At 61.2% G+C, this 57671-nt stretch carries 45 protein-coding genes and 1 pseudogene (1 of these 46 running past the window's edge); 17 read left to right on the top strand and 29 right to left on the bottom strand.

From position 1 onward, the window contains the following. Nucleotides 1–1241: the 3' portion of an allantoate amidohydrolase gene (locus RTQ46_RS20020; RefSeq protein ID WP_312439342.1), read on the top strand. Its footprint begins 520 nt before the window's first position; 1241 of the gene's 1761 nt are visible here — the last part of the coding sequence; its start codon lies off the left edge, out of view; the stop codon is at nucleotides 1239–1241. Between the two features lie 59 nt (nucleotides 1242–1300). On the opposite strand, the gene RTQ46_RS20015 is transcribed toward RTQ46_RS20020, so the two are convergent. Genes RTQ46_RS20015 through RTQ46_RS20005 form a run of 3 tightly spaced genes read right to left on the bottom strand, consistent with a single transcriptional unit; the run spans nucleotide 1301 to nucleotide 4461 of the window. Further along, nucleotides 1301–2725, bottom strand: coding sequence for a class I SAM-dependent methyltransferase (locus tag RTQ46_RS20015; RefSeq protein ID WP_312439341.1), 1425 nt, complete (start codon nucleotides 2723–2725; stop codon nucleotides 1301–1303). After that, nucleotides 2709–4262 (bottom strand): sulfatase-like hydrolase/transferase, encoded by a 1554-nt coding sequence (locus tag RTQ46_RS20010; protein ID WP_312439340.1) that lies wholly within the window; start codon nucleotides 4260–4262, stop codon nucleotides 2709–2711. Before RTQ46_RS20010 ends, RTQ46_RS20015 begins: the two co-directional genes overlap by 17 nt. Continuing rightward, a complete protein-coding gene (locus tag RTQ46_RS20005) occupies nucleotides 4246–4461 on the bottom strand; it encodes a hypothetical protein (RefSeq protein WP_312439339.1) in 216 nt (71 codons plus the stop codon). The genes RTQ46_RS20010 and RTQ46_RS20005 overlap by 17 nt, the downstream gene beginning before the upstream one ends. 1169 nt (nucleotides 4462–5630) lie before the next feature. On the opposite strand from RTQ46_RS20005, the gene RTQ46_RS20000 reads away from it, so the two are divergent. Continuing rightward, a complete protein-coding gene (locus RTQ46_RS20000) occupies nucleotides 5631–6218 on the top strand; it encodes a hypothetical protein (protein ID WP_312439338.1) in 588 nt (195 codons plus the stop codon). On the opposite strand, the gene RTQ46_RS19995 is transcribed toward RTQ46_RS20000, so the two are convergent. From RTQ46_RS19995 to RTQ46_RS19960, 8 genes are all read right to left on the bottom strand, one after another. Then, nucleotides 6196–7593 carry a glycosyltransferase family 9 protein gene (locus RTQ46_RS19995; RefSeq protein ID WP_312439337.1) on the bottom strand — a complete coding sequence of 466 codons (1398 nt, stop codon included), beginning with the start codon at nucleotides 7591–7593 and terminating at the stop codon, nucleotides 6196–6198. The genes RTQ46_RS20000 and RTQ46_RS19995 overlap by 23 nt on opposite strands. Nucleotides 7594–7617: 24 nt before the next feature. Beyond that, a complete protein-coding gene (locus RTQ46_RS19990; RefSeq protein ID WP_312439336.1) occupies nucleotides 7618–8853 on the bottom strand; it encodes a Zn-dependent hydrolase in 1236 nt (411 codons plus the stop codon). Nucleotides 8854–8867: 14 nt separating this feature from the next. Beyond that, complete coding sequence (gene hydA / locus RTQ46_RS19985; protein WP_312439335.1) at nucleotides 8868–10259, bottom strand: dihydropyrimidinase; 1392 nt, start codon at nucleotides 10257–10259, stop codon at nucleotides 8868–8870. A gap of 25 nt (nucleotides 10260–10284) precedes the next feature. Continuing rightward, complete coding sequence (locus RTQ46_RS19980) at nucleotides 10285–11769, bottom strand: NCS1 family nucleobase:cation symporter-1 (protein WP_312439334.1); 1485 nt, start codon at nucleotides 11767–11769, stop codon at nucleotides 10285–10287. 132 nt (nucleotides 11770–11901) lie between these two features. After that, on the bottom strand, nucleotides 11902–13182 hold the full coding sequence (gene preA / locus RTQ46_RS19975) for an NAD-dependent dihydropyrimidine dehydrogenase subunit PreA (protein WP_312439333.1): 1281 nt from the start codon (nucleotides 13180–13182) through the stop codon (nucleotides 11902–11904). Continuing rightward, nucleotides 13182–14549 carry an NAD(P)-dependent oxidoreductase gene (locus RTQ46_RS19970; protein ID WP_312439332.1) on the bottom strand — a complete coding sequence of 456 codons (1368 nt, stop codon included), beginning with the start codon at nucleotides 14547–14549 and terminating at the stop codon, nucleotides 13182–13184. Before RTQ46_RS19970 ends, preA begins: the two co-directional genes overlap by 1 nt. Nucleotides 14550–14595: 46 nt before the next feature. Further along, nucleotides 14596–16098 carry a CoA-acylating methylmalonate-semialdehyde dehydrogenase gene (locus tag RTQ46_RS19965; protein WP_312439331.1) on the bottom strand — a complete coding sequence of 501 codons (1503 nt, stop codon included), beginning with the start codon at nucleotides 16096–16098 and terminating at the stop codon, nucleotides 14596–14598. A gap of 99 nt (nucleotides 16099–16197) precedes the next feature. Next, nucleotides 16198–17514 (bottom strand): aspartate aminotransferase family protein, encoded by a 1317-nt coding sequence (locus tag RTQ46_RS19960; protein WP_312439330.1) that lies wholly within the window; start codon nucleotides 17512–17514, stop codon nucleotides 16198–16200. Between the two features lie 206 nt (nucleotides 17515–17720). On the opposite strand from RTQ46_RS19960, the gene RTQ46_RS19955 reads away from it, so the two are divergent. Continuing rightward, the gene (locus tag RTQ46_RS19955; protein ID WP_312439329.1) at nucleotides 17721–19202 is read left to right on the top strand and encodes a PLP-dependent aminotransferase family protein; all 1482 of its coding nucleotides are present in this window, start codon (nucleotides 17721–17723) and stop codon (nucleotides 19200–19202) included. Nucleotides 19203–19212: 10 nt separating this feature from the next. Beyond that, nucleotides 19213–19914, top strand: a complete 702-nt coding sequence (locus RTQ46_RS19950; protein ID WP_312439328.1) for a TetR/AcrR family transcriptional regulator — start codon at nucleotides 19213–19215, stop codon at nucleotides 19912–19914. A gap of 31 nt (nucleotides 19915–19945) precedes the next feature. On the opposite strand, the gene RTQ46_RS19945 is transcribed toward RTQ46_RS19950, so the two are convergent. Further along, nucleotides 19946–20899, bottom strand: a complete 954-nt coding sequence (locus tag RTQ46_RS19945; protein ID WP_312439327.1) for a choice-of-anchor A family protein — start codon at nucleotides 20897–20899, stop codon at nucleotides 19946–19948. 239 nt (nucleotides 20900–21138) lie between these two features. Between RTQ46_RS19945 and RTQ46_RS19940 the strand changes: the two genes are divergently transcribed. The 4 genes from RTQ46_RS19940 (at nucleotide 21139) to RTQ46_RS19925 (ending at nucleotide 23769) form a co-directional block, all read left to right on the top strand. Then, nucleotides 21139–21654, top strand: coding sequence for a hypothetical protein (locus RTQ46_RS19940; RefSeq protein WP_409518356.1), 516 nt, complete (start codon nucleotides 21139–21141; stop codon nucleotides 21652–21654). 115 nt (nucleotides 21655–21769) lie between these two features. Next, nucleotides 21770–22036, top strand: a complete 267-nt coding sequence (locus RTQ46_RS19935) for a hypothetical protein (RefSeq protein ID WP_312439326.1) — start codon at nucleotides 21770–21772, stop codon at nucleotides 22034–22036. A gap of 138 nt (nucleotides 22037–22174) precedes the next feature. Then, the gene (locus tag RTQ46_RS19930) at nucleotides 22175–22597 is read left to right on the top strand and encodes a VOC family protein (protein ID WP_312439325.1); all 423 of its coding nucleotides are present in this window, start codon (nucleotides 22175–22177) and stop codon (nucleotides 22595–22597) included. 11 nt (nucleotides 22598–22608) lie between these two features. Further along, entirely contained in the window at nucleotides 22609–23769 is a 1161-nt protein-coding gene (locus tag RTQ46_RS19925) for a membrane dipeptidase (protein ID WP_312439324.1), read from the top strand. A 44-nt stretch (nucleotides 23770–23813) separates the two neighbouring features. On the opposite strand, the gene RTQ46_RS19920 is transcribed toward RTQ46_RS19925, so the two are convergent. The 6 genes from RTQ46_RS19920 to xapA all read right to left on the bottom strand — a co-directional run bounded on the left by RTQ46_RS19920 (nucleotide 23814) and on the right by xapA (nucleotide 29700). Then, nucleotides 23814–24260 carry a hypothetical protein gene (locus RTQ46_RS19920; RefSeq protein ID WP_312439323.1) on the bottom strand — a complete coding sequence of 149 codons (447 nt, stop codon included), beginning with the start codon at nucleotides 24258–24260 and terminating at the stop codon, nucleotides 23814–23816. A 105-nt stretch (nucleotides 24261–24365) separates the two neighbouring features. Next, nucleotides 24366–25577: a nucleoside deaminase gene (locus tag RTQ46_RS19915; RefSeq protein WP_312439322.1), complete on the bottom strand. Its 1212-nt coding sequence runs from the start codon at nucleotides 25575–25577 to the stop codon at nucleotides 24366–24368. Between the two features lie 9 nt (nucleotides 25578–25586). After that, nucleotides 25587–25994 (bottom strand): cytidine deaminase, encoded by a 408-nt coding sequence (locus tag RTQ46_RS19910; protein WP_312439321.1) that lies wholly within the window; start codon nucleotides 25992–25994, stop codon nucleotides 25587–25589. 95 nt (nucleotides 25995–26089) lie between these two features. Beyond that, nucleotides 26090–27412 carry a thymidine phosphorylase gene (gene deoA / locus RTQ46_RS19905; protein WP_312439320.1) on the bottom strand — a complete coding sequence of 441 codons (1323 nt, stop codon included), beginning with the start codon at nucleotides 27410–27412 and terminating at the stop codon, nucleotides 26090–26092. Nucleotides 27413–27561: 149 nt separating this feature from the next. After that, nucleotides 27562–28755 carry a phosphopentomutase gene (locus RTQ46_RS19900; RefSeq protein WP_312439319.1) on the bottom strand — a complete coding sequence of 398 codons (1194 nt, stop codon included), beginning with the start codon at nucleotides 28753–28755 and terminating at the stop codon, nucleotides 27562–27564. Between the two features lie 105 nt (nucleotides 28756–28860). Beyond that, nucleotides 28861–29700 carry a xanthosine phosphorylase gene (xapA, locus tag RTQ46_RS19895; RefSeq protein ID WP_312439318.1) on the bottom strand — a complete coding sequence of 280 codons (840 nt, stop codon included), beginning with the start codon at nucleotides 29698–29700 and terminating at the stop codon, nucleotides 28861–28863. Nucleotides 29701–30026: 326 nt separating this feature from the next. Here xapA and RTQ46_RS19890 point away from each other — a divergent pair, with 326 nt between their 5' ends. The 7 genes from RTQ46_RS19890 (at nucleotide 30027) to RTQ46_RS19860 (ending at nucleotide 38046) form a co-directional block, all read left to right on the top strand. Next, a complete protein-coding gene (locus tag RTQ46_RS19890) occupies nucleotides 30027–31181 on the top strand; it encodes a carbohydrate kinase (protein ID WP_312439317.1) in 1155 nt (384 codons plus the stop codon). A 13-nt stretch (nucleotides 31182–31194) separates the two neighbouring features. Next, a complete protein-coding gene (locus RTQ46_RS19885; protein ID WP_312439351.1) occupies nucleotides 31195–32115 on the top strand; it encodes a pseudouridine-5'-phosphate glycosidase in 921 nt (306 codons plus the stop codon). 81 nt (nucleotides 32116–32196) lie between these two features. Beyond that, nucleotides 32197–33099: a LysR family transcriptional regulator gene (locus tag RTQ46_RS19880; RefSeq protein WP_312439316.1), complete on the top strand. Its 903-nt coding sequence runs from the start codon at nucleotides 32197–32199 to the stop codon at nucleotides 33097–33099. Nucleotides 33100–33389: 290 nt separating this feature from the next. Next, nucleotides 33390–34385, top strand: a complete 996-nt coding sequence (locus RTQ46_RS19875) for a BMP family ABC transporter substrate-binding protein (protein ID WP_312439315.1) — start codon at nucleotides 33390–33392, stop codon at nucleotides 34383–34385. 79 nt (nucleotides 34386–34464) lie between these two features. After that, nucleotides 34465–35994 (top strand): ABC transporter ATP-binding protein, encoded by a 1530-nt coding sequence (locus tag RTQ46_RS19870; RefSeq protein ID WP_312439314.1) that lies wholly within the window; start codon nucleotides 34465–34467, stop codon nucleotides 35992–35994. Next, the gene (locus RTQ46_RS19865) at nucleotides 35991–37070 is read left to right on the top strand and encodes an ABC transporter permease (RefSeq protein ID WP_312439313.1); all 1080 of its coding nucleotides are present in this window, start codon (nucleotides 35991–35993) and stop codon (nucleotides 37068–37070) included. The genes RTQ46_RS19870 and RTQ46_RS19865 overlap by 4 nt, the downstream gene beginning before the upstream one ends. A gap of 4 nt (nucleotides 37071–37074) precedes the next feature. Continuing rightward, a complete protein-coding gene (locus tag RTQ46_RS19860) occupies nucleotides 37075–38046 on the top strand; it encodes an ABC transporter permease (RefSeq protein ID WP_312439312.1) in 972 nt (323 codons plus the stop codon). Between the two features lie 420 nt (nucleotides 38047–38466). Here RTQ46_RS19860 and RTQ46_RS19855 read toward each other — a convergent pair. Continuing rightward, a pseudogene (locus tag RTQ46_RS19855) lies at nucleotides 38467–39036 on the bottom strand (NUDIX domain-containing protein); the annotation flags it as partial. 73 nt (nucleotides 39037–39109) lie between these two features. Here RTQ46_RS19855 and RTQ46_RS19850 point away from each other — a divergent pair. After that, on the top strand, nucleotides 39110–39874 hold the full coding sequence (locus RTQ46_RS19850) for a DeoR/GlpR family DNA-binding transcription regulator (RefSeq protein ID WP_312439311.1): 765 nt from the start codon (nucleotides 39110–39112) through the stop codon (nucleotides 39872–39874). A gap of 81 nt (nucleotides 39875–39955) precedes the next feature. Here RTQ46_RS19850 and RTQ46_RS19845 read toward each other — a convergent pair whose 3' ends face one another. The 10 genes from RTQ46_RS19845 to puuE form a co-directional block, all read right to left on the bottom strand. Then, nucleotides 39956–41035: a S1/P1 nuclease gene (locus RTQ46_RS19845; RefSeq protein WP_312439310.1), complete on the bottom strand. Its 1080-nt coding sequence runs from the start codon at nucleotides 41033–41035 to the stop codon at nucleotides 39956–39958. Continuing rightward, nucleotides 41035–42255: a phospholipase D-like domain-containing protein gene (locus RTQ46_RS19840; RefSeq protein ID WP_312439309.1), complete on the bottom strand. Its 1221-nt coding sequence runs from the start codon at nucleotides 42253–42255 to the stop codon at nucleotides 41035–41037. The genes RTQ46_RS19845 and RTQ46_RS19840 overlap by 1 nt, the downstream gene beginning before the upstream one ends. A gap of 19 nt (nucleotides 42256–42274) precedes the next feature. Beyond that, entirely contained in the window at nucleotides 42275–43975 is a 1701-nt protein-coding gene (locus RTQ46_RS19835; RefSeq protein ID WP_312439308.1) for a bifunctional metallophosphatase/5'-nucleotidase, read from the bottom strand. A 115-nt stretch (nucleotides 43976–44090) separates the two neighbouring features. Beyond that, nucleotides 44091–47507, bottom strand: coding sequence for a TonB-dependent receptor (locus RTQ46_RS19830; RefSeq protein ID WP_312439307.1), 3417 nt, complete (start codon nucleotides 47505–47507; stop codon nucleotides 44091–44093). A gap of 775 nt (nucleotides 47508–48282) precedes the next feature. Then, on the bottom strand, nucleotides 48283–49779 hold the full coding sequence (locus RTQ46_RS19825; protein WP_312439306.1) for an adenosine deaminase: 1497 nt from the start codon (nucleotides 49777–49779) through the stop codon (nucleotides 48283–48285). A 39-nt stretch (nucleotides 49780–49818) separates the two neighbouring features. Next, complete coding sequence (gene guaD, locus RTQ46_RS19820) at nucleotides 49819–51135, bottom strand: guanine deaminase (RefSeq protein ID WP_312439305.1); 1317 nt, start codon at nucleotides 51133–51135, stop codon at nucleotides 49819–49821. Nucleotides 51136–51144: 9 nt separating this feature from the next. Beyond that, on the bottom strand, nucleotides 51145–52212 hold the full coding sequence (xdhC, locus tag RTQ46_RS19815) for a xanthine dehydrogenase accessory protein XdhC (RefSeq protein ID WP_312439304.1): 1068 nt from the start codon (nucleotides 52210–52212) through the stop codon (nucleotides 51145–51147). A gap of 10 nt (nucleotides 52213–52222) precedes the next feature. Continuing rightward, nucleotides 52223–54571, bottom strand: coding sequence for a xanthine dehydrogenase molybdopterin binding subunit (gene xdhB / locus RTQ46_RS19810; protein WP_312439303.1), 2349 nt, complete (start codon nucleotides 54569–54571; stop codon nucleotides 52223–52225). A 10-nt stretch (nucleotides 54572–54581) separates the two neighbouring features. Beyond that, nucleotides 54582–56048, bottom strand: a complete 1467-nt coding sequence (gene xdhA / locus RTQ46_RS19805) for a xanthine dehydrogenase small subunit (RefSeq protein WP_312439302.1) — start codon at nucleotides 56046–56048, stop codon at nucleotides 54582–54584. A 99-nt stretch (nucleotides 56049–56147) separates the two neighbouring features. Further along, a complete protein-coding gene (gene puuE, locus RTQ46_RS19800; RefSeq protein WP_312439301.1) occupies nucleotides 56148–57101 on the bottom strand; it encodes an allantoinase PuuE in 954 nt (317 codons plus the stop codon). A gap of 113 nt (nucleotides 57102–57214) precedes the next feature. Between puuE and uraH the strand changes: the two genes are divergently transcribed. Beyond that, nucleotides 57215–57568 carry a hydroxyisourate hydrolase gene (uraH, locus tag RTQ46_RS19795; protein WP_312439300.1) on the top strand — a complete coding sequence of 118 codons (354 nt, stop codon included), beginning with the start codon at nucleotides 57215–57217 and terminating at the stop codon, nucleotides 57566–57568. Nucleotides 57569–57671: the final 103 nt, after the last annotated feature.

Here is a 57671-nt window from a genome sequence, read left to right as displayed (position 1 = left end):
TACGCCTGGCGTTCGGCCCGTCCATCATGCAGCAGTGCGAAACGCTGGCCGGCTGGAGCGACAGCAGCTACAACCTGACCTGCGCCTACATGACGCCGGCGCACCAGAAAACCGCCGAACAGCTGGCCGCGTGGATGCGTGGCGCCGGCATGGAGGTCGCCATCGACGCGGTCGGCAATGTCACGGGGCGCTACGTCTCCGGCGTGCCCGGTGCGAAAACCCTGATGACGGGCTCGCACTACGACACCGTGCGCAATGGCGGCAAGTACGACGGGCGGCTCGGCATCGTGCTGCCGATCGCCGTGGTGCGCCACCTGCATGAACGCGGCGAGAAGCTGCCATTTCATTTTGAAATCGTCGGCTTTGCCGAAGAAGAAGGCGTGCGTTTCAAAAGCACTTTTCTCGGCAGCACGGCGGTGACGGGCAAGTTCGACCTGCGCCTGCTGGAACAGCTCGACACCGATGGCGTCAGCATGCGCGACGCGCTGGCCAAAGCCGGCCACGATGCCACGGCGATTGCCGCCATCGCGCGCGACCCCGGCGAACTGCTCGGCTATGTGGAAGTGCATATCGAACAGGGGCCGGTGCTGCTCGAGCGCGACCTGCCGCTGGGCGTGGTGACGGCGATTGCCGGCAGCTCGCGCTACCTGGTCAAGCTGGGCGGCATGGCCAGCCATGCGGGCACCACGCCGATGACCATGCGGCGCGACGCGGCCAGCGCCGCCGCCGAAATCATCCTGCTGGTCGAACAGCGCTGCAGCCAGGGCGAGTCGCTGGTCGGCACCGTTGGCCAGCTCGCTGTGCCCAATGGCTCCGTCAATGTGATCGCCGGCGCCTGCCAGCTGTCGCTCGATATCCGCGCTGCCAGCGACAGCGTGCGTCAACAGGCCGTCGACGACATTTTGGATGGCATCGCCGCCATCTGCGCGCGGCGCCAGATCGACGTCGAACTCGAACTGCTGCTGTCGGCCAGCGCGGCGCCGTGCGCGCCATGGCTGATGGCGCAGCTGGACGCGGCCGTCGCCTCGGTCGATATCGCGCCGTATGCGCTGTTGTCCGGCGCCGGCCACGACGCCATGGCGATGGCCGCCATCACCGACGTGGCGATGCTGTTTACGCGCTGCGGCAATGGCGGCATCAGCCACAATCCGCTGGAAACCATGACGGCGGACGACGCCGATATCGCGGCGCAGGCGCTGCTGCATTTCCTGCGCAATTTCCAAGAGGTCGAACGAAATTAATTGAAGGCAGGCCGCACTTGGTTGACCTTGTTCAACGTTACTCCAAGGGCGGCTTGCGGTTAATCTTTCCGTTCAAGAAGATACAGCGTACGGTTACCAGCGACGAGCGGCTGTTTTTTCTCAATGGTGTATTTTTCGGAAAATATACTTTCAAAACTGTCGATCGACATCGACGAATACAGTGCTTCATTGATGCCGGCGATTTCGGCAAAACGGCGGTCTTGCGGTTCTATCCATTCCAATACCAGAAAGCGCGGCGCCAGCGACAGGAAAAATTCCAAGATCATCGGCAAGCTGGCGCGTTCGGAAACGAGCAAGTGATGCACCAGTCCTAATGCCATAATGCAATCGAACTTGCCTGCGGCGCGCACCATGAAACTGTCCACCTCCTGATTCATCCAGCCTACCGCCGGGGTGGGGCGTCCGATGTCGAGCAGGATCGGGGAAATCGGCAGTGCCGCGTCGCGCAATTGCTGGTACAGCCGCGACAACGCGCCATGATCGTAATCGGCCGCCACCACCTTTTTCCCGGCTTTGGCGGCGACCTTGCTGAACTCGCCAGCATTGCAGCCGAGATCAAGCACTGTGACGATATCCGGCCGCTCCACCGCAGCACGCACGAAAGCGGTCTTGACCAGTACATCGGGGGTACTGTAATGATCCCGGTCTGCTTCGTAATTTTCCCATTTGGTCGGTTTCGCCGACGAAGCAGGTTTGAGCTTATCGAGATGTTTTTCAAGCCGTTTGAAAGTGCGCATCAAAAGAAATTTGACCAGCTCAGGCGGTCTTGCTTTAGGTGTATGCTTGGCTCCGCTGGTTCGAAGTTGTCGCATTGAACCGAAAAACGCCGGCAAAGTCACTACTTCCAGCACGGGCTGCATATAAGCACGCCAGCCGCTTATGATGCGTCTGGCCTGCTCTGGCTGAACACCATCACGATATTGGACAAACAGAGCCGATGTCTGCATGCCAGCGTTACGATACAACAGCAAGGGAGTCAAAAAATGCCGACAAAATTGCGCATACGCAACCCATATACCAGATGCATCAATACGCTCAAAAGAAAGTATGTCGCAAAATACCGGATTGCCGTGCTCGAACAGGATGTTCCATGCCGAAGCATCCTTGATGATCCAGCCATGCTCCAATGCCGTGCGGGCTATCAGCAGCGTCATTTTTGCAGCGTCATATAACTGCAAAGCGGTAATTTCATGTGGATAGCATGGAAAATCAATGGCGCGGTGCTCTAGCCAGCGAAATTCGGCAGAATCGGAGACCGAGTCTTCCCGCCCCTCCAGCCATTCTGATGCGGGAAACCAGCCATCAGCAACCCCCTTGCAATACCACGGCGCATTGAACAAAGCCTGTATATCGGCTATTTTATGGGTGCTGACGGCGCGAAAAATCCGGCCATTTTTTTTTGCAACGAAGCCAGCTGGATCACGCCAAGAAACTTTTTGTACTGCTTTAATATTTATAGCCATCTGGCGCACTCCAAGTTTCATAATAATTGGTACGCCGCAAGGCATCGGCCAATTCCAGCTGTGTATTCAAATTTCCTGACAAGAAATCCAGCGCGATTTGCTTGCTATGCACTGTACTGATACGTCCCGGCAAGGAAATAGGAGCATTTTCACCAACCCTCCAGATAATAAACGGAATCGGAGCAGGCTCCTTTGAATGCGTTCTCAGCCAATGATCAGAAGAAACAATTAGCAGGATGTCTTGTTTGGGAGTTATTTTTTTCAAATCTTTAACGATATTCCCAAGTACCATATCGGCACCGGACAAGTTTTGCCGATAGGCATCCCTGTCATTAGTTACCGACTGATTCAACAGCCGTTGTGCATATATATTGGGCAAATGAGGCATGTTCACATGAATGAAATCGAGAGAACTATGCTGATTGGCAATCGTTTTATCGAGTTGCGATAGTATATCCTTGGATATTCGATACATGAGATCAAAATTATAAAGCACAAATTCCGGCGCTAATTGCGCTGCCCACTTGATGTTCCTTAAAACTGAAATTAATGTAGTGCTGAAAAAAGTTAAACTATCAAACCATCGACCCGCATTACCCATATATGTACTATTGCATTTTTGCAATGTTTGGAAAATTTTGCAATATGGATGATAAAAACCGAGCACCGTGGCTGATTGGGCACCTCCTGGCAGTTTTCCAAATATGGCTGTCTCAGTGGCGAAACGGACTTTTTCTTGTCGCTGATCGATCAAATCAAGTTTATTTTGAAAATCTATCGAAACACCAGACAAAGGTGTACCTGTCAATAGCGCTGGAATAGAGTATGTTGTGTCCCGGCCTGGTGAAAACGCGTGACTCGCAGTAACGGCATGCTCGGCTAGCGCGGAGAAATTAGGCATTGCGGTAGACAGGCCAGAGTCTTGCCCCAAGCTTAAACCATAATCCATTTCATCGAAAATAACCCATACAACGCGCCGCGCGACTTCAGGCGAGACATTATAAGAATTATCCGAAACTGGCGCCTTGGCTGGCTCAAAAATCAGATCAAATGCTATGCATCGATATATAGCAAGAAAAACAAAAGCGTAACCTAAAACGGAAAGCCAATGAACCCACTTTTTCAAATTTTTCCGAAAAATGAAAAGAAATCCAAAAATCGCAAAATAAAGTGCGCTAGCAGAAAAATATTTTACAAATCTGAAGCTGTCAGAAAATTCAATATCCGAACCCATTACCAATGGAAAAATTTTGACCCACGGATAATTTGCTGCATCAAAAATACTTTTTATGGCTACAATAGTCAGAAAACCACTTCCGAAAAATATCAAGCTGCGCTTGAGAGTCGGATTCAATAGCGTTCCACTTACCAGAAAAAAAATCGGCGTCAGAATTAAAACAGTGACCAGCGAAGGAAATACTATATACCTGAAAAAAGATGGAACAAAATATAATGAGCTCGGATTTAAAAAAAACAAATAATATGCAGACGCATAAAGAAGCGCTAACCCTCCTGCCATACTAAGACGATTCATCATTTTTCTTTTTTCTTGCAAAAAAATCTTTAATCAACCTGAACAAATAAGCAGGCTTGGAAATGTAGAATATTACCGCGCCAAATATCGTAACCAATAACTGCAAAAGATAAGCCCCGGTTCCAGGATCGACATAAGCCATTGCAACGCCAGGAAAAAAAAGCAGGCTTACACCTAAAAAAAGTATTTTTTTATTATTCATAAAAATCAATCAAATTGGCCAACATTAAAAATAAATTACCTATTCGAAATTATAATTCAATATTAGCAATAAAAATTTTGAATCAAGTATCACTCCCGACTTGTTCCATGTTTGCGTATTATATATGCAATAAGCGCCGCCGTATCAATACAAAATATACTGGCTTTAAGCACACCACTTCCCTTTCAAACTTCATCAAAATACTTGACAAAACCGAATAATAGCGAAAAATTAGCAATATCATCACTTTTTACCAAGTCGAGAAATCATCCCTGCTCTCCACCTACGCCGCGCTACGCTGCGGCAGCGGCAGTTATCAGAGATGCCGATTGGACAGCGCCGAATTGCCGAAACAACCATGTTCGCGGATACGATGTCGTATCCATACACCCGCTCAGCCAGCGCAGGCCGCCATTTTAACTTGGCGATAATATATGCTGCATAGTTTGCCCAGCGCGTTGGCCAGATGGGCCGCCGCCCGGCCGGCACTGATGACCAGATACAGTTTGCGATCCGCCCCCCGCCCTACCGCCAAAGTTACCTAATAACGCCGATCAAAACCTACTGCGCGTCGGTATTTGCGGCTTGCGATGCTCACTGTACCTTCGTACGGCTTCGCTTCTCGACCACAGATCCCTTCCGCTCGCTACGGTTTTGCCAGGCGTTTTTAAGGCAGCACCACGTGCGAAAAATTCCAGCGTTCGATATGTCGGCTTCCCGCAGTTTTTGCAGGCTGACAAATTGCACACTAGCACCGTAACCAACAGCTCCAGCGTCCTTATCGATGGCAGCAACCGGTCGGCGTCATTTTCAAAAACCGGAATTGCCTCTCCAAACAAGACTGACTCTCATCACGTCAGCGCAAAGTCGCGAAGCCCGATATTCCCCCGCTCGGATCGACGGCCCAGTACGAAATCGCCTTCGCCATTTTGTCTAGGTGCGTCTCGTGCAGGCCAGGCAAACCAAGAGCGGATACCTGTACTCCACATTCGGCACTGAAATTACGTTGCCATGTCGATGCGCGCAACAGCCGCTTTACAACTTGAGCGTGCTGCTGGTGCCTTCCAATGACGGCGTGAACATCCGGATGGCAGTACTGTTCGCGACGGTATGCATGGCGGCGATTTTTAAGCTATCGTGAGCGACAATCAACCGATATGGAGTTCGTCTTGAATACACGTTTCATGCAGTATGTGGTCGCGCTGGCCGGTTTGCTGGCCGGCGGCGCCGCCATCGCCGCAGATGGTTTCAGTCCGGTCGTCAGCGCGGGTGTCAGCTACAGCGGCGACGACTGGCAGGTCGCCACCACGCCAGCCGGCAATCCCGTCACGTTTCGCGGCGGCGGCCGCTACAAGGTAGGCGGCGGCGTCTCGTGGCAGTCCAGCCAGTATCCGGTACAGGCCACGGCGCTGGTCAACTACCATTACGACCCGCGCGCCGGCTCGAATGGCAGCGCGAAGTTTTCGCGGATTCCCGTCGAAGGCATGATCTACTACACGGGCCTGGAAACCATACGTTTCGGCGTGGGCGTCAGTTACGTGGTGTCGCCGAAGGTCAAGACCGACCTCGACGGCGATCAGCAGAGCATCCGCTTCAAGAACGCCGTCGGCGGTGCTTTCGAGATCGGCTATGCATTGACGCCAAGGCTATGGAGCACCCTGCGCCTGAGCTCCGAGAAATACAAGCCGAAGCACGCCGGCGTGGCGCAGGACGCCGACGTCTCGGCGCTGTCGCTCAACCTGGCCTATCAGTTCTGACGGCTTTTTCGGCCGCCTCGCGCGCCAGTGCATCGGCGACCTGGCCGATCAGCGGCTGCCAGCCGCCGATGGACGGCTGGCGGAACAGGCGCATGGCCGGGTACCACGGGCTGTCGAGGCGGCCCGCCAGCCAGCGCCAGTCCGGCAGGTAGTCGGGCAGCAGCAGCCAGCAGGGCTTGCCGAGCGCGCCGGCCAGGTGCGCCACGGCCGTGTCGACGCTGATCACCAGGTCGAGGTTGGCGATCAGCGCCGCCGTATCGGCCATATCGGCCAGCGCCGCGCCGCCGGCCACCAGCGGCAATGCGGCGCAGGTCTCGTCTTCCCCGGCCCCTTTCTGCAGGCTGACAAACTGCGCGCCTTCCACCGCGCCCAAAGGCGCCAGCGCATCGAGCGCGGCCAGCGAACGCGCATCGTCGTTTTCAAATTGCGCATTGCCTTTCCAAGCCAGTCCCACGCGCAGCCTGGCTGGCGGAAGGCGTGCGGCCCAGTCCTGCACCGCCGGCGTCTGCGCGCGCAGATACGCGGTGGAGCACGGGATGGTTTCCAGCGTGGTGCCAGACAAGCCAGGCAGGCTCAGTACCGGCACCCAGCAATCCCAGCCATCGTCCGGCACGGCTTCGCCAATCGCGATCACGCCGTCGATATCGCGCAGAGTCTGCAGCAAGGTCTTGAGCGGCGCATGGCACAGGATGGACACGCGGCTGGCGCCCCGCTGGCGCAGCACGGACGCATAGCGGCACAAAAGCAGCATGTCGCCCATGCCGGCTTCGGGACAGATCAAGACGGATTTGCCAGCCAGCGATTCGCCCTGCCAGCGGGGAAAGCGGAAATAGGCGCCAAAGGCAGTCGGCTGCGGGCGCGCTTCGAGCATCCGCCAGCCTTCAGGGAAGCGGCCCTGGCGCAGCAGCAGGTAGGACAGATTGTAGCGGGCGTTCAGGTAGCTGTCATCGAGCGCAATCGCATGGCGGTAACAGCGTTCGGCCTGGGTTTCGCGCTGCAGCGCGGCCAGCAGCGCACCGAGATTGGACCAGGCGGAAGGCAGGTCGGGCGCCAGCGCCAGCACGCGCCGGTCGATGCGCTCGGCCTCCACGGGGCGGCGCAGTTGCATCAGCAGCGCGCCCAGGTTCTGCAGCAGGTGCACATCGTCGGGCGACTGCGCCAGCGCGCGCAGGTAGTACGACTCGGCCGCCTCCGGCAAGCCTTCCCGCTCGCGCATCCAGGCCAGGTTAGCCAGCGCGAACACGTGATCGGGGTCCGACTGCAAGGCCAGCTGGAAGGCCGCTTCCGCCCCTGGCGCGTCGCCGGCAGCCAGCAGCTCGCCGCCGCGCCGGGCGTGCGCGGCAGCGGACTGCGAGTTGGCGTCAATGGAAATCATGGCGCCAGCATAGCACCGCCAAGGTTAGAGTGCGACCGCCCGCTCCAGCATGGCCAGCAACAGCACATTGCAGCCGGCAGTCAGGTGCTCGGGCTTGGCGTCCTCGATTTCATTGTGGCTGATGCCGTCCTTGCACGGCACGAAAATCATGCCGGCCGGCGCCAGGCGCGCCGCATAGATGGCGTCATGGCCGGCGCCGGACACCACGTCCATCACCGAGTAGCCGAGTTTTTCGGTGGCGTTGCGCACGGCGCCCACGCAGTCCGGGTGGAACGGCGTCGGCGCGAAATACGACACCTGTTCCAGCATGATGCCAAGGCCGGTGGCCGCCTGCGTGCGCCCGATAAAGGCGCGGATGTCCGCGTCCATGGTATCGAGCAGTTCGTCATTCACATTGCGCAGGTCGATGCTGAATTTCACTTCGCCGGGAATCACGTTGCGGCTGTTCGGGAACACCTGCACCATGCCGACCGTGCCGCGGCCGTAGGGCGGATAGCGGTGGGCAATGGCCACGACTTCCTGCATGATGGTGGTCGCCACCTGCAGCGCATCCTTGCGCAAGGCCATCGGCGTGGGACCCGCATGCGCTTCCATGCCGTTCACCGTGCAGTCGTACCAGCGCAAGCCCATCACGGCCGGCACCACGCCGATAACGATGTCGGCGTCTTCCAGCACGGGGCCCTGCTCGATATGCGTTTCGAAATAGGCGCCGATCGGATGGTCACCCGGCACCTGCGGGCCTTTGTAGCCGATACGCTCGAGTTCCTCGCCGACCGTCCTGCCTTCCGTGTCTTTCGCCGCATACGCCGTTTCGAGCGAAAACGCGCCGCAGAACACGCCCGAGCCCATCATCACGGGCACGAAGCGCGAACCTTCTTCATTGGTCCAGAACGCGACCTCGATCGGCGCCTGCGTCCTGAGCTGCAGGTCGTTCAGGGTGCGCACCACTTCCAGGCCGGCCAGCACGCCGTAGTTGCCATCGAACTTGCCGCCCGTGGGCTGGGTGTCGATATGGCTGCCCGTCATCACCGGCGGCAGCGTATTGTCAACGCCGTCGCGGCGCATGAAGACATTGCCGATCTGGTCGATGGTGATGCTCATGCCGGCTTCGCGGCCCCAGCGCACCACCAGGTCGCGTCCTTCCTTATCGAGGTCCGTCAGCGCCAGGCGCTTGACGCCGCCCTTGGCCGTGGCGCCGATCTGCGCCAGCTCCATCAGGGAGTCCCACAGGCGTTCGCCATTGATACGCGGTTCAGTCATCAATCACTCCTTCGTTATACGGTGGCAGCGGAAAAAGCCGGGCGTTCGATATAGCGCCCCGCGCCCTCGACTGCCATCAGTTCGCCCTGGTGGAACACCACTTTGCCGGCGGCAATCGTGGTGACGGGAATGCCGCGCACGGTGCGCCCTTCGAAGACATTGAAGCCGCCTTTGGCAAACTGGGTGGCGGCCGAAATCGTGCGCGAGGCCTGCGGGTCCCACAGCACGATATCGGCGTCGCTGCCGGCCGCGATCACGCCCTTGCGCGGATAGATATTGAAGATCTGCGCCGCATTGGTCGAGGAGACCTTGACGAATTCGGACGGCGTGAGGGTGCCGGAATTGACGCCCGCATCCCACACCACGGCCATGCGTTCCTCGACGCCGCCGCAGCCGTTCGGGATGCGCGTGAAGTCGTCCTTGCCGGCTGCCTTCTGTTCGGCGCAAAACGTGCAGTGGTCGGTGGCGGTGGTATGCAGGTTGCCGCTTTGCAGGCCATGCCACAGCGCAGTTTGATGGTGCTTGCCGCGAAACGGCGGGCTCATGACGTGGCCGGCCACGTAGTCGAAATCGTCGCTCTGGTAGACGCTGTCGTCGATCACCAGGTGGCCGGCCAGCGCCTCGCCATACACGCGCTGGCCATTGGCGCGCGCGCGGGTGATGGCGTCCAGCGATTCGGCGCACGACACGTGCACGATATATACGGGCGTGTTAAGCACATTGGCGATCGCGATGGCGCGGTTGGCCGCTTCCGCTTCCACCGCCGGCGGGCGCGACAGCGGATGGGCCTGCGGCCCCGTGATGCCCCTTTTCAGCAGGTCCTGCTGCAGCTGGTAGACCAGTTCGCCGTTTTCCGCATGCACGGTGGGCAGCGCGCCCAGTTCCAGCGAGCGGGTAAAGCTCTTGATGAGGGTTTCATCGTCAGCCATGATGGCGTTCTTGTAGGCCATGAAGTGCTTGAAACTGTTTACGCCATGCTCGCGCACCAGCGTGCCCATCTCCTCATGTACCTGCTCGCTCCACCAGGTGATTGCCACGTGAAACGTGTAGTCGCCGGCTGCCTTCGACGACCATTCGCGCCACTGGTGATAGGCCTCGATCAGCGACTGCTTCGGCGCCGGAATCACGAAGTCCATGATGGTGGTGGTGCCGCCGGCCAGGCCTGCCGCCGTGCCCGTGAAAAAGTCGTCGGACGTGACCGTGCCCATGAACGGCAGATTCATGTGCGTATGCGTGTCGATCCCGCCCGGCATTACGTACAGGCCATCCGCGTCGATCACGGTGGAGCCAGGGGGGACAGCAAGATGCTCGCCGACGGCGGCGATCAGATCGCCCTCGATCAGCACATCGGCGCGGAAGGCGCGGTCGGCATTGACGACGGTGCCGCCACGGATAAGAGTGCTCATAATGCTGTCTCCTCTTTTAAATGAATTACGCCAGCGGCGCCTGCGACAGGCGCGCCGGCGCCTTGCCCTTCATCATGGCGCCGTAGACCACGGCGGCAATCGCCACGCCGACAAACCAGGCGTAGGTATAGATGGTTTTGAATCCTTCGCCCACGCCGGGGAAGGCGGTGGGGAAAGCGGCGTTCAGGAAGCCCGGAATATTCGGCAGCACGGCGATGACGAACGCCACCAGCGCGGCCATGTTCCAGCCATTGCCGTACGAGTACACGCCATCGTCGCGGTACAGCTGCTTCACATCGAGCTCGGTCTTGCGCACAAAGTAGTAGTCGACGATCAGGATGCCGGCGATAGGGCCCAGCAGCGCCGAGTAGCCGATCAGCCAGGTGAAGATATAGCCCTGCGTCGATTCGAGCACCTTCCACGGCATCATCACAATCGCGATAAAGGCCGTGATATAGCCGCCCATCTTGTACGAAATCTGTTTGGGCGCCAGCGAGGAAAAGTCATACGCAGGCCCCACCAGGTTGGCCGCCAGGTTGACGCTGACGGTATCGATCAGCAGGATGATCAGCGCGATCAGCACGGCGGCGCCCGTCATGCGGCTGGCCAGATCGACCGGGTCCCAGATGGCCTTGCCGTACATGACGACCGAGCCGGCGGTCACGATCACGGCCAGCATCGCCAAGAGGCCCATCGGCACCGGCAGGCCGACCGACTGGCCGATGATCTGGTCGCGCTGGGTTTTGGCAAAGCGCGTGAAGTCGGGGATATTCAGCGCCAGCGTGGCCCAGAAGCCCACCATGGCGGTCAGCGAGGGCCAGAACACGACCCAGAACTGGCCGGCCTTCTTGCCGCCTTCAATGAATTGCGATGGCTGGTCGAGCAGGCTGCCCACGCCGCCGGCCTTGCTGTGCACCCAGTACAGCAGCACGAAGCAGATCAGGATTTTCAAGGGCGCGGTATATGTTTCGAGCTTGCGGATCGCTTCCATGCCGTGCAGGATGTAGTAGAACTGGATGGCCCAGAAGGCGAGAAAACACAGCAGCTGGCTGCCGTTGATGCCCAGGCCCGCGATCTTCTCGCCGCCCAGCTCATGGCCCAGCAGCACGCCCATCAGCGTGTAGATCATCTGGCCGCCGAACCAGGTCTGGATGCCATACCAGCCGCAGGCAACGATCGCCCGCATCAGCGCCGGCAGCCGCGCCCCCGTGGTGCCGAACGAGGAACGGGCCAGCACCGCATACGGGATGCCGTACTTGGTGCCCGCATGGCCGATCAGCAGCATCGGCAGCAGCACGATGGCGTTGGCCAGGAACACCGTCAGCACGGCCTGGTAGCCGGACATGCCGCTGTCGATCAGGCTGGCCGATAGCGTATAGGCGGGAATGCACATCACCATGCCGACCCACAGCGCGGCGAAGTGATACCAGCGCCAGGTACGCTGAGCCGCCGTGGTGGGCGCCAGGTCTTCGTTCCAGAGCTGCGTGTTGCCTGAATAGTCGTGGTTCACAGGGTATTCTCCATCGGTTGGGCCGCTTGCGCCGGGCAGGCGCAAGGGATACGGCAAAGTGGAAACAGCGGCGTTCTAGCTTACCGCAAAGGCGGCCGAATGTTTATAAAATAAACACGCAAGAAGCATGCCCTACGCTGTTTCCAACACCGCCCGCGGATTACGTGGATCCTGGGTCCAGTTCATGTACGGCTTGCCCGTGGCCTGCGGCACCATCGTGATGCAGCCCTGCACCGGACAGGTGATTTCGCACAGGTTGCAGCCCACGCATTCCTCCCTGATTACTTCATAGGTGCGCGTGCCGGCCGCGTCGATCAGCTGCGCGATCGACTGGTGCGAGGTGTCTTCGCAGGCCACGTAGCACTTGCCGCATTTGATGCAGGCGTCCTGGTCGATCTGCGCGATCACCTGGTAGTTCATGTCCAGGTATTTCCAGTCGGTCGTGTTGGCCACGGCCTTGCCGGAAAAGTCGCTGATGCGCTCATAGCCCTTCTCGTCCATCCAGCGCGACAGGCCGTCCTTCATCTCTTCGACGATGCGAAAGCCATGCAGCATGGCGGCCGTGCACACCTGCACGCAGCCGGCGCCCAGTGCCAGGAATTCCGCCGCATCGCGCCAGTTGCCGATGCCGCCGATGCCGGAAATCGGCAGGCCATGCGTGAGCGGATCGCGGGCGATTTCGGCCACCATGTTGAGCGCAATCGGCTTGACGGCCGCGCCACAGTAACCACCGTGGGTGCTGGCGCCGCCGACGATCGGCAAGGCCACCATGCGGTCCAGGTCCAGCGAGGTGATCGAGTTGATGGTGTTGATCAGCGAGACGGCGTCCGCGCCGCCGGCCTTGGCCGCGCGCGCCGGCATGCGCACGTCGGTGATATTGGGCGTGAGCTTGACGATCACCGGCAGCCGGCTGTGCTTCTTGCACCAGGCGGTGACCATCTGCACGTACTCGGGTACCTGGCCGACAGCGGCACCCATGCCGCGCTCCGGCATGCCGTGCGGGCAGCCGAAATTGAGCTCGATGCCGTCCGCGCCGGTCGCTTCGACTTTCGGCAGGATATCGGCCCAGTAGTGCTCTTCGCACGGCAGCATCAGCGAGACGATCATGGCGCGGTCGGGCCAGTCTTTTTTCACCTGCGTGATCTCGCGCAGGTTGATTTCCAGCGAACGGTCGGTAATCAGTTCGATATTGTTGAAGCCCACTACTTCGCGGTTCTTGCCATACAGGGCGGAATAGCGCGACGAGACGTTGACGGCGGCCGGGTCCTCACCGAGCGTCTTCCACACCACGCCGCCCCACCCTGCTTCAAATGCACGCACCACGTTGTAGGCCTTGTCGGTCGGCGGCGCGGAGGCCAGCCAGAAGGGGTTCGGCGATTTGATGCCGCAAAATTCGATGCCGAGATCAGCCATTATGCAGCCTCCACTTTATTCAAGATGTCACGATGGATGGCCAGTGCGGCCAGCTTGCCATGCTGGACGGCTTGCACCGTCAGGTCCTGCCCCGGCGCCACGCAGTCGCCGCCCGCATAGATGCCGGGCAGCACGGTGCGAAAGCCGGCGTCGACGGCAATCTTGTCACCCTCGCGCTGCAGCAATGCCGCCATCGGATCGGCCAGCACTTGCGTGTCGAAGCTCTGGCCGATGGCCTTGAAGATAGCGTCGGCCGCCACGTCGAACGTCTCGCCGGTGCCCATCAAACGCGTGCCTTCCAGCGCGGTTTTTTCGAAGCGCATGCCGGCCACTTTTCCGGCGGCGTCGAGCAGCACCTGCTGCGGCTGGGCCCAGGTCAGCATGCGTACCTGGTTGGCCTTGGCGATCTCCTGCTCATGGTGGGTGGCCGTCATGGCGTCGAAGCCGCGGCGGTACACCAAGGTGACTTCTTCGGCGCCCAGTCGCTGGATCTGCACCGCCATGTCGATCGCCGTGTTGCCGGCGCCGATCACGATGGCGCGCTTCGGCACGGGCAGCGCGGCCAGGTCGTCGGCCTGGCGCAGCGCGCTGATATAGTCGACCGCCGCCAGCAAACCCGGCGCGTCTTCGCCCGTCAGCCCCAGCTTGCGGCTGGCGCCCAGGCCCAGGCCCAGGAACACGGCGTCGTACTGCGCATGCAGCTCGCGCAACTGCAGGTTCTCGCCCAACACCTGGCTACATCGGATGGTGATGCCGCCGATGCCAAGCAAAAATTCCACTTCGCGCTGCGCGAAATCCTGCGTCAGCTTGTATTTGGCGATGCCGTATTCATTCAGGCCGCCCGCCTTGCTTTCCTTTTCAAAGATCACCACGTCATGGCCCAGCATGGCCAGGCGATGCGCGCACGACAGGCCGGCCGGCCCGGCGCCGACGATGGCAATGGTCTTGCCGGTGGCAGGCGCCCGCTTGAACGGGTGGCTGGCAAAGTGCATGTGGTCGGTCGCATAGCGCTGCAGCAGGCCGATCTTCACGGGCTGGCCTTCGGCGTCATGGTTGCGCACGCAGACGTCCTCGCACAGGATCTCGGTGGGACAGACGCGCGCGCAGCTGCCGCCCAGGATATTGCTCTTCAAGATGCCGGCGGCGGCGCCGTTGATGTTCTTGTCGTGGATATTGCGGATAAAGCTGGCCACATCGATTTCGGACGGACAGATGCGGCTGCACGGCGCATCGTAGCAATACAGGCAGCGCGCGCTTTCGATGGCGGCCTGGCGCGCCGTCAGCGGTGGCGCCAGGTCGGTAAAGTGGCCCGCCAGCTCGGCACTGGGCAGGGCCGCATGCGGCAGGTAGTTCAGGGATTCGATCATCACGCTTTCCTCTTCTTCGCTACGGTGAATGGTGGAGTTGACGCCCTTACTTCATCTGGGGAAAAGCAAATTCCACACCAGCGCTGGCGGTATTGGGCCAGCGCTGCATCACGGCCTTGTGGCGCGTGTAGAAACGCACGCCTTCGGGGCCGTAGGCATGATGGTCGCCGAACATGCTGCGCTTCCAGCCGCCGAAACTGTTGAACGCCATCGGTACCGGCAGCGGCACGTTGACGCCTACCATGCCGACCTGGATCTGGCGCACGAATTCGCGCGCCACGCCGCCGTCGCGCGTGTAGATCGCCACGCCATTGCCATACTCGTTGGCGTTGATCAGGTCCACCGCATGCACCACGTCGGGCGCGCGCAGCACGCACAGCACGGGGCCGAAAATTTCTTCCTTGTAGATGCTCATGTCGGGCGTCACATGGTCGAACAAAGTGCCGCCGACGAAGAAGCCGTTTTCGCGCCCGGCCACCACATGGTTGCGGCCATCGACCATCAGCGTGGCGCCCTGCTCCACGCCTTCGCCGATCAGCTTTTCGATGCGCTGCTTGGCAGCGAAAGACACCACCGGCCCCATTTCCGCACCATGCTCCATGCCGTCGCGCACTTTCAGTGCGGCCGTGCGCGTTGCCAGTGCACCGATCAATTTGTCGCCAGCATCGCCCACCGCCACCACCACGGAAATGGCCATGCAGCGCTCGCCGGCCGAACCGTAGGCGGCGCCGATCAGCGCATCGACCGTCATGTCCATGTCGGCGTCGGGCATCACCACCATATGGTTTTTTGCGCCGCCCAGGGCCTGCACGCGCTTGCCGCTGGCGCTGCCGCGCGCATAGATATATTCGGCAATCGGCGTCGATCCGACAAAGCTGATGGCCTGCACCAGCGGATGGTCGAGCAGGGCATCGACCGTGACCTTGTCGCCCTGCACCACGTTGAAGACGCCATCGGGCAGGCCCGCTTCTTTCAGCAGTTTCGCGTGCAGCAAGGAGGCCGACGGATCGCGTTCGGAGGGCTTCAGGACAAACGTATTGCCGCAGGCAATCGCCACCGGAAACATCCACATCGGCACCATCACGGGGAAGTTGAATGGCGTGATGCCGGCCACCACGCCGAGCGCCTGGCGCATCGACCAGGCGTCGATGCCGCGCGAAATCTGGTCCGTGAATTCGCCTTTCAGCAATTGCGGTATGCCGACCGCAAATTCCACCATCTCGATGCCGCGCGCCACCTCGCCCTGCGCGTCGGCAAAGGTCTTGCCGTGTTCGCGCGTGAGCATGGCGGCAAATTCATCGGTGTGCTGCTGGCACAGCTGCAGGTAGCGAAACAGCACGCGCGCACGCGTCAAGGGCGGCGTGGCCGACCACGAAGGAAAGGCAGCGGCGGCGGCCTGCACGGCCATATCGACGTCTTCAACGGTGCCGAGCGCGACGCGGGCGACCGGTTCGCCCAGGGCGGGATTGTAGACGTCGCCGTAGCGGCCGCTGGCCGTGTCGACTTTGGCGCCGTTGATATAGTGGGTGATGGTGTCGAGGTTGGTCATTGTTTATCCATTTTTTAAACCCAGCGGCAAAGACTGGGGTCGGACGGGGACGCCGAGTCCCTCAGGGTCCGGCCCCGGCTTTTGTTTTGGGTTTGCCGTTCAATCGAGATTTTTCAGTACCGTCGCCAGCTTGCCGAACAGCTCGTCGATATGCTGTTTTTCCAGCACCAGTGGCGGCGACAGGGCGATGATGTCGCCGGTAGTGCGGATCAAGACGCCATCGGCAAACGCCTGCTTGAAGGCGGCAAACGCGCGCGTGCCAGGCTTGCCGGCGATCGGTTCGAGCTCGATGCCGGCGATCAGGCCGATGCTGCGCAGGTCGATCACATGCGGCAGCCCTTTCAGGGAATGGACCGCGTCCTGCCAGTAGCCCTGCATGCTTTTCGCGTGGCCGAGGATGTCCTGCTCTTCGAACACCTGCAGCGTGGCCAGCGAGGCGGCGCAGGCCAGCGGGTGGCCGGAATACGTATAGCCGTGGAACAGTTCGATGCCGGGTGGCGCGTCCATGAAGGCGTCATGGATGTATTTTTTGCTGAACACGGCGCCCATCGGCACCATGCCGTTGGTGAGCCCCTTGGCGGTCGTCATCAGGTCCGGCTCGACTTCGAAATAGTCGGCGGCGAATGGCGTCGTCATGCGGCCAAAGCCGGTGATCACTTCGTCGAAAATCAGCAGGATGCCGTGTTTGGTGCACAGTTCGCGCAGCCGTTTCAGATAGCCTTTCGGCGGGATCAGCACGCCGGTGGAGCCGGCCACCGGTTCGACGATCACGGCAGCAATCGTCGACGCGTCATGCAGCGCGACAATTCGTTCGAGTTCCTCGGCCAGGTGGGTGCCGTATTCGGGTTCGCCTACCGTATAGGCGTTCTTTTCCAGGTTGTGCGTGTGCGGCAGATGGTCGACGCCGGGCAACATGGGGCCGAAGGTCTTGCGGTTGCCGGCGATGCCGCCGACGGAAATGCCGCCAAAGCCCACGCCGTGGTAGCCGCGCTCGCGGCCGATCAGGCGCGTGCGCCCGCCCTCGCCACGTGCCTTGTGATAGGCCAGCGCGATTTTCAGGGCCGTGTCGACGGCTTCTGAACCGGAGTTCGTATAGAACACATGGCCGAATTTATGGCCCGTGTAGTCCATCAGTTTTTCGGCCAGTTCGAACGCTGCCGGATGGCCCATCTGGAAGGTGGGCGCAAAATCGAGCTGGCCCACCATCTCGCGGATGGCGCCGACGATCTTCGGCTGCGCATGGCCGCACGGCACGCACCACAGGCCGGCCGTGCCGTCCAGGATGCGGTTGCCGTCGACATCCTTGTAGTGCATGCCTTCGGCCGAGACCAAGAGGCGCGGATTGGCCTTGAAGTCGCGGTTATTGGTAAACGGCATCCAGAATGCCGACATCGATTCCGGCCTGTTTTCGTTCATGAATTTCTCCCGGGAGTGCTGACCAGCCGTTTGTGTGTTTTTGACGGCGCGTAAAATAATTTACCAGTTGGCAAAAAGCTGATGTAATAATAGGCAGGCCATCCCCGATAAGCACAGATACACAAGGGGCACGGCATCCCAACCGTACAGGTCGAAAAACCACTACAGTTTGCGCAGTCAGCCAGGAAGCCAGGCAGGAGCCACCTTTGACGCACAATGTAAAACAGGACGCGCATGAAAACGATGCGCCGGAACAAGGCACAGGCTGGCCGGTGCTGGAAATCGGACGCCACAAGAAGGGCGGCCTGGTCGAGCAGATCGTGATCGCCATCAGCGTGATGGTGGGCAGCCGCGCCCTGCGCATCGGCACCAGGATGCCGTCGGTACGCCAGTTTGCGAAATGCAATGGCGTGTCGACGTTTACCGTGGTCGAATCGTATGACCGGCTGGTCAACCTGGGGCTGCTGTCGTCGCGGCGCGGTTCCGGCTATTTTGTCGCGCGCCACGATGTGACCGCGTTGCCACAGGTATCTGCGCAAACCAGCGCCAGCCCCGTCGCCATCGATGCGCTGGCGCCCGACCTGTATTCGGGCGTGTCCGATGCGCTGCCCGTCGGCGCCGGCTGGCTGCCGCCCGAGATGTATGGCGAGGCGACCATCCTCGACGCCGTGCGCCAGGCCATGCGCATTCCGGCCAGCCGGCTGCGCGGCTATGGCCATCCACTGGGCTTTCCGTCGCTGCGCCAGCACCTGGCCGCGACCCTGTCCGACGAACTGTTCCAGGTCGAGCCGGACCAGGTGCTGCTGACCCATGGCGCCACGCATGCTTTTGATTTGATCCTGCGCAGCCTGACCAAGCCCGGCGACACGGTACTGGTGGAAGACCCCGGCTACAGCAACCTGCAGTCGCTGATCCGCCACCACGGCTGCATCCCGGTGGGCATCGCGCGCGGCGAGGCGGGCCTCGATCTCGATGCGCTCGCCGCTGAAGCGGCGCGCACCCAGCCCAAAATCATGTTCGTCAACACGGTGCTGCAAAACCCGCTCGGCACCTCGCTCAGCCAGGCGCAAACGCACCGCCTGCTGGCGCTGGCCGAGCAGTTCGATTTCTGGCTGGTGGAAGACGATATCTACCGCGAGCTGGCCGCGCGTGGCGCAAGCCATCCATCGCTGGCGGCGATGGACGGCTTGCGCCGCGTGATCCGCGTCGGCAGTTTTTCCAAGACGCTGTCGCCGGTGCTGCGCGTGGGCTCGATCTGCGCCTCGCCGCCGCTGGTGGCCGAACTGGTGCGCGTGAAAATGCTGGCCGGGCTGACCACCTCGGAGATCAACGAGCGCGCCGTCTACCATGCGATTTCGGCGCGCCCCTACAAGCGCATGATCGAGCGCCTGGTGGCGCAGCTTGATGCGGGCCGCGAGCGCAGCATCGACTGCCTGGCGCAGGCCGGCATGGCGCCCGTGGCGCGCCCGCGCGGCGGCATGTTCGTCAGCGCCGGCTGGCCCGATATCCAGACGCCGCAGTGGAACGGCAAGCTGGTGGCCGACATGGCGTTAAAGGCCGGCATTCTGCTGTCGCCGAACGAATTTTTCATGCTGCGCGCGCCGGAAACCGTATGGTTCCGCTTCAATGTCGCTTATACCGATAGCCCCGTGCTGCAGGCATTCCTGCAATCGATACGCCCACGCTAGAGACCCCACCATGGCCAGCGACAAATCCCCTGCCCCCCTGACGAAAAGCGCCAGCGGGCGGCGCCTGCAAAACCGCGACCGCCTGGAGGCCGACATCCTGGCGCAAGCCGTGCGCGTGTTCGCCGAAAGCGGCTACGAAGGGGCGTCGATCGCCACCATTGCCGAACGGGCGGGCCTGTCGAAGCAGAACCTGATGTATTACTTTCCGTCCAAGCAGCAGCTGTACCAGCGCGTGCTCGACGATGTGCTCGACGACTGGCTGGCGCGCATGGACCTGCTGGCCAATGAAGACGACGAGCCGGGCGACGTGCTGCGCGCCTATATCAGCGCCAAGCTGCGTTTTTCGCGCGAGCAGCCGTGGGCCTCGCGCGTGTATGCGCTGGAAGTGATCAATGGCGCGCCGCTGTATGGCGCGCAGATACGCAGCAGAGTGGTGCCGCTGCTGCACAAGGATATCGCCGTGTTCGAGCGCTGGATCGCCGCTGGCAGGATCGCCCCCGTCAACGCCACCCACCTGATGTTTGTCATCTGGGCCATGACGCAGTCGTATGCCGATTTTGCCGCGCAGATGACCTTGGTGCTCGAACGCAAGCAGCTGCTGCGCCGCGATTTCGACGAAGGCGAGCAACTGATCACGCAGATGGTGCTGGCGGCGGTGGCGCTGCCCGCATCGGTATCGGTAACGGCGGCAGGCGAAAAAAAACCGCCGTGAGCGGCGGTTTCGTGTAGCGGCAGCGTCAGGCTTACGCGGCTGCCTTGTTCTTGCGGCGGCGCGCGGCGAAACCGGCCAGGCCCAGGCCGGCCAGCAGCATGGCCCAGGTTTCCGGTTCCGGCACCGGCGAGACGGCAGCGGCAAACCCGGCCACGTCGGTGGCGGCAAACGCCTTGCTATTGCCGAGCGTCAAATTGGCGTTCCAGTCGCCGGCCACCACGGTGCCAAGGATATTGCCATTGCTGCCGCTGATGACGGCGTTGGGCGCCAGCACGCTGCCCAGCACATCGATGCTGTTGAACGTGACGCTGCCGGCATCGGTAAAGTTGAACAGCACGTTGTAGTCATTGAGCACGCCCATGCCCATGTTGCCCCAGTTTGCATTACCGCTCAGGTTGAAAATCACGGTCTTGGTCACGCTGCTGTCGAGCGCGGACTTCAGGTTCGTGATCGACGCAAAATCGCTGGCTTTCATGGTGAATACTTCCACCGATTTGGCGCCGCCGGCGCCGCTCGACAGCGTCACTTCCGGTGCATACCACGGATTGGACGTGACCTTGCCGGTGCTTGCCAGTGTGCCGATGGCGCTCGACGTGGCGCTGACATTGGCCGAGGTAGTGGCAAACGAGATCGCTGGCGCAGCCGATGCCGGCGTCGTCGACAGATTGGTATTCGGGGCGATGGTGGTGGCGCCGGCAGCATAGTAGCCGCCAGCCAGGGTGCCATTCGAATAGCTGAAATTTCCGCCAGCAATCACGGAATAATTGCCGTAAGCACCGCTGCCTATCGCGTAGGAACTGCCGGAAATATCACCGACCGCAGCAATACCGCCGGCAATGCTGTTGTTGCCGACGGCGATATTGCTGAGGGAATACAGGTTCGCCTTGCCTACCAGAGCGGACAGGTCCAGCACGTCAGCCTGGGCAACGCCCGTGGCAAAGACGGTGGACAATAACAGGACAGGTATGTTTGACAGCTTCAGCATATATTTCCAAATTCATCATTAACTTACCTGCAGAATATCATATCCAACGGATTTACTTGTCGCGCAAACATAAAAATTGTAATAAATAAATAATATTTATGTTCCATAAAGCAACTTCCGGAGTTGTGCCTACGTGCCGCTCGCATCGCTGGCATGCGGCAGCCATGAATGAATTTCCCAACGAACAATCTTCCGGTGATAGCATGACGCGCTGCACACTTAACCAACAGAGGACAGGCATGAAACAGTTGTCAGCGGCAAGCCGCTCATCGATGCTGCGCAAGGCAGCTTGCGCGGCAGTACTGGCATCGTCATCGATGGCGCAAGCCCAGACCGTCGGCATGATCGCCAACGAGCCGCTCAGCGAAACCTGGCTGAACGCGGGTTTTTATTCCTATCATTTCCAGCGCGACAAGAACCTGAATGACGGCAACCCGGGCCTGGGCGCCGAATACCGCTTCTCCACGGTCGCCTCCGCCACGGCTGGCCGCTTCTACAACAGCGACCGCGCCTATTCGAATTACCTGGGCGTGTATTACCAGCCTTTCCACGTTGGGCCGGTGCGCGTGGGCGCCGTGATCGGCGGCTTCAACGGTTATCCGAAGATGCGCGACGGCGGCTGGTTTCCGGCGCTGGTTCCCACTGTCAGCTATGAATACAAACGGGTGGGCGTCAATATCGCCATCGTTCCCTCCTACAAGGATCGCCTGTATGGCGCGCTCAGCTTCCAGCTGAAACTGAAGGTCTTCGAGTAACCGTTTGTCCCGTCCTGCCGCCGTTCATTCCGGCCATCCTGCAATTCGTCGCAGCGCCGATGCCAGCCAGTGTGCATCACGCTACAGTGCAATCATTCAATGACAGGAGAACGGCATGAAAGACATCAATTCGGCACCGGGCAATGCGGATTTCAACAGTTTCTGGCAAGGCCTGTGCGGCCTGGCACGCCAGGGCGTACAGGCAGTGGGCGCCATGTCCTGGCCCATGCTGCTGGCCTGCGCCATCGGCCTGGCCCTGTTCATCACCATCCTGCCGCTGGTGCTGACGCTGTTCGTGATTTTCCTGCTGCTGAAATGGGCGAACAACAGCGCCGGTTTCGGCTGGAACAAGAAAACAGCAACCGAGCAGCCGCCACAATAGCAATGCACGGTCAGAGGAATCATTCTTGCCGTGATGGCAAGCCTCGATTATAGTCAGGCAGGCACTGACAGGCTGTGGCGGGAACGCCGCAGGCCATCGATGATCGAAGCTACTCCATCCCCATCACAGGAGTTCCTCATGACCACTACTGCAAAAGCCACCAGGGCCACCACGATACCCTGCCTGCGCTACCACGATGCACCGGCAGCCATCGCCTGGCTGTGCCAGGCACTGGGATTTGAACAACAGCTGGTCGTGCCCGACGATGACGGCGGCATCGCGCATGCCCAGCTCAGCTTCGGCAATGGCATGATCATGCTGGCCTCGGTGATCGACAGCGAATATGGGCGCCTGATGAAGCAGCCTGGCGAACTCCATGGCGCCAACACGCAGAGCTGCTACCTGGTGGTCGACGATGCCGACCGCGTCTACAGGCGCGCGCTCGAAGCCGGTGCCGAGATCGTGCTCGACATCAAGGACGAAGACTACGGCGGACGCGGCTTTACCTGCCGCGATCCGGAAGGCCATATCTGGAGCCTGGGCACTTACGACCCATGGTGAAACGGAGAACCATGATTATCAGCAGCATCGCCGCCGCCAGCCTGGCCCTGATCGGCGGCTTCCTGTCCGCTCCCGGACTGGTCGACAAGAACATCAACCAGGTCTATCCCGCCACATCCGCGCCGCCATCGAGCCAGGCACAGACGCTGCACCGCAGCCTGTGGATCGCCGACCTGCATGCGGACAGCCTGCTGTGGCAGCGCAAGCTGGGCGAGAAAGGCAACGGCCACCTCGACCTGCCGCGCATGGCGCAAGGCAATGTGGCGCTGCAGGCATTTTCGGCGGTGACCAAGACACCGCGCAAGATGAATATCAACCGCAACGATGGCGACAGCGACAACATCACCACGCTGGTGATGGCGCAGGGCCTGCCGCCAGCCACCTGGAACAGCCTGCTGGCGCGCGCCACTTACCAGGCGCAGCAGCTGCACCAGCTGGCCGGCGACAGCCAGGGAACCCTGCGCGTGATCGGCAGCCGCGCCCAGCTGCGCAGCTTTATCGCCGCGCGCGACAAGAACCAGCACTTGATGGCCGGCTGGCTGACCCTGGAAGGCGCGCATGCGCTCGAAGGCAAGCTCGGCAATCTCGATGTGCTGTACCGCGCCGGCTACCGCATGGCCGCGCCCACGCATTTCTTCGATACCGAACTGTCGGGTTCGCAGCATGGCATGCAGAAAGGCGGCCTGACGCCGCTGGGCCGCGACTGGCTGCGCGCCATGGAACAGCGCAAGATGATCGTCGACCTGGCGCATGCGTCCAGCGCCACCATCGACGAGGTGTTGCGCCTTGCCAAACGCCCGGTGATGGTGTCGCACACGGGCGTGCGCGGCACCTGCGCCAACGGCCGCAACCTCGGCGATGCGCAGCTGAAACGGATTGCCGCGCAAGGCGGGCTGGTCGGCATTGGCTTCTGGAATACGGCGGTGTGCGGCAAGGATGTGCAGGCGATTGCGCGCGCGATCAAATACACGGTGGCGCTGATCGGCGTCGAACACGTGGCCTATGGTTCGGACTTCGACGGCGCCGTCACCACCGCCATCGACGTGGCCGGCTTGCCGCGCCTGACGCAGGCACTGCTGGACGCGGGGCTGTCGCCGGCGCAGATACGGCGCATCGCCGGTGAAAACGTGCGCGACTTTTTGCTGAAGAATCTGCCTGATGATGATGCCTGACTGAGCGACGCCCAGGAAAGCGCCGCCATCAAGGCAGCATCGGATCACTGCCCGGAGTTTGGGCGGCGTTTTGAAAAATGCACGTCACCAGCAATAATTTCTACATAATGGTCATTGCTTTGGATGATGTAGTGCTTGTAATCGCTCCTGTCATGCTTTCTCCAGCCAGGAGACGCCAGGTCTCTCTGTTTTATCAGGTTTTCCAGCCAACTTGACTCGGGAACCACCCAGTAAACGGACACAAATTCGTCTTCCTCGCGGTTTGCATAGTAGTGGAGGTGCTTGTTTCTCTCGAGCCGGAGCCCCCATACACAAGAGAAATCAAGGACGCCATTATATTTGGAGTAGTTTGCGTTCTTTGTCCAAGTGGGAAACTCTGCTCTGAGCGCATCACGCACGAAGGTCATCTGCACGTGGTCATTGGGCGCTTGCCATACTGGCAGCCTGATGGCGAATGCACGATCTGTTTGAAGAGCTGCTGTCATGGTCATGAGGCTTTACATGTCGGTACGTTGAAGGTGCTACCAGCTGGCAAGCCGTTGTTACTGGTAAAAACGTGCGTGACTTCTGCCGAAAAATTTACCCGATAACGGCGCTTAACCGAGCGCTGCGATCAGCGCCTGGTCTGCCACCTGGCGCGGCCGGATCCGGATCAGCTGGCTGTACAGCGGCGGCAGCGCTTCGCACAGCGCCAGCAGGTCCGTCTCGGGCATGCCGGACCGCACATACTGGAATTGCGCCGGGTTGTTGTCGGGCAGCGCACCTTCCATGGTCGAGCCGTAAGCGCCCAGCGTCATGATACCGGCGGCGCTGGCATCGGGTGCGCCCGACAGCACGAAGGTGCCGTGCTTGGGGTGGCCCAGATAACGTTTGTATTCTTCCTGCTGCGCACTATCGGCGCCCGCCATCAGTTCATGGCGCAACAGCGCATACAGGCGCGTGCATTCCATGAACGGCGTGCGTATCAGCGACTGCGCCTGCTGGCCTGGCAGGCACAGCAACAGGTTGCCGAAGGAATCGAGCAAGGCGGCGGCCTCGCCTGTACCGCCGTTGCGGCGGTCCTGTTCCATCGCGGCCAGCAAAAACGGCGCCAGGCCCGCATCGGGCGCATGCGGCGCGCAGCGGTAGTTGAGTGCGTCCGGGAAATGGCGGCGCAAGGCGCGCACCACTGCATGGTCGCCCGGCAACGTAGCCGGATCGCATGCCACGTCATCGTCACCGGCATGCAGCAGCTGCATCACCTGCGCCGACATCGATTCGAACACCAGCGTGCACAATGCCTGCGTGGCTTCATTGATGCTCTTGCCGATAAAAAAGGATTTGGGTGGCGCGCCCGAGGCGGCGCGCGCATATGGGGTGTCGCCGCGCACGGCCGGATAACAGAAGCTGCGGGCCGCCTGCCCGCGCAGCGCCGCCGGCAGGGCCGCAAAGCTGGCCTGGTTGTCGTAATTGATGCCCGCATTGCCATCGGGCGCCGCCACCACCACATTGAAACCGGCCGCCAGGATCGCGCCCGTGCACATGCAGCACGGGTCGAGCGAGGTGACGATGGTCAGTTCCTGTGGCGGCGGCAGGATCGTGCCCTTGGCTGCCTGCGCAAAATACCAGTCGACCAGCTGGCGCTCGCCATGCGCGGTCGGATCGAACACCAGGCCGTCACGCACGACATTGTTGTGCATCGACTGCAGCACATTGCCGGCGCCATCGAGCAGCACGCCGCCGACACCGAACGTGCCTTGTGCCTTGGCCGCCAACGCTTCGGCCGCGGCGATCGCCACGGCGGCCTGGATATCGATGGTTTTATTCAAGGGATGGCGTTATTTCATGTCCAGGTCGGAGTTGCCGAAACCATGCGGCAGCAGCCAGCCGGCCGTCACTTCCATGATGTCGTTCTTCACATTGGCCAGCAGCACCGGCAGGTCGGCGCCACCGAGTTCGAATATCACCTGGCGGCAGGCGCCGCACGGCGAGATCGGCTCGGCCGTGTCGCCGGTCACCGCCAGCTTTGCAAAGTCGCCCGGCTTGCAGCCGTGCGCAATCGCGCTGAAAAACGCCGTACGCTCGGCGCAGTTGCACAGGCCATAGGCGGCGTTTTCCACATTACAGCCACGAAATACGCGGCCGTCCTTGCACAGCAGCGCCGCGCCCACGCGAAAGCGCGAGTATGGCGCGTACGCCAGTTCGCGGCCGGCGTTGGCTTCGGCGATCAGTTCCTGGTTGTTCATTTTTATCTTTATGAGTTGAAATCAACCCCACCGCAAAGGCTGGGGTCGGACCCTGAGGGTCCGACCCCAGGGTTTGCCTCTGGGGTTAAAAGTATTTAAGGACGAATGGTACGATAAATCACCGGATTGGCCGTCAACGCCACCGGGCTGATCTCATACGCCTGCTGGATTTCCCTGACGGCCTGCTGCGCCGCCGCTTCCGTGCGCGCGTGCACCATCGCCAGCGGCTGGCCGACAGCCACCTGCTCGCCCAGGCCGACCAGTTCCGTCAGGCCGACGGCAAAGTCGATCTCGTCGGTCGGACGGCGGCGGCCACCGCCCAGCGCCACTACCGCCAGGCCAATCGCGCGGCAATCGCGCACATTGGCAAAGCCGGCGGTGAGCGCCGGCGCCGGCACCACCACTGGCGCCTGTTCCAGGTGCTTGTCCGGGTTGTCGACCAGATCGGCAGGACCACCCAAGGCCGACACCATGCGCGAGAAACGCTCGGCCGCTTCGCCCGAGGCCAGCACCGCTTCGAGCCTGGCGCGGGCTTCTTCTTCGGTTCCGGCCAGGCCGCCCAGCACCAGCATCTCGGCGCACAGCGCCAGCGTCACTTCGTGCAGGCGCGCGGGGCGAGAGCGACCCGTCAGGTAATCCATCGCGCCGCGCACTTCGAGCGCATTGCCGGCGTACGGCGCCAGCGATTCGTTCATGTCGGTCAGAATGGCGGAAGTCTGCATGCCGGCGCCATTGCCGACGGCAACGATGCTCTCGGCCAGCTCCACCGATTTGTCGTAGGTCGGCATGAACGCGCCGCTGCCCACTTTCACATCCATCACCAGCGCATCGAGGCCGGCCGACAGTTTTTTCGACAGGATCGAGCCGGTGATCATGGCCACCGATTCGACCGTGGCGGTGACGTCGCGGATGCTGTAGAAACGCTTGTCGGCCGGCGCCAGCTGCGCCGTCTGGCCGATGATGGCCACGCCGATCTCCTGCACCACCTTGCGGAACAATTCGTTGTCCGGCACGGTGCAGTAGCCGGGAATGGCGTCGAACTTGTCCAGCGTGCCGCCGGTGTGGCCCAGGCCGCGGCCCGAGATCATCGGCACATAGCCGCCGCAGGCGGCGACCATCGGCCCCAGCAACAGCGACACCACGTCGCCCACGCCGCCGGTCGAATGCTTGTCGACCACGGGACCGGGCAGGTTCAGCGCGCGCCAGTCCAGCACATGGCCGGAGTCGCGCATCGCCAGCGTGAACGCCACGCGCTCGTCCATGTTCATGTCATTGAAAAACACCGCCATGCCCAGCGCGGCAATCTGCCCTTCGCTGACGCTGCCATCCGTAATGCCGCGCACGAAAAACTGGATTTCCTCGGCGCTCAGCACGCCCTTGTCGCGCTTCTTGCGGATGATTTCTTGGGTTAGAAACATTGAAATTCCCGTGTAAGAATTAACACCGGGGTCAGACCCTTCGGGTCTGACCCCGGCATTTAAGGTGTTGGGTTAATACCGGGCCGGCGCCATGCAGCCAATACCCCAAAAGCAAACCCCGGGGTCAGACCCACAGGGGCCGACCCCGGTCACAGCACGCTGGTGCCGTTGGCCAGCGGCGCCACGCCAAGGTGCTTGGCCAGCGTCTGGCCGATATCGGAGAAGCTCTCGGAAATGCCCAGCGCGCGCGGCGCCACGCCGGGGCCGAAGAAGATCATCGGGATATGTTCGCGCGTGTGGTCGGAGCCGTGCCAGGTCGGGTCGCAGCCATGGTCGGCGGTGATCACCACCAGATCGCCCTCTTTCAGCTTGGCCATGAACTCGGGCAGGCGCGCATCCATTTCGCGCAGCGCGTCGGCATAGCCTTCGGTGTTGCGGCGGTGGCCGAAGGCCTGGTCGAAGTCGACGAAGTTCACAAACGTGAGCGACTTGTCCTGCACTTCATCGGCGGTCTTCAACAGTGCTTCGAACAGCGCCATATTGTCCACGCCCTTGACCACGCGCGAGATGCCTTGCGTGGCGAAGATGTCGCTGATCTTGCCCAGGCCGACCACTTCGCCACCGGCGTTTTTCACGTGGTCGAGCAGGGTCGGCGCCGGCGGCGCGACGGCGTAGTCGTGGCGGTTGGTGGTGCGCGTGTAGTTGCCGTTGCTGCCCGTGAACGGGCGCGCGATCACGCGGCCGATATTGTAGGGCTCGACCAGCTTGAAGGCCATTTCGCACACTTCGTACAGGCGCTCGAGGCCGAATGATTCTTCGTGCGCGGCGATCTGCATCACCGAGTCGCCCGAAGTGTAGATGATCAGCTTGCCGGTAGCGACATGCTCGTCGCCGTGCTTGTTGATGATGTCGGTGCCCGAGGCGTGGCAGTCGCCGAGAAAACCCGGCACGCCCGACATTGCCTGCAGTTTTTCGGTGAGGTCGGCCGGGAACGACGGCGTGGTGCGCGGGAAGTATCCCCAGTCGAATTCGACCGGCACGCCGGCGATTTCCCAGTGGCCGCTTTGCGTGTCCTTGCCGGTCGAGCGCTCGCGCGCGGCGCCGTAAGCGCCAGTGAACCCCTCGCGCTGTTCGAAGCCGGTGGCCCATTCGCCGCTGGCCAGGTGGGCGGCTGCGGCCAGGCCCAGGCGCTCCATGTTCGGCAGTTTCAGAGGCTTGCCGCTTTTGGCGACGGTGCTGGCGATATGGCCAAAGGTATTGGCGCCGGCGTCGCCGTACTTGGCCGCGTCCGGCGTTGCGCCAAGGCCAAAGGAATCAAGCAAAAGGATAAATGCGCGTGACATGATAAGGCTCGCTATAGGGATGATGCGGATAGTGTAGGCCGGATCGTCCGGCCCTGCCGCGCGGCAGCCTTGTGGGCGCAGGCCGCGCGGCGGTGGGAATCCTGCTTAGGCTTGTGGTTTTGCAGCGACGTTGGCCAGGAAAGCGAGGATCAGCTTGACCAGGTCTTTCGCGCCGATGGCCGCGTATTTCAGGGTCTGCTCGTGCGACAGCGCGAACGGCGACATGCCTTCGGCCAGGTTGGTAATCACCGACACGCCCACCACTTTGAGGTCGCAATGGCGGGCCGACACCACTTCCGGCACCACCGACATGCCGACCGTGTCGGCGCCCAGGCGGGCCATCATGCGGATTTCGGCGGCGGTCTCGAAGTTCGGGCCGGGGTAGGCCACGAATACGCCTTCATGCAGCGTGATGCCGTTGGCGGCAGCGGTGTCCTTGACTTGCTGGCGCAGCTCGGCGTCGTAGGCGTTGGCCATGCTGAAGAAGCGCGGGCCGAAGCGGTCGTCGTTCGGGCCGACCATCGGCGTGCCCGGCAACAGGTTGATATGGTCGCTGATGGCGACCAGGCTGCCGGCATCCACTTCAGGGCGCAAGGAACCGGCGGCATTCGTGACGAACAGCATTTCGCAGCCCAGCAGCTTCAAGGTGCGGATGGCGCTGGTCATCACGCCCATGCCGTAGCCTTCGTAGAAGTGGCCGCGGCCCTTCATGCAGACCACTGCCACGCCCGACAGGGTGCCGACCACCAGCTCGCCGGCATGGCCGTGCACGGTGCTGATCGGAAAACCTGGCAGTTCGTCAAAGCTGATGCTGACGGCGTCCGTCATCTGCTCGGCCAACACGCCCAGGCCGGAACCGAGGATCATCGCCACGCGCGGCTTGAAATTTTCTGGGGCGCGGGCACGGATGATTTCGGCGGCGTGGAAAGGGGCGTTGTTCGACATGGTGGTCCTCGTGAATGGTTGAGTTGATGTGCTGATCCGGGCGATCTTTTGCTTGAACTCTGCAGCGAACGCTGTCCTGTGCAGATATATCGACGTGCGTATGGTTGCTATCAGGCGCCACTATGCATCAGGCGCCATATGTATGGCAAATACCATTTTTCTTGCACATTTATACAAAAGATATATAAATGGCCGGCATTATAGAACAGTCGCGCCACCCCCGCCATGCCGGGCATGATTCGGATTGACACCGCAGATGACACCGCAGTTGACATGCATTAGACAAATGTTTAACCTTGCAAACAATTGTTTTTTCCGAGCCTGCCGTGACCGACCTTTCGAAAAAAGAACAGCTGTACGCGCTGATCCGCAGCAATCCCTTTATTTCGCAGCAGGAGCTGGCGACCAGTCTCGGCCTGTCGCGCTCGGCCGTGGCCGGCCATATCGCCGGCCTGATCCGCGAACGCCGCCTGCTGGGCCGCGCCTATGTGCTGCCCGACAGCCGCCCCGTGCTGTGCCTCGGCGCGGCCAACCTGGACCGCAAGATGCGCACGCTGGCAACTCTGCAGATGGGCACCTCGAATCCCGTGCGCTCGACCGAAGTGTTTGGTGGCGTGGGCCGCAATATCGCGGAAAACCTGGCGCGCCTGGGCCTGCCCGTGGCGCTGCTGACGGCGCTGGGCGACGACGCGGCCGGCCATGCCCTGCAGACCCATGCGGAGGAAGCCGGCATCGACATGCGCGGCAGCCTGCACCTCGCCAATACCGGCAGCGGCACATATACGGCGGTGCTCGACGAACAGGGCGAAATGCTGCTGGCGATGGCCAACATGCAGTTGTATGAACAGCTGACGCCGGCATTCCTGCACAGCCGCCAGCCGCAGCGCGCCCAGGCCGCCCTGACCGTGTGCGACCTGAACCTGCCGCACGACAGCGTGGCGGCCTTGCTGGACGAAGCGCGCCAGGCCGATGGCCATGCCGCGCCGCTGGTGATCGTCGGCGTATCGCAGCCGAAAATGGCGCACCTGCCGCAGGACCTGGCCGGCCTGCAGTTGCTGATCCTGAACCGTGGCGAACTGGAAACGCGCGTGGCGCGCGCCCTGCCGACGCAGGCCGATGTGCATTTGGCTTGCCGCGAGGTGCTGCGCCAGGGCGTGCGCCAGCTGATCGTTACCATCGGCGGCGGCGGCGTGCTGTTTACCGATGGCGAGGGAGCGGACGCAGCCATTGCCCACCTGCCCGCTCTGGCCGTCAACCCGGTCGATGTGACCGGCGCCGGCGACGCCTTTTCCGCTGCCGTCTGCTGGTCGCTGTATCACGACAGCCATGATCTGAAACTGGCCTGCCGGCGCGGCCTGAAGCTGGCCGCCATGACGCTCGAATCGAGCGCCACCGTATCCCCCCTGATTTCCGCCAGCGTGCTGGTCGAGCTCGACAACGCCGCAGCGGCGCCCTCCCCCATTCTTTACCAACAGGACTGACCCCATGACCCAACTGCAAAACTTCCTTTTGTTCTCGCAAGAAGTGCTGGACGCGCGCGCGGCCGGCAAGGCCATCGTGGCGCTGGAATCGACCATTATTTCGCACGGCATGCCGTATCCGCAAAACGTGGAGATGGCGCGCGAAGTGGAACAGATCATCCGTGACGGCGGCGCCGTGCCGGCCACCATCGCCATTATCGACGGCAAGATCTGCATCGGCCTGTCGCCCGAGCAGCTGGAACTGCTGGGCACTTCGCCCGACGCCATGAAGGTCAGCCGCCGCGACCTGCCGTTCGTGCTGTCGCAAAAGAAACTGGGCGCCACCACGGTGGCCGCCACCATGATCTGCGCCGAACTGGCCGGCATTGCCGTGTTCGTCACCGGCGGCATCGGCGGCGTGCACCGCGGCGCGGAAACCAGTTTTGACATTTCGGCCGACCTGCAGGAACTGGCGCAGACCTCGGTCGCGGTGGTCTGTGCCGGCGTGAAATCGATCCTCGATATCGGCCTGACCCTGGAATACCTGGAAACCCACGGCGTGCCCGTCATCAGCGTGGGCCAGGAAGGCTTCCCGGCCTTCTTTACGCGCGAAAGCGGCTTCAAGGCCGATTTCCGCCTCGACAGCGCCGACGAGCAGGCCGCCTTTATCAGCACCAAATGGCAGCTGGGCTTGAGCGGCGGCGTGGTGGTCAGCAATCCGGTGCCGGCCGCACAGGCGATGCCGAAGGAAGAGATCGACGCGATTACCACCCAGGCGCTGCAGGAAGCGGACGCCGGCGGCGTCAAGGGCAAGCAGGTCACGCCATTCCTGCTGTCGCGCATCAAGCAGCTGACCGATGGCCGCAGCCTGGCCACCAATATCGCGCTGGTCAAGCACAACGCCCAGGTCGGTACCAAGCTCGCCATTGCCATGCAGGCGGTGCTGCCCCGATAATAGGACTGCTGTAAAGAAACGCGCGGGTGCCGACCGGCCCGCGCGTTGTTCCCTCCAGGCATCACACACGCCAAGGAAAGCATGTCCATTGATCTGAAACAGTTAAAGTATTTTCTCGCCGTTGCCGAGGAGAAAAGCTTCAGCCGCGCAGCCGAGCGCCTGCATATCTCGCAGCCGCCCCTGAGCCAGCAGATCATGAAACTGGAAAGCGAACTGGGCGTGCGCCTGTTTGCGCGCACCACGCGCACCTTCGAGTTGACCGTGGCCGGCAAGGCGCTGATGCACGAAGCGGCCGACCTGCTGGGCAAGATGCGCATGACCATCGATACCATCCGCCAGATCGACCGCGGCGAAGTGGGCCGCTTGCGCGTCGGCATCGTCGGCTCGGCCATGTGGGGCCCGATTCCCAGCCTGCTGGAGCAATTCCAGACCAAATTTCCGCGCGTTACCTGGACCATTCATGAACTGGGGCCGACGGTGCAATACGAAGCGCTGCGCAGCAAGCAGATCGACGTGGGCTTCTGGCGCGAACCCAAGCTCAACGATGATGATTTGCGACACGACAATCTGCGCCAGGAACTGTGCTTTCGCGAAAATGTCTGCGTGGCCGTCAATGAACACCACCCGCTGGCCAAACATGCCTCCATCGAACTGATCGACATTGCCGACGAACCGATGCTGTCGCTGGCGCTGGACAAATCGGCCTTTCCCCGCTATCTGGTGCAGTGCTGCGTCAATGCCGGCTTCGAGCCCGTGATTTTCCAGGAAGCCAACGAGCCGCAAACCCTGCTGGCGATGGTCGGCGTCGGCCTGGGCGTGACGCTGGTGCCGGAAACGACCAGCCGCATCGGCTGGCCCGGCGTGGTCTTTTTGCCGATCAAGACCAATCCGCCGTCCGCCAATCTGTATATCAGCTACACCACGCTCGACGATGCACCGGTGGTGCGCGCCTTTCTCAATATCCTCAATCCGCCGGCGACCTGAGGCCAGGCCGCCTCCGATTTATATCCGCTACATATAAATCCCTAAACAAAAACGTATTTGCCATACATATCGGCCTGATGCATAGTGGACCGAACGTCCCTCCCAAAAGTGTTGCATGCGCATCACACTGTATGCCGGAGCAGCCAGCTGGATAGCAATGTTCTTGTGCGATACGGTGCAATGTTGATAAGGAACCATCGATTCTTGCAGGCAGGACAGGCTAAATCGGCCCCAAATTTTCTGTTTGCCCTATAAAAAATATACAATATCGATCTTCCAGGAGCCAATTCATGAAACTTACACAATTTAGTTTGACGATCGCAGCCGCATTGCTGGCTGCTCAAGCGTCCGCGGCTACCCCAAAACTGGGTGTCGTGTATGACGCGGGCGGCAAGTTCGACAAGTCGTTCAACCAATCCGCTTTCGAAGGCGCCGAGCGCTTCAAGAAAGACACCGGCATCTCGTTCATCGAAGTGCAGGCCTCCAGCGATACCCAGGCTGAGCAGGTGATGCGCGGCCTGGCCCGCAAAAAACTCGACATGATCGCCGCCATCGGCTTTGCACAGACACAAGCCGTGCAGAAGGTCGCCAAGGAATTTCCCAACGTGAAATTCGTGCTGATCGACGGCCAGGCGGCAGGCGCCAACGTCAACTCGGTGGTGTTCAAGGAAGAAGAAGGCTCCTACCTGGTGGGCGTGGCGGCAGCCATGGCCAGCAAGAGCAAGAAAATCGGCTTTATCGGCGGCATCGATATTCCATTGATCCGCAATTTTGCCTGCGGCTATGCGCAAGGCATCAAGGCCGTCAATCCGAAAGCGGAACTGACGCAGAACATGGTTGGCACTACTTCGGGCGCGTGGAATGACCCGGCCAAGGGCGGCGAACTGGCCCGCTCGCAATTCGAGCGCGGCGTCGACGTGGTGTTTGCGGTAGCTGGCGGCAGCGGCATGGGCACTTTGCAGATGGCCAAGGAAAAAGGCAAGCTGGCGATCGGCGTCGATTCGAACCAGAATCATCTGTACCCGGGCACCATGCTGACCTCGATGGTCAAGCGCGTCGACAACACCGTATACGACAGCTTCATGCAAGTGAAAAACGGCACTTGGAAAGGCGGCGTCAGCTACAAAGGCCTGAAAGAAGGCGGCGTGGATTGGGCGTTAGACGCGAACAACCGCAAGCTGATCACGCCGGAAATCGAGAAGCGCGTGCTGGGTGCGCGCAAGGACATTATCGATGGCAAGATCAAAGTGATCGATTACCGCGTCGGCAGCAGCTGCCCGGTTTAACTTTCGACTCATCTCTAGACGCGCCGCCGGGGTTCTCCCCGCGCGGCGCGTTTCCATGAAACTATCCAGTTATGAGCCTATGCAGCCAGCAGTAGAATTTCGCAGCATCTCCAAGCATTTTGGACATGTGAAGGCGAACACCGACGTCAGTTTTTCCATCGCCAAGGGCAGCATCCACGGCCTGGTGGGCGAAAACGGCGCCGGCAAATCGACCTTGATGAGCATCCTGTACGGATATTACCGTGCCGACGGCGGAGAAATCCTGCTTGACGGAAAAGTACAGCCTATCCGCAACAGCCAGGAAGCAATCGAGCTGGGTATCGGCATGGTGCACCAGCACTTCATGCTGGTCGAGAATTTTACCGTCCTCGACAATATCATGCTGGGCACGGAAGGCGGCTTCCGGCTGGCCAGCCACCGCGCCGAAGCCGAAGCGAAACTGCGCGAAATCTGTACGCGCTACCGCCTCGACGTCGACCCGCTGGCCAAGATCGAAGATTTGTCGGTCGGCGCCCAGCAGCGCGTGGAAATCCTCAAGCAGATCTACCGCAGCGCCAATATCCTGATCCTCGACGAGCCGACGGCCGTGCTGACGGCCCAGGAAACGGCCTCGCTGTTCGAAATCCTGCGCTTGTTCAAGGAACAGGGCAAGACCATCATCCTGATCACGCATAAGCTGCAGGAAATCCTGGAAATCACCGACAACGTCACCGTCATGCGCGGCGGCACGGTGGTGGGTGCGGTGGCAACGGCCGGCACCTCGAAGGAAGAGCTGGCCAACATGATGGTGGGCCGCCCGATCCAGAGCCATCTGCCGCGCGCACCGTACAACCCGGGCGCCACCGTGCTGGAAGTGGACGGCTTGCAGCTGGCCGACGAGCAGCAGGTGAAATTGCTGGCCGACATAGGTTTCAATCTGCGCGCCGGCGAAATCGTCGCCATTGCCGGCGTCTCGGGCAATGGCCAGAGCGAACTGCTGGAGATTCTGTCCGGCATGCGCCTGCCCACCTCGGGCAAGCTGCGCTTCCTGGACCAGGACCTGCCGTTCGGCAAGCGCCACGACGCCGACGGCCTGCCGCTGGTGTTTCGCGACCTGGGAATCGCCCATATCCCGGAAGACCGCCTGCGTGATGGCGTGGTGAAAAATTTCTCGGTAATGCAGAACACCATCCTCGGTTACCAGGACCACCTGAAAAACCGCTGGGGCCTGTTCAACTTCAAGGCCATCGGCGCGCGCTGCGCCGAACTGCTGAAGGCCTTTGACGTGCGTCCGGCCAACCCGGACCTGCGCATCGGCCTGCTGTCGGGCGGTAACCAGCAGAAAGTGGTGATCGCGCGCGAAGTACTGGCGAAACCGAAACTGATGCTGGTCGGACAACCGACGCGCGGCGTCGATATCGGCACCATCGAGAGCATCCACACGCAATTGCTGGCCCTGCGCGACGCGGGCGTGGCAATCCTGCTGGTGTCGGTCGAACTGGAAGAAGTGCGGGCGCTGGCCGACCGCATTCTGGTCATGTGCGGCGGACGCATCACCGGCGAACTGAAAATTGAAGAATTCGATACCACCCGCATCGGTCTGCTGATGGGGGGACTGCACAAATCATGAATAACGACTTGCCACGCTGGGCGACAGCCTTTGTCATGCCCATGTTAAACCTGCTGTCGGCCTTGCTGGTCGCGGCACTGGTCATCTTTCTGCTGGGCGAAGACCCGGGCGAATCGCTGGGCATCCTGATCAACAGCGCCATCCTCAATCCGGAAGGCCTGAGCTACACGCTGTTTTACGCCAGCACCTTCATCTTCACGGGTTTATCTGTGTCGGTGGCGATGCAGGCCGGCCTGTTCAATATCGGCAGCGAAGGCCAGATGTATATCGGCGGCCTGGGCCTGACGGTCGCCATGCTGGCCTTCGACCAGACCCTGCCCGCCTGGCTCCTGATACCGGCTGCGATGATCGGCGCGGCCCTGTTCGGCGCGCTGTGGGGCTTGTTGCCCGGCTATCTGCAGGCAAAACGCGGCAGCCATATCGTGGTCACCACCATCATGTTCAACTTCATCGCGGGAAGTTTGATGAACTTCGTGATCGTGAAATACCTGATCCCGCCCGGCGAGCAGAACACGGCCAGCCGCGTGTTTGCCGAAAGCGGCGAAATGCCGCGCCTGTCCACCTGGTTCCCGGCGCTGGGCGACACGCCACTGAACATCAGCTTTATCCTGGCCATCATTGCGCTGGCAGTCTACGGCGTGATGGTGTGGCGCTCGTCATGGGGCTTCAAGCTGCGCGCCACCGGCCTGAACAAGCATGCGGCCCACTATGCGGGCGTGTCGATCAGCAAGATGATCATTATCGTCATGCTCATTTCCGGCGCGCTGGCCGGTCTCGGTTCGGTCAATTCCATCATGGGCTCGACCCATTACCTGTCGCTCAACTTCGTTGGCGGCGCGGGTTTCATTGGCATCGCGATCGCGCTGATGGGCCGCCAGCATCCGGTCGGCATCTTTTTGTCGTCGGTGCTGTTTGGCGCGCTGATACAGGGCGGCTTTGACCTGTCGCTGGAAAAACCGAATATCCCGACCGAGACATTCATCTTCATCCAGGGCCTGATCATCCTGTTCTGCGGCGCGATGGAAAACTTCTACGCACCGGCCATTTCCGCCCTGCTCAAGCGCACCAAAGGCTAACACCATGACACTCGACGACTTTCATTTCGCCAGCATCCTGGTCTCGACCGTGCGCAATGCGCCGGTGCTGATCTTTGCCGCCATGGCCGGCCTGTTTGCCGAACGCAGCGGCATGATCGACATCGGCCTGGAAGGCAAGATCCTGGCCAGCGCCTTCGCTTCCGCCGCCGTGGCCTACACCACGCAGAATCCGTATTACGGCATGGCGGCCGGCATGCTGGTCTGCGTCGCGCTGGCCCTGCTGCAGGCGTATGTCAGCATCACGCAAAAGGGCAACCAGCTGGTGGCCGGCATGGCCATCAACATCGCCATGAGCGGGCTGACGTTCGTGCTGGCGCAGTTCTTCTTCCAGCAGGGCGGCCGCACGCCCGACCTCGGGTCCGCGCGTCTGTTCGACGTGGTGCTGCCGGGCACGCAGTATGTGGAACATATTCCGTTCATCGGCTGGGTGTATGCGCACCTGATCGGCGGCCATTCGATCCTGGTCTACGTGGCGTTCCTGCTGATCCCGCTGGTGCACTGGCTGCTGTACCACACGCGCTTCGGCCTGCGCCTGCGCGCCTGCGGCGAGAACCCGCATGCGGCCGATTCGGCTGGCGTCAGCGTGGAAGCGACGCGCTATATGGCCATGTTGGTGGCCGGCATTCTGTGCTCGTTCTCGGGCGCCTACCTGGCCATCGTGCAAAGCGGCTTTTTCCTGCGCGACATGTCGGCCGGCGCCGGCTACCTGGCCCTGACGGCCATGGTGTTCGGCAACTGGCGTCCGGTTTACACCTTCCTCGGCTGCCTGATGTTCGGCTTCTTCAGCGCGATACAGATCCAGATCGAAGGCGTCGACCTGCCGGTGGTGGGCCGCATTCCCGGTTCGCTGATCCAGATGGTGCCGTATGTGGTGACCGTGATCGTGCTGGCCGGTCTGATGGCCAAGTCGGTGGCGCCAAAGGCGATCGGCATTCCGTTCGTCAAGTCGCGCTAGTTTTATCCAGCGCCTGTAAAAAAGCGAAGCCCGCGGGCTTCGCTTTTTTTATGCCGCCGGAATGTCTTCCAGCGAAAAATAGACCGGCAGGCCCAAGCCCCGCGCCACGGCCACCATGCGGTCGGCGCCGGACGATTCCCCTTTGAGACGCAGTACCGCGTCGCAATGCGAGAGCAAGCGCTCACAGTGCGTGTGGAACAGCGCTTCATACACCGCATCGCCTGCCTGGCGCGAGCCGGCCAGCGCCAGCATCGGCAAGGCCAGCCATTCACCCAGCACCGGCAGATGGCCGGCCGCATACAGCGGCAAACACAGTGCTTCCATGGCCGCCACATTGGCCGCCATCCTGGCCGGGTCGTCGCCGGTGCCCGAGCGGTATGGCCCGGCGACCAGTATCTGCAAACCTTCCTTGACCGGCATCAGCCGCAGCTGGGCATGCTGCAGCAGCATGATGGTCTTGCCGTCGCAGATGCGCCCGTCCGCCACCATCTGCATCGCCTGCGCCAGGGGCAGTTCCAGCACTTCGATATCTTCGCCTTCATGGGCCAGGCCGCCGCCTTCGTTCAGGCGGCTGGACGGATCGTATTCGGCGACAAAGAAATGCAGGCGTTCGGTGACGGAGCCGGGGCTCATGAAGGCCTCGAACACCTTGTGCACATCGCCCACGCGGTAGCCAGTCTCCTCTTCCACCTCGGCGCGGATGCGCTGTTCGGGACTGGCCTGCTCCAGCAGCCCGGCCGCCGCCTCGATCAGGAAGCCGTGATGGCCGTCACGATACGTGGGAAAGCGGAACTGGCGAATCAGGATCACCGTGCGTTTTGCACGGTTGTACAGCAGGATGGTGGCGCCATCGCCGCGGTCATAGGTTTCGCGCGTTTGTGTCTGCCACTGGCCATCGCGGCGCAGATAGTCAAATGTGGTTTTTTGTAATAAATACCAGTCGTGCGACAGCGTGGTCACATTCTGGATGCGGACTCGTTCCTGGTTCATCTTGTCTCCTTGTGCTTGCGTTCGCCGACTTTATCATGCAAACTCGTGCAACTTCAAGAATATTCAAGAAAATATGCTGACCCATCAACGCAAACACTACCTGCTGGACCTGCTGCAGCGCGAAGGCCAGATTGTCGCCAAAGCCGTCAGCGACGCCCTGGGATTGTCGGAAGACACCATACGACGCGACCTGCGCGAACTGGCAAAAGAGGGCTTGCTGCAGCGCGTGCATGGCGGCGCGATACCGAACCTGCCCGCCTCGCCGGCACTAGCGCCGTACGCCAGCCGCGAGCAGATTTCGCAGGACGCCAAGCCGGCCATCGGCCGCGCGGCCGGCGCCATGATCGAAGCGGGCCAGGTGGTGTTTGTCGACGGCGGCACCACCTGCCTGCATCTGGTGCGCCAGCTGCCGGGCGAGCTGCGCGCCACGGTGGTCACCCACAGCCCGTCGATTGCGGTGGAGCTGGTGCACCACCCGCTGATCGAGGTGGTAATGCTGGGAGGAAGATTGTTCCGGCATTCGCTCGTCAACGTGGGCGCCGCCACCGTGGAAGCGATCGCCCGCATCCGGGCCGATCTGTATTTCATGGGCGTCTCGAGCCTGCATCCGCAGGCGGGGATCACTACCGGCGACTACGAGGAGGCTTGCGTCAAGCGGGCGCTCTGCGACGCGGCCGCGCGCACGGTGGTGCTGGCTTCGCCGGAAAAGCTGAACACCGCCTCGCCATTCCAGATTGCACCATTAAGCCAGGTCAGCGATATCGTCGTGCTGCGCGATACCGACGACGCGCTGGTGGCCCCCTACCGCGAAATGGGAATAAACATCACGCTTGCCTGAAACGCGTGCAGGTCGGGTAGGTCGGATTAGCGTAGCGTAATCCGACACCACCACCAGCGTCACCCACTACCCCACCACCATTCAAGGCCAGATCGCCCGCAACACCGCCGCCAGCTGATACCCCCCATTGATCAGCTGCGTCCTGGCCAGCGCCGAACTGGGCACGGGATAATCGCCCGGCACCGTCAAGGCCCACACGTAATACGGTTCGCCCTTGCGGCTGGTCTGCTGCATGGCCGGTCCGGCCACCACGCCCGCATAGGCGATCTTTGACGCCGCCAGCGACGCATCGGCCCATTGATACGGCCAGGTCACCGGGTCGCCGCTGTTGGCGGGCACCTCAGGCTGGCTGGCAATCACCGTCTGCGCAAACTGGCGCGGCGTGCGCGTGGACAGGCGGCGCATCGCGTAATCGACCACCGTGCTGTCCCAGTACGAATGCAGCGGCTTCGTCGGCGACTTCGGATAGGCGGCCGGTTTGACAGCCGCCGCTTGCACGGCGCCCTCCTCCAGCGGTAATGCCGCCGGAATCACGGCATCGGACAAGGCCGTGATCTGCGCATCATCGAGCAGCAGATTGTTGCCGCCGCGCGCATCGAAAATCGCCAGGCCGTCGATCTGCGCCTGCGTTTCCGGCACCACAAAACGGCCATCCTTTGCCACGTACGCGGCGCCCACGTGCAGCGGCTGGTGGATATCGCCGACCAGGTGCGTGATCAATATCAGCGCCTGGCGCGGCGTGAACCGGTGCGGATTGCTGGCCGCGTCCACCTTGCCCTGCAATACCGAAATCGCCTGCTTCAGGGTCTGCACGATATCGTCGTCGGCGCTGCCGGTGGCGCCATCGTGATAGTGCGCGTTCTGGAATGGAATATCGGTGTAATGGTATTCGCTGTGTTTGGGATTGGCCGCCACATAGGCCAGCATCTCCGGCGACTGCGGGCCGCAATACGTGCCCTTCACGCAATCGGGCCAGTTGGCGATCGATTCCAGGGTTTCGCCCGGCAGCAGCAAGGCGGCGATTTTCGCCTGGGCAGCGCTGCCCTTGAGCAGCTGGTCAGCCATCGCGCCGACTGCACGGTGGCCGTCGTTGCCCCAGGCCAGCGCATTGCCGGTCATGAATGCACCGGCCAGCGCCAGCGCACAGGTCAGTTTTTTCATCACTGTGGCGTCCCCTTGGCTGGTTTCGGATACTGCCTGTTGATATCGATCGGCTGCGCGTAGCTGGAACTCCAGGTCTGCTCGTGCAGGGCCACCAGGCGCTGCGCCATCGCTTCGTTGCGCAGCACCACTTCCAGGTTGCGCGACAGGTCGAAATAGCCGCCGGCCCAGTTGCTGGTGCCGACCCAGGCCAGCTTGCCATCGACCGTCATGGTCTTGCTGTGGATCACGCGCGCGAATGGAATAAAGCCGGTGCTGGCGGTGGGTATCGTGACGATGCGGATCTCGATATTCGGTACCAGCGCCAGGCTTTTCAGGTAGGCAATCGCCGGCGCTTCCGTATTCCAGGCGGACACCATCAGCTTGATTTTCACGCCGCGCTGGGCAGCCGCGCGCACGGCATTGTCGATCACCGCGTAATACGGTCGCGTGCGGTTCGGGCCATACGACAGCGGCGCGTAATCGAGCAGCTGGATGCGCACTTCGCTTTTGGCATCGGCCAGCAGGGCCGGCAGGCCGCTTTCCGAGTCGCCCACGCCGGCAGGATTGTAGGCATTCGGGCTGGCCAGCAAAAAGGCGTTCTGCGCGTAATTGGCCGGCACGGTTTTGCTGTTGAGTACAGTGGCGCGGCCGCCCTTGGCGGTTAGCGCCTGCGCCTGCCAGTCCTGCTCGAAGATGGCGTGCACCTGCTTGACCATCGCCGGCTCGGTGATTTTCAGGCCCGTTTCATGGATATGCTCGAACGAGCGCCAGTCGAAGTTCTGGCTGCCGATATACGCCACCTTGCCATCGACGGCCAGGTATTTGGCGTGCACGATGCCGTTGCCGGTGATCTTGTTGAAATCGATAATGCGCAGTTCCAGGTTCGGAATCGCCTTGAGCTGTTCGATGGTCGACGGCTCCGACAGGCCCACGCCTTTCAGGTCCAGCAAAAAGCGGATCTTTACGCCGCGCTGGCCGGCGGCCGTCAAGCTGGCCAGCACCTTGTCGAACGCCGTGCCGGGCTTGCTGACGGCATAGAACTGGGCGATGACGATCTCGCTTTTTGCCGCATCGAACAGCTCGCTCCATACCGCCACCGGCTCGCGCAGGTCCGGGTTGGCCAGCGCGGTTTCCACCGGCGAAGTGTGCACCAGTTCAAAGCCGGGAATCGTGAAGTCGGCGTGGGCGCTGCCTGCAAACAGGCTGGACAGCAATACAGAAACAAATAAACGACGCATGGGTTTTCCTTGAAAATAATTAGTTGACGCGCACGATGCGGCCCGCTGCGGTGGTACTGCCGGCCGGCTTGCCGGTGCGCGCGCGATCGATCAGGTAATCGCTGAAGGCGTCGATATCGCGCACGCCCGTGTCCAGCCGCCGGGTGCCGTTGGCCAGCACGGTGAAGCGGTCGCCGCCGCCAGCGAGAAAACTGTTGGCTGCGACGCGGTATTGCTGCTCATCCTTGAGCGCCACGCCATCGAGCAGGATGCTGCCCGGCAGCACACGCTGGCCTTGCGGACGGGTAGCGTCCCAGCGATAGCTGAAACCTTCGGAGACCTGCAGCAGATTGCCGTCTTCGGCTTGCTCGCCCGGCCATTGCTGCTCCAGCAAGGTGCGAATCTGCGCGCCGGACAGGCTGACCACGATCAGCGTATTGCCGAACGGAACCACCGCCTGGTTCTGGCCCACATTGGTCATCAAATCAGCGCCCGCTTCGAGATCCTTGCGGATGCCGCCATTATTCATCAGGCCGATCTGCGCGCCGGCGGCGCGCGCGCCGAACAGGGTGCTGTCGGCCACCAGGTCGCCCAGTGCGGATGCGCCGCTGCCCTTGGTGCTGCGTCCCACCAGCGGCACGGCAATCTTTGCTACCGGACGCGACAACTCGGCGGAGCTACGCTGTTTCACTGCCGCCAAGTAGGCCGCCACGTTGGCATCGGGCTCGAACATGCCGGGCAACATGACAACGTTTTGCGCGCTGGCATCGACCACGCTATTTTTTTCGGTATCGACCTTGAGCTTGATGCGCGTGAGCATATGGCCGCCCATCTGCGCCTGCGTGACCAGCCGGCCGTCGACCCGGCACAGATAACCCTGGTGCGAGTGGCCGCTGACGACCAGCTGGATCGCCGGATCGAGGCGTTTGACGACGTCGATCACCGGGCCTTTCAGTTTGCCGCAATCGGGCTGGTCCACCTGTTCTTCCGTCTCGCCCCCTTGGTGCAGCAGCACCACGAACACGCCAACGCCCTGCGCGCGCAGCGCCGGCAAAGTGGCGTTGATGGCGTCGGCCTCGTCGCCGAACTGCAGGCCGGCAATCCCGGCCGCCGTCACCACCGATGGCACGTCCTTCAGCACGGCGCCGATCAGGCCGACCTTCACGCCATGTGCCGTTTCAATCTTGTACGACGGCAGCAGCGACTTGCCGGTCTGCGTGTCGATCACATTGGCGGCCAGATAGGTATAGCTGGCGCCGGCAAAATCGGGGCTGTACTTGCATGCCTTGTCGGCACGTGCGGACGCGCAGCCGCCGCGCTGCTGGCGCAGCAGTTCCGCCTTGCCCTGGTCAAACTCGTGGTTGCCTACCGAGCTGGCCGTCATGCCCAGCATGTTCATGGCCACGATGCTGGGCTCGTCCGCCCACAGGGCCGACATGGCGGGGCTGGCGCCGACCAGGTCGCCGTTGCCGACAAAAATCAGTTGCGCATCCTCGCGGCGCCAGGCCTTCAGGGCACCGGACAGCACATCGATGCCGCCGGCCTGCACCGTGACTTTGCGGGCGGGATCGGCGACGCTGGTGTAGGTGAATTTGCTGCTGTCGAGATTGCCATGGAAATCGTTCAGAGCCACCAGATTGAGTTCGACCGGGCCGCGTGGCGGCGTGGCGCAGCCAGCCAGAACGGACAGGGTCAGGATCAGGGCCGCACGGGCGAGCGGTTTGCGTGAAAAATGGACCATGGTTTCGTTACTCATGAGAAAAAGGAAAAGGGTAAACCATCTTGCCTATAAAAAAAACGGCTGGTGTCGCCACCAGCCGTTTTAGAGTTTGCTAACTTACAAGGTCACGACGACATCAGAATTCGTACTTGACCGTTGCTTGCAGCGCCCATTGCGATTCGCCTTTCAGCTGGCGCGTGACCAGACCTTCGGTCACAGCACGGGTGTTGTACACATACTTGCCGTCTTGCATACCGACGAAGTCGACGAAGCTGCGAACCTGGCCACCAGCGCCCTGGAATTCAACTTCATTGATGCGGCCCCATTTACGGTTCAGCAAGTTACCGAAGTTCAGCACGTCAAAGGTGAAAATACCTTTGTTGCCGTTGAAAAAGCCCGGTACTTCCTGGCTGAAGCGCACATCGAAGCTGTTGGTCCATGGAGCAAAGCTCTTGTTACGGCCTACCACGGTACCGCGTGCATTGCGCAGGTCGCCATTGCTGTTCACCACATTCCAGAACGCTGCTTCGTTGGCGGCGCGGGCCGCTGGCGTGGCGCCGGCAAACACCACTTCGCCCGAGCCTGGCGCGCTAGGAATGTACATCAAGTCATTGCCGGCCAGACCGTCACCGTTCAAGTCATTGTTGATGGTCCAGCTGTATGGCTTGCCGGTACGGCCTTCATAGAACAGGCCAAAGGTGGTCTTGTAGCTGCCGAAGAAACGTTTCTGCCAGTTGACATTGGCCGTGAAACGGTCCTTGACCAGGTAGTTCGAATTCGATGCGACGTTCTCGTTCGGATTGAACACGGCGCGGCCGCCCCAGTTCGAGCTCGAGGTCGACGACGTCAACGGCGACACTTCGGTGGCATCGCTGTAGGTGTACGAACCACCCCACGACAGGCCCTCGCGTACCGGGCTGCGTACTGCCAGCGTCAGCACATTCGATGCACCCTTGTCGGTGTTTTTCGCCATCAGCACCTGGCCGAACGACTGATTGCTGCTGGCCTTGGTCAGTGCGCTGCAGCTGGTGCCGCCGATCAGGCTGCCATTGGCATTCCAGCAAGCCGGGTTGTAGGCATTCGCGCCGTAGTACATCGGACGACCATCGCTGCCGGTCGCCGTTGGCGCGCCCATGTTCAGCTCTTCGTAGTAGATCGAGTCCTTGGTTTGCAAACGCAGATATTCCGCGCTGACAATCAGGCCCATCCATGGCAACTCATGTTCGAACGCCAGGTTGGCTTTCCAGACCGATGGCTGCGCCAGGTCCGGGCTCAGTGCATCCACTTTCATGGCCGGGATGGTCGCGGTCAGGTTGGTCGGCTGCTTGGTCGGATCCGGGTTGAAGAAGCCGTCGGTGTTCAGGCAGGTGCCAGCCGAAGTCGAGCAAGTGATGTTTTGCGTGGCCATGCCGGTGTTCTGGTATGGGTTGCCCAGCCAGACAGACGCCGCAGCACCCTGGAACAGGCCGAAACCGCCGCGCACTTGCATCGGACGTGCCGACTCAAACTTGTAGTTGAAGCCGACGCGCGGCTGGTACAGGTTTTCGCCATCGATAGTGTGCGTATTGTCGATGCCGAAGCCGCCCGTTTGACGACCGTATGGCGATGTGCGTGCTACGGTTGGCAATGCAGCTTGAGCATTGCGGATCGGCGTTTCGCCAATGCGGGTGCCATCAACGCGCAGGCCGGCGGAAATAGTCAGTTGCTTGTTGACGTTCCACGTATCCTGCACGAACAGGCCGATATTTTTCAGCGAGAAGGTGGCGATCGCGTCGTCCAGCGTACGGCCTGGCTGTGCGACCTGGTACGAGTACGAGCTAGGACGGCCACGGCTGAAGTTTTCCAGCACGGCAGCTTGAATTTGTGCGGCGGTCGTCGTTACTGCGCCGCAATTGATGGCGCCAAACGAATAGGCCACGGTCGCGCTGCTGTTGATACAGCCGAAGGTGTAGTTACCGTTCACGTTTTGCAAGAAAGCGTTGTAGACATCGTTCTTGCTGTAATCGGTACCAAACTTGACTTCATGATCATCCAGCACCCATGTACCAGCGGCGTAGAAGTCTTTGGTCTTGGTGTTGAGTACGTTTTTCTGACGGCTCAGCTCGGTACCGAAGTTCAGGAAACGGTTGCCGGTCGCCAGGCTGGACGGCGCGCCAGCTGGCAAGGCGCCCGAGAACTGCAGACCGATAGCCGGCAGATACGCATTGTTTTTCGGTACGCTGTCATACTCGCGCGACGAAACCTTGACTTCGGTCGAGAAGGTTGGCGTCCACTCTGCGGTCCACTGGCCGACCAGCGTTTCCAGGCTCTTGTCCTGGTTATACCAATACGAGCTCAGCGACAGGCCGGTGCCGGAGAAACCGGTGTACAGCGGCTCGGACTGTTCCGTTTTCGTATAGCGCAGCATCATGCGCTGGGTGTCGGTCAGGTTCCAGTCCAGCTTGAGCAGTTTTTCCGTGGCAGTAAATGCCGAGCCACTTGGCACGGCCGAGGTGCCGATATCGATGCCGTACTTGTCCTTGGCGATCGCGATGGCGCTGTCGATGGCGCCTTGCGTGATGGCGACGTTGGTCTGGGCGCTGCCGACCGGACCGAACGCTGGCGTACCGCGCGAGCTCTCGGTTTTTTCGTAGTTGGCAAACAGGAACAGCTTGTCTTCGATCAGCGGACCGCCCAGGGTAATACCCTTGGTGGTGTCTTTCGATTTTGGCGGCGCATAGTAGGTGCCGTCGGTGCTGTTGAAGCGGTCGCCAGCGGTCGAGTCGTTACGGAATACGTAGTAGACGCTGCCTTTGACCTTGTTGGTGCCGGATTTGGTCACGGCGTTGATATTGGCGCCGGTATAACCTTTTTGCGTCACGTCATAGTTGGCGACGTTCACCTGTACCGACTGGATCGCCTCGATCGAGATCGGCTGTTTGCCAGTGGCGGTACCGGAAGCTTCCAAGCCGAAGGTGTCGTTCACGGCCACGCCGTCAATCGTCATCGAGTTGTAGCGCGAGTTCTGGCCGGCGACGGAAATTTCGCCACGGTCCTTGTCGGTTTGCGACAGGCGCGGGTCGGCGCGGGCGTAGTCTTGCAGGCTGCGCGAGATCGATGCCTGGGTTGCCAGTTCCGTCGGGCCGATATTGGTACCGGCGCCCATGTTGTTGCGGTTGAACACCTGGCTGCGAATCGCGTTGCTGCTGACGTTCACCACTTGCATGGCGGCGCCCAGCGTGGCATCGACGTTGGCCGTTTCGGCCAGCTGGATGAACACGCCTTCGCGTTTTTCCACTTCGCCATTCTTGGTGATGGTGATGGTGTAAGGACCGCCGGCGCGCAAACCGCGTGCCACATAGCGGCCTTCGGCATCGGTCGTGACGTTGCTGACGGAACCCGACTCAACGTGAACGATATTGACTTGGGCGCCAGCTGCTGGCTGGCCGTTGTTGGACGAAATCCGTCCGCTGATGGCCGACGTGGTGTTCTGTGCGAACGATGGTGCGGCCGCCAGTGCGATAGACAGGCTTAGCGCGATTTGCGTCAGCCGAAGTCGTTTGTGATTGATCATCTTGTAACCCCAAAAAAGACTATTATTTTTTGAAAATACCGCGATTGCCTCACTGCCCGGCTGCGCCGCACAGCAACACAAACACAACATTCCCTCTTTACTATGCTGCAACTGTTACGCTGGCCGGACTGGTTGCGGACCTTGACGGGGCCTGCAACCCTGCACCACCACAGCCATCCTGATTGCCACAAAAACGGTCGATGGCAAGCCATCATTCCCCATGACACAAGGCGCTAGCTCCCGTGACATGCACTGCGCGGCGCGACCAGCGAAACAAGTCTAGCCGGCAGTGTAATTGTTAAATATTTCAGGACTGTGACACGGCCATGACATCTGGCAAAGGCGGACATATAAAATCGCGTCATGCTGCTTCACTCTGCATGTCACCTTGATCTACTGCGAAAAACCTGCTTCTTGCCGCTGGAGCCTGACAAATTGTGACTTTTTACCATCACCCTCATCTCACTATGCATCATCGAAAAATGGATGACAAATACGATTTTTTTTAAATATTTATATATTTAAAGTATAAATGACAGAGATGAATCAATGAAAAATTTGTGTGACACCACAGCATAAGCTTATGGCGCGAGATTATAAGTGAGCAATTTGTGCTTGAAATTGTTTCATTTACGAAATGCGGAAAAGCGCAAAATTGTGTCGCTTGGCAGCCACAAAATTAACAGAAAGACAGCGAAGATCGGGGAAATGGGGACACGAGGACGGCCGGAGATTCCGGCCGCCTTGCTAGAGTCGGTTGCAACTCTGGAGGGACTTACGGTTTGAGTATCTTGCTGGCGGAGTCCGATGCGGCGATCTGCGCTTCAAATGTGGCAAAACGTGAATCAAGTGATTTTAATAAACGTTGTTTATCTGCCTCAGCCAGGAAGGAATAGCGCAGGCTGTTGTACGACAGCTTCTTGATTTCCGCGTAATCGGTCTTGTACTGGCTGGCAAACAGTACATACTCGTTCGACAGCGTATTGCGCGACACGCCCGCGTCATCAGTCGAGATCACGAATGGCACGCCATACTTGCGGTACAGGGTCACGGGATGGGCCTGGCCCTTGATACCGAGAATGTAGTCATTGCTGGTCAGGTTCACTTCCACCGGGATGCCGCGCGCGCGCATTTTTTGCATGGTGGCCAGCGCATTGGTCTCATGCGCGATATCCATGCCGTGACCGATGCGGTTGGCGCCGGCCACCTCCACTGCTTCGGCGATATGGAAGGCCAGGCCTTCGGGCGGCACCATGCCCAGTGCCAGCTCGCCCGCATGCAGGGCGATCTTCACGTTCGGATACTTGGCCTTGAGGAACTTAAACATTTCCATGTGCAGGCTGTAGTCGCGCATGGAGACGTTTACGCTTTCCTGGCCGACAATATTGACGCCCACCACCAACGGGTTCAGGCTGGCCGCCTTGAAGCCCGCCACCATCGACGAGAACACTTGCGATGGCGACAGGAAGCGCAGCACATAGGCCTGGTAGCGCATGGTGAAGCTGGCGTCGTCGATGCCGGCGCTGCTGGCGTTCACGTTGTCGTTGTAGGCGGTGATGCTTTTCTGGAACGCGCCATCCTGCTCCAGCGTTTGCGTCCAGCTGGCCAGCACGGCCTGTAAGGCGTCCGGCTTCATGTCCGGCGCCAGTACCTGCTGGTCAAATTGCGGATTCGACACGAACGGCGACAATTCAAAGATGGTTTCGATATAGCTCAGGTTTTCGGCAATCGCGCGCTGCTTGAGGGTTTTCAGGCCCTCGCCGGTATTGCTCGACGCCACCGGGCCGAAGTAGCCGAAGGTGTCAAAAAAGGTACGGTCAGGCGGCGTCTGCTGGCCGCTGTGGTTGTAGAAATCCTTGGTCGACCAGCGCTGCAGCAGTTCCGCGTACAGGCCGGCATCGGCAAATACTTCGGTCGATGACAGGCAGCTGCGCTGGCCGGCCGGTTTGGCACGCTCGGCCGCCACGACGTCTTTCCGGCTTTCGATGCGGTAAGTGGTTTTGTTGACGCAGTAGTTTTCCTTGTCGACCCATTCCAGGAATTGCTCGGCATAGATGGCGCCCGAGTAATGGTGATGCAGGTCGCCGCCCTTGGGCATCATGGAAAAGAACAGGCTCAGCTCGGCGGTTTTGGGTTGGCTGCCGGCAACCAGTGTGGCGAAATGGCGGGCGGTGGCCGCTTCATTGGCGGACGGGCTGGCTGCCTGGGTGGCAGCCGAAGCGGACATGGCCAGCGCCACGGCCAATGCCAGGCGAGTGAATTTCTGTTGCATCAGGATTCCCGATCAGGGTGGTGGTTGAACAAGGTAAGGTCAGCCCTGCTCCCGCACATGCACGCGCACGCCACCCGAATAGGTGGCGGCCACGGCGCGGTCGTCACCCAGCAGCGCCAGGGCGAACAGCAGTTCTTCCAGGCTCTGGCAGCCGGCCGTGCGGCGCTCCAGCAGCGGCGTGGCTTTCTTGTCGAGCACGATGAAATCCGCCTCCGTGCCGGGCGCGAAATTGCCAACGATACCCTCGAGCTGCATGGCGCGCGCGGCGCCCAGCGTGGCCAGGTAAAACATGCGCAAGGCGGGCAGGTAGCTGCCTTTCAAGCGTGCTACTTTATAGGCTTCGTTCATGGTTTGCAACATCGAGAACGAGGTGCCGCCGCCCACGTCCGTCGCCAGCGACAGCAGCACGCGGGCCGCATCGGCCTTTTCAAAATCGAACAGGCCGCTGCCGAGGAACAGGTTCGAGGTCGGGCAGATGGCGGCCGCCGATTGCGTCTCGGCCATGCGCGCGCGGTCGCGTTCGTCGAGCCAGATGCAGTGGCCGAACATGGCGCGCGGGCGCATCATGCCGTAGTGGTCGTACACGTCGAGGTAGCTGCGCGCCTGCGGATGCAGCTCGCGCACCCAGCGGCATTCGTCCTCGTTTTCCGATACATGGGTCTGCAAAAAGGTATCCGGGTAGGCGCGCGCCAGCTCGCCCGCCAGGTGCATCTGCTCGTTGGTCGAGGTCGGAACAAAACGGGGCGTGATCGCATACAGCGAGCGGCCACGCTTGTGCCAGCGCCGTATCAGCTCTTCGCTTTCGCGCGCGCCGGACTCGGCCGTGTCGCGCAGGAACTCGGGACAGTTGCGGTCCATCATCACCTTGCCGGCCACCATGCGCAGGCCGCGCGCCTCGCTGGCGCCAAAGAAGGCATCGACCGATTGCGGATGCACGCTGCCATACACCATGGCGGTGGTGGTGCCGCAGCGCAGCAGTTCGTCGAGGAAAAACTCGGCCACATTACGCGCATGCACGGGATCTTCAAATGCGCGCTCGGTCGGAAACGTATACTGCTCCAGCCACGGCAGCAGGCCGGGCGCGGGCGAGGCGATCATTTCCGTCTGCGGAAAATGCAGGTGCGTGTCGATAAAGCCGGGCACGATCAATTTGCCGCGGTAGTCAAGCACCTCGGTGCCGGCCGGCAGCGTCGGCAACAGCCGGTCGTAGTCACCCGCAGCGAGGACCTTGCCATCTGCCACGAGCAGCAGGCCGTCCGCATGCCAGGCGTGCGATTCCTCGTTGAACGCGGGATCGGCGTGAAAGTGCAGCAAGCTGGCACGGTAAGCTTGCACGGAAACTGGAACTATCGGCATGACTTCTTTCTATGACTGGTGAACCGCGGCGCGGATGGCGCTGCGCGGTGGCGTGCTGGCAGTAACCAGCCGCAGCGGCGTGGCCAGGGCCGCTTGCGCAGCGTCCTCCCACACCATTAATAATTGACAGACGACCGAGGCCGCGATCACGGCCGGCGCCTTGTTGCGGATGCCGGCCATGCCGATCGGGCAGACCATGGCGGCAATTTTCTCATCCGACACCCCCTTGGCCTGCAGGCGGTGCTCAAACTGCTTGCGTTTCGTGTGCGAGCCGATCAGGCCGAACCAGCCGGCATCCTCGCGCGCCATGATCGCTTCGGTCAGGCGCTGGTCGAGCGCGTGGCTGTGCGTCATGACCAGGAAACTGCCGCCAGCCGGCGCCATGCCGACAAACTCTTCCGGCGTATCGGTGGCGGCCAGGCGTACATTATCGGGCAAATCTGGCGGGAACATGTCCTCGCGTTCATCGACCCAGGTGACATTGCACGGCAGGTCGGCCAGCGCGCGCACGATGGCGGCGCCCACATGGCCGGCGCCAAATAAAGTCAGATGGGCGCGCGGCGCCAGGCACGGGTCGACCAGCCAGCGCCGCCCGCCGCCATCCTGCGCCACATGCGCGCCGCGCTCGCGTGAAAACGTGTCGGGCGCCTGGCCGACGGTGCCGCTCAGCCATGCGCCATCGGCATCGAACAGGCTTGATGCCGGCTGGCCATCGAGCGCGATGACGCGCCAGCTGTCGTCCTGGCGGCGCTCGCGCAGTACCTGCAACACGGTAGCGAGATGGCCATCGACCGGCTCGAACGCCAGCCAGACCACGCCGCCGCAGCACTGGCCCAGGCTGGGTCCGAGCGCGAAGCGTTCCAGTTTTGCCTGCGTGGCGCCGGTCGCCAGCATGGTCTTGGCGATCTCCACCGCGCGCAATTCCAGGTGGCCGCCGCCGATGGTGTCGAGCTGGCCTTCATTGTGGACGCGCATCTTGGCGCCCGCTTCGCGCGGACCCGAGCCTTCCACGAGGGCTACCGTGACCAGTACCGAAGGGGTAGTGTCATCGGGCAGTGCCGTCAGCCAGTCGCTCATGGTTTGCTCCTCACGCGGCCAGTTTTGAAGCAGCCTGCACCGCCATCACGGCCTTGAGGATTTCCTCGCTGGTCGCCGGCGCATTCAATGGTGGCTGCACGGCATGGCCGCCGACGCTGGAAATGGCGTCGCGGATCGCAAAGAACACGGAAAACGGCAGCAGCAGCGGCGGCTCGCCAACGGCTTTCGAGCGGTGGATGCTGTCTTCCACATTGCTGTTCTGGAACAGCTGGACGCGGAAGTCCTCCGGGCAATCGGAAATGCCGGGAATTTTATAGGTCGATGGCGCATGCGTCATCAGCTTGCCAGCGCCGTTCCACCACAACTCTTCCGTTGTCAGCCAGCCCATGCCCTGGATAAACGCGCCTTCCACCTGGCCGATATCGATGGCCGGATTGAGTGACTGTCCCGCGTCATACAAGGCGTCGGCGCGCAGCAGTTTCCATTCGCCGGTCAGGGTATCGACCACCACTTCGGCCACGGCCGCGCCATAGGCGTAATACGAAAACGGATGGCCGGTCATAGTTTTCGCGTCCCAGTGCAGGCCGGGGGTGGCATAGAAACCATCGGACCACAATTGCACCCGCGCCAGATACGCCTTTTGCACCAGTTCAGGAAACGGCAACACATGGCCATTGACATGGATATGGTTGTCAAAGAAACGCACGTCAGCCGCTTCGCCGCCATACAGTTTGACCGCATAGTCGCTCATGCGTTCCCGGATCTGGCGCGCCGCATCCTGCGCCGCCTTGCCGTTCAGGTCGGCGCCGGTGGAAGCCGCCGTGGCCGAGGTATTGGCCACCTTGCTGGTGTCGGTGGCGGTGGCCCGCACGCGTTCCAGGTCCAGCCCCAGCTCATGCGCGACCACCTGCATCACCTTGGTGTTGATGCCCTGCCCCATTTCCGTGCCGCCGTGGTTGACGAGGACGGAACCATCGACATACACGTGGACCAGCGCGCCGGCCTGGTTCAGATGGCTGACATTGAAGGCGATGCCGAATTTCAATGGCGTGAAGGCCAGGCCCTTTTTCAGCACGGGACTCGCTTCATTGAACGCATCGATGGCAAGGCGGCGCGCGCGGTAGTCGCTGGTCTGTTCCAGTTCGGCTACCAGTTCGTGGATCACATTGTCGACGATCACCTGGCCGTACGGCGTGACATTGCGCCCTTCGCTACCGTCGCGGCCATAGAAGTTGAGCAGACGTATATCGAGCGCGTCGCGTTGCAGATGGCGCGCGATTTCATCGATCACATACTCGATCGCAATCGCGCCTTGCGGCCCGCCGAAGCCACGGAATGCCGTGTTCGACTGGGTATTGGTCTTGCCGCAGGCGGCGCGGATATCGACGTCGGACAAATAATAGGTATTGTCGAAATGGCAGACGGCGCGCGTGGCGACCGGGCCGGACAGATCGGCCGAATAGCCGGCGCGCGAGGTCATGTCGACTTTGGCCGCCAGGATCTTGCCGTCGTTGTCGTAGCCCACTTCGTATTCATAATAAAAACAGTGGCGCTTGCCCGTCACCAGCATGTCGTCGTCGCGGTCGGCGCGCAGTTTGACGGGGCGTTTCAGTTTCGCCGCCGCAATCGACGCCGCCGCCGCCCACAGCGCCGACTGCGATTCCTTGCCGCCAAAGCCGCCGCCCATGCGCCGGCATTCGACCGTGATGTTATGCGAATGCACGCCCAGCGCATGCGCCACCACGTGCTGCATCTCGCTCGGATGCTGGGTCGAGCACAGCACCAGCATGCCCTGCGCTTCCTTCGGAATGGCGTAGGAAATCTGGCCTTCCAGGTAAAACTGCTCCTGGCCGCCCACATACAGCTGGCCCCTGACCACATGCGGCGCGCCTTCGAATGCGGCCTGACAGTCGCCGCGCGTCAGCCGCATCGGCGGCAGCACATACGATTGCGCCGCCTTGGCCGCCTGCGGCGTCATGATCGCCGGCAACTCTTCATACGTGACTTGCGCCAGGCGCGCTGCACGGCGCGCATGGTCGTGCGTATCGGCCACCACGATAAAGATCGGCTGGCCCACGTACTGCACCAGGCCATCGGCAAAGATCGGATCGTCATGGATGATGGGGCCGCAGTCGTTGGTGCCGGGAATATCCCTGGCGGTCAACACGGCAGTGACGCCGATGCTGGCGCGCACGGCGGACAGGTCCATGGCGGTGATGCGCGCATGCGGTTTTTGCGACAGGCCCAGTGCCGCATGCAGGGTACCCTGCAGTTCGGCAATATCGTCGGTATAAGTGGCTTGCCCCAGCACATGCAATTGTGCCGATTCATGCGGACTCGATTTGCCGACGGCGGCCCAGGCGGCCGCTTGCAGTTCAGGCGTGACAGGATGGTTCATGCTGGTCCTTTCAGGCGCGGCAGGCGTAGGCGTTCAATGCGGTACGCAGCAGCGGTGCGCTGCGGCGTGTTTCCAGCCAGAAGCGGCGCAGCAGGTTTTGCGCCGTCGTCATGCGGTAGCTGTTCGATGCGCGCATGTCGGACAGCGGCGCGTAGTCGTCCGCCAGCAGGCCCATGGCGATCACCAAATTCTCTTCCGACCAAGCCTGATTGCGCAGGAACGTTTCCGTTTGCGTGGCGCGCTGCGGCGTGGCGGCCATGCCGCCAAACGCAATACGGGCGGCCACGATGCGCTCGCCATCGAGCTCGAAAGCAAACGCGGCGCACACGGCCGAGATATCCTGGTCAAAGCGTTTCGCCAGCTTATAGGTACGGAACTGCACCCCGGCACGCGGCAACGGCACGCGCAGCGCTGCGACGAATTCGTCCGGGCGCAGATCCTTTTTCTGATAGCCGAGGTAAAAATCTTCGAGCGGCATCGTGCGCTGGCCGCCAGTTCCGCGCAGCACGATCTGCGTGCCGAGCGCAATCAGCCACGGCATCGAGTCGCCGATGGGCGAACCGTTGGCCACATTGCCGCCCAGCGTGCCCGCATTGCGGATCGGCAAGGAGGCAAAGCGCTGCCACAGCTCCGATAGTTCCTCTGGATAATGCTCGCACAGCGCCGCATAAGCATCGTTGAGGCTGGCGCCAGCGCCGATTTCCAGCTGGCCATCGGCCACGCTGATGGTTTTCAGGGCCGCCACATTGCCCAGGTAAATAATGTCGCCAAGGTCGCGCAGTTGCTTGGTGACCCACAGGCCCACATCGGTGGAACCGGCCAGCAGCGTGGCTTGTGGCTTGTCCGCACGCAGTTGCACCAGTTCATCGACAGTGCGTGGCGCATGGAATTGCTGGCCGCGGGCCGCATAGGTATGCAGGCTTGTGCGCTGCAGTCCTTGCAGCTGCTGCGCCAGGGCGCCGCGGTCAAACGTGACTTTCGGCAGTTCGCTCATGCGCCTGGCAGCATCGATAATCGGGCGGTAACCGGTGCAGCGGCACAGATTGCCAGACAGGCCATCGTCGATCTCGCAACGCGTGGGCGCGGCGCCATCTTTTTTCAGATACATGCCCCACAGCGACATCACGAAACCGGGCGTGCAAAAGCCGCATTGCGAACCGTGGCATTCCACCATTGCCTGCTGCACCGGATGCAGTTCGCCATCAGGTTGTTGCAGATCTTCCACAGAAAACAGCGCCTTGCCGTCCAGAGTGGGCGTCAGCTGGATGCAGGCGTTGACCGTTTTCATTTCCACCTGGCCATCGACCAGGCTGGCGACGACTACCGTGCAGGCGCCGCAATCGCCTTCTGCGCAGCCTTCCTTGGTGCCGGTGCAATGCAAATCCTCGCGCAGATGCTGCAAGACAGTCTGCGTGGGAGCGGCATCATGCACTTCCTGCACGGCGCCACGGTAATAAAAGCGAATCGGTTCTGACATGCTGGCCTCGGTATCGTCCTAGTGGTACAGATTAACATCGGCACACGGTACAACTATATGCAAATACTGATTTCACTTATCTATTATGGTGAATAATACTCAGCCAGCGTACGGATGCGTGGCATGCCAGTGCTCGGCAATATCGATGCGGCGCGTGATCCATACCTGTTCATGGCTCTGTACATAGTCGAGAAAACGCGCCAGCGCCGCGGCGCGGCCCGGCCGCCCCACCAGGCGGCAATGCAGGCCGACCGACAGCATCTTCGGCTGGTTCAACCCGTTCGGGTCGCCTTCCGCATACAGCACATCGAAGGCATCCTTGAGATAATCGAAAAACTGCGTGCCCGAGTTAAACCCCTGCATGGCGGCAAAGCGCATGTCGTTGGTATCGAGCGTGTACGGCACAATCAGCTGCGGCTGCACGGCTGGCGCACCGCTCGCGTCCGTGTACGCCACCTTTTCCCAGAACGGCAGGTCGTCGCCATAATAATCGGCGTCGTAGCGAAAACCGCCATGTTCGACCACCAGTTTGCGCGTATTCGGCGAATCGCGCCCCGTGTACCAGCCTTGCGGCGCGGAACCTGTCAGTTCGCGGATGATCTGCACGGCTTCGCGCATATGTTCGCGCTCTGCCGCTTCATCCATGTTCTGGTATGAAATCCAGCGCAGGCCATGGCAGGCGATTTCGTGCCCGAGCTGCTGGAAGGCCGCTACCGCTTCCGGGTTGCGCTTCAGCGCCATCGACACGCCAAATATTGTCAGCGGCAACTTCCGGTCCTCGAACATGCGCAGCAAGCGCCACAGCCCGGCGCGCGAGCCGTATTCATAGATGGACTCCATGCTCAGGTGACGCGTGGGAAAGGCAGCCGCGCCGATCATTTCCGATAAGAACGTTTCGGACGCCGCATCGCCATGCAGCACGCTGTTTTCCGCGCCCTCCTCATAGTTGAGCACGAACTGTAGTGCGATACGGGCCTTGCCCGGCCACTGCGGATGAGGCGGCGTGCGGCCATAGCCGATCAGGTCGCGGGGGTAATTGTCGTAAGTGCTCATGCGGATCGCCTCGGGAACAATGTGAAATATATGCCCAATCATATAGCCATGCGCGGTCACAGGTATATCATTTGGTCGATAAGCACATTCACCGTCAACGTATAGGATAGCAAATGGGAAAACTCAGCACGCATGTACTCGATATCGCCCACGGCCGGCCCGGCGCCGGCGTCAAGGTGGCCCTGTTCTCGGTCGCGCCGGAAGGCAAGGTGCTATTGAAGATGGATGTGACCAATCAGGATGGCCGCTGCAGCACGCCTTTGCTCGAAGGCGACGCCATGAAGGCGGGCCAGTATGAACTGGTCTTCAATGCGGGCGACTACTTTGCCGCCCAGGGCGTGCAATTGCCCTCGCCCCGCTTTATCGACCTGGTGACCTTGGCGTTCGGCATTGCGCACACGGATGAAAACTACCATGTGCCGCTGGTGGTGTCGCCGTGGTCGTATTCGACTTATCGCGGCAGTTGATTCTGTATCAACCATGTTGGCGCGATTGGCGCGAATGGGCGCCGCTGGTGGTAATGGCAGATGACGCGGCCGCACACGACCGTAGGTCGGATCAGGGCCGCAG

The organism is Janthinobacterium sp. (assembly GCF_031995485.1).
Taxonomy (GTDB): Bacteria; Pseudomonadota; Gammaproteobacteria; order Burkholderiales; family Burkholderiaceae_D; genus Janthinobacterium.
Note: the sequence above shows the minus strand (reverse complement) of the source record. Positions and strands in the feature narration are given on the sequence as shown.

Coding starts and splice junctions, on each gene's coding strand:
- RTQ46_RS20015 (WP_312439341.1), bottom strand. CDS start 2,725: ATGGCTATAAATATTAAAGCAGTACAAAAAGTTTCTTGGCGTGATCCA.
- RTQ46_RS20010 (WP_312439340.1), bottom strand. CDS start 4,262: ATGATGAATCGTCTTAGTATGGCAGGAGGGTTAGCGCTTCTTTATGCG.
- RTQ46_RS20005 (WP_312439339.1), bottom strand. CDS start 4,461: ATGAATAATAAAAAAATACTTTTTTTAGGTGTAAGCCTGCTTTTTTTT.
- RTQ46_RS19995 (WP_312439337.1), bottom strand. CDS start 7,593: ATGATTTCCATTGACGCCAACTCGCAGTCCGCTGCCGCGCACGCCCGG.
- RTQ46_RS19990 (WP_312439336.1), bottom strand. CDS start 8,853: ATGACTGAACCGCGTATCAATGGCGAACGCCTGTGGGACTCCCTGATG.
- hydA (WP_312439335.1), bottom strand. CDS start 10,259: ATGAGCACTCTTATCCGTGGCGGCACCGTCGTCAATGCCGACCGCGCC.
- preA (WP_312439333.1), bottom strand. CDS start 13,182: ATGGCTGATCTCGGCATCGAATTTTGCGGCATCAAATCGCCGAACCCC.
- RTQ46_RS19970 (WP_312439332.1), bottom strand. CDS start 14,549: ATGATCGAATCCCTGAACTACCTGCCGCATGCGGCCCTGCCCAGTGCC.
- RTQ46_RS19965 (WP_312439331.1), bottom strand. CDS start 16,098: ATGACCAACCTCGACACCATCACCCACTATATCAACGGCGCCAAAGTC.
- RTQ46_RS19960 (WP_312439330.1), bottom strand. CDS start 17,514: ATGAACGAAAACAGGCCGGAATCGATGTCGGCATTCTGGATGCCGTTT.
- RTQ46_RS19950 (WP_312439328.1), top strand. CDS start 19,213: ATGGCCAGCGACAAATCCCCTGCCCCCCTGACGAAAAGCGCCAGCGGG.
- RTQ46_RS19945 (WP_312439327.1), bottom strand. CDS start 20,899: ATGCTGAAGCTGTCAAACATACCTGTCCTGTTATTGTCCACCGTCTTT.
- RTQ46_RS19940 (WP_409518356.1), top strand. CDS start 21,139: ATGAAACAGTTGTCAGCGGCAAGCCGCTCATCGATGCTGCGCAAGGCA.
- RTQ46_RS19935 (WP_312439326.1), top strand. CDS start 21,770: ATGAAAGACATCAATTCGGCACCGGGCAATGCGGATTTCAACAGTTTC.
- RTQ46_RS19930 (WP_312439325.1), top strand. CDS start 22,175: ATGACCACTACTGCAAAAGCCACCAGGGCCACCACGATACCCTGCCTG.
- RTQ46_RS19925 (WP_312439324.1), top strand. CDS start 22,609: ATGATTATCAGCAGCATCGCCGCCGCCAGCCTGGCCCTGATCGGCGGC.
- RTQ46_RS19920 (WP_312439323.1), bottom strand. CDS start 24,260: ATGACCATGACAGCAGCTCTTCAAACAGATCGTGCATTCGCCATCAGG.
- RTQ46_RS19910 (WP_312439321.1), bottom strand. CDS start 25,994: ATGAACAACCAGGAACTGATCGCCGAAGCCAACGCCGGCCGCGAACTG.
- deoA (WP_312439320.1), bottom strand. CDS start 27,412: ATGTTTCTAACCCAAGAAATCATCCGCAAGAAGCGCGACAAGGGCGTG.
- RTQ46_RS19900 (WP_312439319.1), bottom strand. CDS start 28,755: ATGTCACGCGCATTTATCCTTTTGCTTGATTCCTTTGGCCTTGGCGCA.
- xapA (WP_312439318.1), bottom strand. CDS start 29,700: ATGTCGAACAACGCCCCTTTCCACGCCGCCGAAATCATCCGTGCCCGC.
- RTQ46_RS19880 (WP_312439316.1), top strand. CDS start 32,197: ATGTCCATTGATCTGAAACAGTTAAAGTATTTTCTCGCCGTTGCCGAG.
- RTQ46_RS19875 (WP_312439315.1), top strand. CDS start 33,390: ATGAAACTTACACAATTTAGTTTGACGATCGCAGCCGCATTGCTGGCT.
- RTQ46_RS19870 (WP_312439314.1), top strand. CDS start 34,465: ATGCAGCCAGCAGTAGAATTTCGCAGCATCTCCAAGCATTTTGGACAT.
- RTQ46_RS19865 (WP_312439313.1), top strand. CDS start 35,991: ATGAATAACGACTTGCCACGCTGGGCGACAGCCTTTGTCATGCCCATG.
- RTQ46_RS19860 (WP_312439312.1), top strand. CDS start 37,075: ATGACACTCGACGACTTTCATTTCGCCAGCATCCTGGTCTCGACCGTG.
- RTQ46_RS19850 (WP_312439311.1), top strand. CDS start 39,110: ATGCTGACCCATCAACGCAAACACTACCTGCTGGACCTGCTGCAGCGC.
- RTQ46_RS19845 (WP_312439310.1), bottom strand. CDS start 41,035: ATGAAAAAACTGACCTGTGCGCTGGCGCTGGCCGGTGCATTCATGACC.
- RTQ46_RS19840 (WP_312439309.1), bottom strand. CDS start 42,255: ATGCGTCGTTTATTTGTTTCTGTATTGCTGTCCAGCCTGTTTGCAGGC.
- RTQ46_RS19835 (WP_312439308.1), bottom strand. CDS start 43,975: ATGGTCCATTTTTCACGCAAACCGCTCGCCCGTGCGGCCCTGATCCTG.
- RTQ46_RS19830 (WP_312439307.1), bottom strand. CDS start 47,507: ATGATCAATCACAAACGACTTCGGCTGACGCAAATCGCGCTAAGCCTG.
- RTQ46_RS19825 (WP_312439306.1), bottom strand. CDS start 49,779: ATGCAACAGAAATTCACTCGCCTGGCATTGGCCGTGGCGCTGGCCATG.
- guaD (WP_312439305.1), bottom strand. CDS start 51,135: ATGCCGATAGTTCCAGTTTCCGTGCAAGCTTACCGTGCCAGCTTGCTG.
- xdhC (WP_312439304.1), bottom strand. CDS start 52,212: ATGAGCGACTGGCTGACGGCACTGCCCGATGACACTACCCCTTCGGTA.
- xdhB (WP_312439303.1), bottom strand. CDS start 54,571: ATGAACCATCCTGTCACGCCTGAACTGCAAGCGGCCGCCTGGGCCGCC.
- xdhA (WP_312439302.1), bottom strand. CDS start 56,048: ATGTCAGAACCGATTCGCTTTTATTACCGTGGCGCCGTGCAGGAAGTG.
- puuE (WP_312439301.1), bottom strand. CDS start 57,101: ATGAGCACTTACGACAATTACCCCCGCGACCTGATCGGCTATGGCCGC.
- uraH (WP_312439300.1), top strand. CDS start 57,215: ATGGGAAAACTCAGCACGCATGTACTCGATATCGCCCACGGCCGGCCC.